This window comes from Pseudomonas fontis (assembly GCF_028656955.1).
Classification (GTDB): Bacteria; Pseudomonadota; Gammaproteobacteria; order Pseudomonadales; family Pseudomonadaceae; genus Aquipseudomonas; species Aquipseudomonas fontis.
The window spans coordinates 1-57,671 of sequence record NZ_JAMDGY010000030.1 but is presented as its reverse complement, the minus strand read 5'-3'; the positions used below and the strand labels follow the sequence as shown (position 1 = coordinate 57,671).

Genomic DNA, 57,671 nt, shown 5'->3' with positions numbered 1-57,671 from the left:
CCGGGGCGCCAATTGGGCGGCCTTGGGGGAAGTGGTCAGCTACATGCTTGGCGCGAGCATAGTCCACCAAGTCTTTTGGGTAGTAAGGGAGATCGCGATAAACAGTATCGTCAATGTTCCACAGGACGGTCACCATAGCCGCTTCAAATGCCCAGTAGCCGAAGAAGCCTGCGTCGGGTCGTTTATCACGTTCATGCCAATAGCAGCCTTTCATATTACGATACCAGTGCTTCAAATATCGGCCCATCAGTTGATGCTGTTCGTCTCCCGACGTAGCCAGCGCCGCCTGGAGTTCCGCATAGGGCTTCAAGTGAATAAGCTCTTCGCCTGGTAGGTTGACACCAACTCTAACGAATAACTGGCGAATCAATGAGTCCTGGCCATCGTCAGGATCGAGACTTATATAGTCGGCAATTTGCTCGACCCGTATGGGCATATCGAAAAGGACAGCAAGAGAAAGTAGCCACATTACGTACTGATATGCATCTGGCTCCCATAGCTTTAGAGAGAATTCAGGAAAATCGGTTTTGTGGCGGTGAAACTCATGGAATGCGGTTTCTGCGTATGCGCTCAACGACTCGAAGTCTTCACCTCCGGAGTACCTTTGAATTAAGTGCTCCAGAGACTTGTATGACCACGACCAGCTAATACTTTCTTCATGGGCGCGTGAGCGTGGTGTCTCTGCAAGAATATCGCTTAGACTTATATTTATATAGTTTTTTATCTTTGAGGCAAGGGAGCTATTGTAGTTTTCTTCCGACAGCAGAGGTTCTCTTTTTATAGTTTCAAACTTATTCACAGCGTGCTCCTGCAGGAAACTGTACTCGCGTGCTCATCAAGGGTACCAATACTTGCCATAGGCCAATTTTCATCCGCCACTAACAACCAATACTCGTGTCCGTCACGATATATGGTGGTGGCTTACTATTCTTGTACACCCCATCAACCCCTTGCCCTATTGGGATATTCTCCAGGCTATGTGGCGACCTTGAGTGGGAACCGGTTAAATTACCTTTGTCAGCCGCCATGTAACTTGGCGACCGCTGTCTGTGGGCAAGGTTATTCCCCGGCTAAAGGTTTGTGGCCCTACAGCCCAGTCGTCACACGTCCAAACACCTGTGCAGGGGCACTCTTCTCCCGACTTGGCGGTCATTCCCGGAGCGCCAATTAGGCGGCCTTGGGGGAAATGGTCAGCTACATGCTTGGCGCGGGCATAGTCCACCAAGTCTTTTGGGTAGTAAGGGAGATCGCGATAAACAGTATCGTCAATGTCCCATAGGATGGTCACCATAGCCGCTTCAAATGCCCAGTAGCCGAAGAAGCCTGAATCAAGGACCTTGTCCCGCCCATGCCAATAACAATTTTTCATATTGGGGTACCAATGCCTAAGGTAGCGAGACATAAGCTGTTGCTGCTCGTCTCCAGAACTATTCAGTGCAGCCTGAAGCTCATTGAATGGCTTTTTGATAGTGCGCTCACCTATAGGTAGTTCAACACCAACTCGAGAAAAAATAGCGCACAGCAGCGAATCCAAGCCATCACCTGGAGAAACATTAATAAAGTTGGCTATCTGAGGCGCACGCTCATTCATGTCAAGCAGAACAGCCAAGGAAATTAACCATAATATATATTGGTAGGCGTCTGGCTCCCAAGGTGACAAGGAGAATTCAGGGTGCTCTAGTTTGTGGCGCACAAATTGGTCAAATGCATGATTTGCGCAAGCCAATAAATCTGCAACAGGGTCGCCGCCAGAGTATCGAAGCATTAAAAGCTCAAAAGACTCAAACGCCCAATCCCAGCTAAGCCCTTTCTCGTGTGAGTAGGTACGCTCACGAGACGAGAGTATGTGCGCTAAGTCTTGATTTATATAGTGCTCCTGCTTGAACTGTAAAGAGTCCAGATAATCAGACTCCACTAAAAGTGGTTCCCGCTTTGTTTTGTCAAAATCAGTCATTGGAGTACCTGTTCATATAATTTCCTTTGCGCCTTCATCGGCCTTTATAACTTTAGTTACACTTCCACCCTCATCGATAGTTATCACCCAGCGCTCGTATCCCTCTATTCGAACCTTATAGGCTGTATTTTTATCGTGAATGCCTCGTAATCTAGGTCGGATCCACCCATCACTCATTTGCCTGGAAGCCGGGTACCCCGCACTCCCCTTCGTCGTCGGCAAACTCCCCGCCGAAACTACCCCCCGGTCCGGTACTTGGTCTCCGTCACGATATACGGCGGTGGCGGCTTGGCATTCTTTCCAGACTACGTGGCGGCTTCGAATGCGCGCCGGTTAAATTACCTTTGTCAGTCGCCATGTAACTTGGCGACCGCTGTCTGTAGGCAAGGTTATTCCCCGGCTAAAGGTTTGTGGGCCTACAGCCCAGTCGTCACATATCCAAACACCTGTGCAGGGGCACTCTTCTCCCGACTTGGCGGTCATTCCCGGGGTGCCAATTAGGCGGCCTCGGGGGAAATGGTCAGCAACATGCTTGGCGCGAGCATAGTCCACCAAGTCTTTTGGGTAGTAAGGGAGATCGCGATAAACAGTATCGTCAATGTCCCATAGGACGGTTACCATTCCTGCTTCAAATGCCCAGTAGCCGAAGAAGCCTGCGGCGGGTCGTTTATCACGCCCATACCAGTAGCACTTTTTCATGTTTTGGTACCAATGTTTAAGGTAGCGGGCCATCAACTGCTGCTGTTCATCTCCACAGGCATTGAGTGCCGATTGGAGCTCCGCGTAGGGTTTAACGTGGATGAGGTTATCTCCCGGAAAGGAGACACCAACCCGGGAATATAATTGTCGGAGCAAAGAATCCTGACCGTCCTCAAGGGTTGAGCCTACATAGGTTGCTATCATTTTTGCACGTTCGGGCAGGTCAAAAAGAACAGACAGGGAGAGCAACCAAAGTGTGTACTGGTAAGCGTCAGGCTCCCAAGGCAGAAGGTAAAAGTCTGGGAAGTTTTTTTTATGCCGTTCGAATTCATCAAAGGTGCGATTGGCCGCAGCTAGCAAGTTTTCTAGTGGTTCTCCGCCAGAATACAACTGAATCAACAGCTCAAGATTTCCAAATGCCCAGTCAAAGCTCAAGCCTCTTTCATGCTCAGCCGTGCGTTGCTGTTCTGCACGCACAGCATCAAATGTCACGTTTACATAGTTGTCTTGCTTTATTTTAACTGAACTATGGTAAGCAGCTTCTGCAAGCAAAGGTTCTCGCTTGGAACTGTTGAAGTCTCTCATTTTAGTGCTCTCGCTTCTTGAGGAATTACATTGGCATACCCATCAAGCTTTGTGGTGCTCGCGATGCTACCGCTTTCGTCTACCACAATTAACCAACGCTCATATCCGTCTTTACGAACTTTGATCGCCAATTCTTCATCTAAGACATCTGGCAACCTGGGCCGAATCCAGTCATCGCTCATCTGTTTCGCTGCAGAATAACCCGCACTCCCTTTCGTCGTCGGCAAACTCCCCGCCGAAAACTGCCCCCCGGTCCGGTACTTGGTCTCCGTCACGATATACGGCGGTGGCGGCTTGCCATTTTTGTACACCCCATCGATCCCCCGCCCTATCGGGATGTCCTCCAGGTTGCGTGGCGGCCTTGAGTGCGGCACCAGGTTCTCGTGCCCTTTGCTGCGCATGTAGTTGTCGCTGACGATTTCCCCGTAGATACCCTTCCCTTTGCTGCCCAGCGTCGTCGGGTTGATCGTATGGATGTTGGCCCCCGTAATCGGCTCCGCTCCCAGCCGTTGCGGTTGCGGCGGCCCATGTCCCCCAGCCGGGCGCTCGAGAAACAGCGGAGGCATACCGATGCCCGAGCTCACCTTCCCGCCCTCCATGCTCATGACCACCGGCTTCTCGGTCCGCACACCGGCCATGGCGTAGTGCGGCGGCATCTCCAGCACCTGCTCCAACGCCCGCGCCAAACGCCCATCAAGCTGCTGCAATGCGTGCGGGATCTGCGTAAACGCATGCCGCTGCACGGCGTAGAAGCGCTGCTCCATGACCCTCAGGCGGTTGAGCACTTCCTTCGAGCGCTCAAGCTGGCTGACCCACGGCGTGCCGCTGATCGAATGGCTCAGGCGCTGAATGGCCGCGATGGCATTGCCAAGAAAATCATCGAGCGTGCTGATCAGCTGCGGTGCGTACTCGCCAAACTTCACCTGCCGCAACAGGGCCAGAATGTCGGCACGGGTGAAGCGCCCCAGGAAGTTGATCAAGGTACTGAGCGCCACCGCGCTTTCACGCATCAGCAACAGCCCCAACGCCCGCAGAATTGCCGAAGCCTGCGTGCCCGCAAGCGCTCCCACGGCGGCCCCGGCTGCCAACCCCGCCGAGCCGATGGCGACGCCGATCACCGGGGCAATCAGGGTGAACAGGCAGACCGTGAGCAACGCCCATTCCTGCCACTCGGGATGCTGTTCACCCCTCCCGACGGAGGCATCCGTGTAGCGGCGCCCGAGGCGCAAACTTACCGCCGCCAGATCGCGTGCGCTGAGCAGGATCACCACCCCCGGCACGAACGCCACCAGCATGTCGGCGATGACCACGCTCAGCGGCCGCTCTTCAACGAACTCGCCATAGATCAGGTCGCGCAGCCAGCGCCCGCCGCCCTTCAACGTGTCGAGCATCTTGTCCAGCCAGGGCAGGCTCATGGGCGCCCACCACTGCACGGCAAATTTTGAATGTGCGATCTCATCAACTATCCCTGTCAGCAAGAGCACAGATAGTTAACGGATTGAACGCGGGAGCGATGTCAGACGAGTCCCTGCCTGGAGTAGGCAATTTCCCAACAAGAGGACGAGATAATTTCAACGCTGCCAGGAGGGCCAACGAATACCCGACACAGGGTAGTGGCACATTGCCTAGCCTGATCTATCGTGTATGGGCCAATCCGGCATGACCTCAGGGAAGGAGCGTTATCGTGACCTACATTCGCCGCGATCTATGGAAGCTGGCCGAAGAGAAAAAATGGCACCCCACCCTGCTGTGGTACGCCAAGGCTATCCAGGTGCTGCAACAACGCCCCATCACCGACTGCACCAGCTGGCGCTTCCTGGCCGGCATCCACGGTTTCAACAAGCTCAGCTGGGAAGTCGACGGCTACCTCAAGCCTGGTGAAACCCTGCCCTCTTCCGAAGAACGCGGCATTTACTGGGACCAGTGCCAGCACTCAACCTGGTTCTTCCTGCCCTGGCACCGGCCATACGCGCTGTCGTTCGAGGAGATTGTCCGGGCTGCCGTGGTCAAGCTCGGCGGCCCGTCCGACTGGGCCCTGCCGTACTGGGACTATTGCGACTTCAAGCAACGCCCCCAGGTGCTGACCCTGCCGCCAGAGTTCTACGACAAGACCCTGCCGGACGGCACGCCCAACCCCTTGGCCCTGCCGGTCCGGCTGCGCTATGGCGTCCAGCAGACGGGTGAAATCCACCTGCAAACCAACAAGATGGACCCCAGCAAAGCCCTTTCCGACCCTGAGTACACCGGCGAAGAATCAGCCATTCCAGGCTTTGGCGGCCTGACCACCGGTTTCAACCATGACGACGGCACCTTCGGCCAGTTGGAAAACCAGCCGCATAACCAGGTGCACCTGGAGGTGGGCGGCACCAACGGCAAGAACGGCGCACTGCAACACGTCGGCCTGATGTACGACCCGGACAAGGCGGCACTCGACCCGGTGTTCTGGCTGCACCATGCCAACATCGATCGCCTGTGGCAGGTCTGGCTGAACCGTGACCCGGCGCACCACAACCCCCGCGAAGAAGAGTTCATCGATGGCCCGCCCAGCGATGAGCGCGACTTCGTGCTGCCCCAGGTCGACGGCGAGCCAAAAATCTGGAAGGTCGGCGAAGTGCTCAGCCTTGAGAAGCTGGGCTATACCTACGAGAGCCTCACGGAGCCAGGGCTCAAACAGGCCGCTGCGGCAAAACCGGCCCTGGCTGCCGCGGCAAGGAGTTTCAGCGTGAAACCACCCGTGACCGAACTGCTGGGCGCCAACAATACCTCGCTCAAGGTGATCGGCGACCAAGTCGAAACCCCGGTGCGCCTCGACAAGGCCGGCACCGCCAAAGTGGCGGGCAACCTCAAATCGCGTCGCCTGCTGGCGGCTGCCCCAAGCACCTCGCCAGCCGCCCACGAGCGGGTCTTCGTCAAGCTTGAGAACGTACGCGGCGATGTGGCCGGGGCAACCCTGGACGTCTACATCAACCTGCCCGCCGGTGCCAAGGCTGACCAGCACCCGGAACTGCGTGCAGGCTCCGTGGCGCTGTTCGGACTCAAACAGGCCAGCCAGGTCGATTCGACCCACGGCGGCCGAGGCGTGGGCGCTGCGCTGGAAATCACCGACATCGTCGATCAGTTGCACCTGAACGATCCGCAGGACCTTGACCAGCTCAAGGTCAGCATCGTGCCGACGCAGCCGCTGACCGCCGAAGACGGGATTACCATCGGCCGCATCAGCCTGTACCGCAAAGGCGAGCGCTGATGTCCTCAGCGCTTTCGCCTCGGGCGCTGCGTCAGGGCCCCTGGCCCTGGCTCGCGCTCGCCAGCCTCACCGGCTGGGTGGCGTTGAGCGGTGCTTCGGCACAGATGGCGATCCCGGCGTTCTGCGGTTCGGTGGCCGGCATGCTCTCCGAAGGGGTCTGGTCGGGGGTCTCGCTGACCCTCGCGCTCGACCCTCTCGGGCCGCTGCTGGCCTGGTGGCTGATGCTGTTGGCGATGATGCCGCTACTGCTCGGCGCACCGCTATTGCTGCTGTGGCGGCGCAACCTGCCGCGTCATCGCAGTGTGGCCATTGCCTTGTTCGTGCTGGCCTATGTCGCCGTCTGGACCCTGGCCGGCGCCCTACTGACGCTGGCCTCCATCACCCTCAAGGTGCTGGCAGGCAATGGCGCAGTGCTCTGGGCGGTGCTGGCTGCCCTGCTCTGGCAAGCGTCACCGGCCAAGCAGAAAAGCCTCAACCGCTGCCATTACCCACCGAACCTCTCGGTGTTCGGCTGGCCGATGGCACGCGACAGCCTGCGCTACGGCTTGAGCAATGGCGCCTGGTGCATTGCGGCTTGCTGGCCGGCCATGTTGCTGCCCAGCCTGGTGGAACAGGGCCATGGCCTGGTGATGTTCGTGTGCATGCTCTGGCTGGTTCGCGAGCGCCTGCAACCGGCACGCCCGGCGCGCTGGCAGTGGCCCTTGCCAGGCTATCGGGCAGCGTTGCTGGCCAGGTCGCCACGGCTGACGAAGTAGTTGTTCAATTGCTGCAGGTCACTGGCCTCCAGCGTCCCCGCCAAATACCGCACCTGCAACCAGGCCCGCATGTAGTCATAGCGGGCCTGGGCCAGGTCGCGGCGCGCGCTGTACAGCTGCTGCTCGGCGTTGAGCACATCCAGGTTGACCCGCTCCCCGCCAGCCACGCTCTTGCGGGTGGCGGTGATCAGCTCGCTGGCCGAATCCACGGCCAGCTCATAGGCACGCACCTTCGCCGTGCTGCTGGTGCACAGGTTGAACTGCTTGCGCAGCTCATTGAGGGTCTCGGCGATCTGGCCGTCCAGTTGATAGCGCACGTTGTCACGCTGCGCCGTGGCCTGGCGGGTCGAAGCTGATACGCCCCCCCCGGCGAACAGCGGCATGCTCAGCTGGATGCCGATGGTGTCGGTGTCATAGCGCTGGTTGTAGCTGCTCTCGGAGCTGGAGCTGGAGCGCCCCTTGCTGGCATACGCGCTCAGGCTGGGCAGGTGCCCGGCGCGCTGGCGTTCAATGGCCTGATCGGCTGCGTCCAGGGCATGGCGCTGGCTGGCGAGTTCGGCGTTGTTGGCCACCGCCAGGTCGCGCCAGGCGTCGAAGCGCGCCGGCTGCAATGGCTGCACGCGGAAGTGCCCGGCCAGTGGTGCAAGATCGGCCACCTCCAGCGGCTCGCCGATGATCGACTGCAAACTGCGCAAGGCCGCATCGAGGTTGTCACTGGCCTCGATCTCCTGGGCCTGGGCCAACTCATAGCGGGCGCGGGTTTCCAGCACATCGGTGCGCGTGCCTTCGCCGCCCTTGATCAAGCGCTCATTGAGTTTCAGTTGCTCGGCGTAGGCTCGCCGCTGGGCCTGGGCCAAGGCGATCTGTTCATTGGCAAACAGCGCGTCGCTGTAGGCCCCGAACAAGCGCACGGCCAAGGCCTGGCTTTGCCCGCGAAAACGCTCGTCGGCCAACAGCGCCTTGGCCACACCCTGGCGGTAGTCGGCCCAGGCCGCCCAGTCGAACAGCGGCTGCTGCAAGGTCAACGTCGACGAATAACTGCGGTAGTCGCGCTGGCTGGTGTTGTCGCCGAACTGATTGGTCTGGGTCACCTCGGAATCATTGCGCGCGCTGTTGTAGCGGTACGACAGGTTCGGTAGCAGCCCCGCACGGCCAATGGCGCGGTTTTCGAGGCCCGCATCGCGCTCGGCGATGGCGGCATGGAAGGTCGGATCATTGCGCAAGGCCAGCGCATAGGCATCACCCAGGTCCAGGGCGCTGGCCGGCAGGCTCAGGCCCAACAACAGGGCACAGGACAACAGGCGCATCGGCATCATTCCTCGGACAGGGCAACGTGTACCCGGTCAGTCAGCGGCTTGAACAGGTAATTGAGCATCGAACGTTCCCCCGTGCGCACGAACGCCTGCACCGGCATGCCCGGGCGGATGTCATGGCCGGCCAGCTGGCGCAGGCCCTCATCACTGACCTTGGCGCGAATCTGGTAGTACGGCTGCTGGGTTTTCTCATCCACCAGGCGGTCGGCCGACACCAGGGTCACCTCGCCTTCTACCCGTGGCGTGCTGCTCTGGTTGAAGGCGACAAACATCAGCTCCACCGGCAAGCCCGGGTGCAGCTTGTCGATCAGTTCCACCGGCGCCCGTGCATCCACCAGCAGCGGCGCATCCTGCGGCACGATCTCCATCAATTGCTGACCACGGGCGACCACGCCGCCATTGGTGAACACGCTCAGGCCCACCACCGTGCCGGCCACCGGCGCGCGCAACTGGGCGTTGGCCAGTTCGTACTCGGCGCTGCGCAGGCGGTTGCCGAGGTCTTCGGCGCTGGACTGGATTTCGCTCAACTGCTGGCGCACCTCGCGCTGGAATTCCTGTTGGCGCTGGTTGATGCGCAACTTGAGTTCCTGGACCTGACGGCGGTTGCGGCCAATCGTACCGAGGTCTTCGGAAATGGCGCCGTTGATCTGCGCATACAGGCGCTCGGTGTCCAGCAGGCGGTTACGCGGGATATAGCCTTCGCGCGCCAGCTCGCGCAGGTCGCCCAGTTGCTCCTGAAGCGAGGCGCGCTGCTCCTGCTTGTGCGCCATCGAGCCCTGGACCCCTTCCAGCATCGACTGCGAACCGGCAATGCTCTCGCGCAGGCCCGCCAGTTCCATCGCCAATGCTTGCGCACGGCTGGTGCGCAATTGCCGTTGGGACTCCAGCGCCGTGGCAATCCACGGCGTAGCGGCATGCGCGGTCAACTCCGGGGCAAAGGCGATGCTCGCCTGGCCATCGCGCTCGGCAATCAACCGGGCTTCGCTGGCGCGGGCATTGAAGTACTGCACCTGCAACGAGTCATGCTGGGAGCGTGCCTGCGTCGCGTCCATCTGCACCAGGACCTGGCCGGCAGTGACTTTTTCACCGTCGCGTACGCGCAACTGTTCGATCACTCCGCCGGTGGGGTGCTGCACCGCCTGGCGGCTGCCGGCGACGACCACGTTGCCGGTGACCGGCACGCCTTTGTCCAGCGGCGCAAATGCCGCCCAGGCCATAAAACCGCCGAAACCGGCGATGACCAGCCAGCGCCCGAAACGCGCGTAGCGACGCTCGTCGAATTGCAGGACATTGTTCGGCGCCGTTGAGGGCTCGGCAGGTGCAGCAAGTGGGGTATGCGCGCTCATGCGATCAGGTTCTCGAAGTGCCGTAGCTGATACTTACAGTCGGGGTAGGGCGCGCTGCGGGCGCAGCGACCGGTGCCGGGCGGGCACTGCGCTGCAGGTCCTGGAGCACCCGCGCAGTCGGGCCGAAGGCCTGCATCTGGCCGCCCTGGAGCATCAGCAGTTTGTCCACACTGGCCAGCAGGCTGGACTTGTGGGTAATCAGGATCAGCGTGCGCTTGTGTTCGCGGACCTTGGCGATGGCGGCGAGCAAGGCCTGCTCACCGGCTTCGTCGAGGTTGGAGTTGGGCTCGTCGAGCACGATCAGCGCCGGCAGGCCGTACAGCGCACGGGCCAGGCCGATGCGCTGGCGCTGGCCGCCGGAAAGCCCGGCGCCACCCTCGCCCAGCACGGTGTCGTAACCGGCGGGGAATTTCAGGATCATCTCGTGCACGCCTGCCAGCTCTGCCGCCGCGATGACCAGTTGGGAGTCCACCGGGCCGAGCCGGGCGATGTTGTCCGCGATGCTGCCGGCGAACAACTGTACGTCCTGGGGCAGGTAGCCGACATGCAGGCCCAGCGCGGTCTTGTCCCAGAGCCTGAGCTCCGCGCCGTCGAGCCGCACCTTGCCGGCAGCGGGCAAGGCCGCGCCGACCAGCAGCCGCGCCAGGGTCGACTTGCCCGAGCCGGATGCACCGATGATGCCCAGCGAATCGCCAGGGTCCAGCTCGAAGCCGAGGTTGTTCAGGCACAGCTTGCGACTGCCCGGCTGCAACGCATTGAGCTGCTCGACTGCCAGTCGCCCTTTGGGCGCCGGCAACGGCATGCCGGCTTCGCGCGCGGGTTGCTCCTGCAACAGGACGCACAGCCGGTCATAGGCCTGGCGCGCCGAGGTCCATTGCCGCCACACGGCAATCAACTGGTCGATGGGCGCCAGCACGCGCCCCATGAGGATGGAACCGGCGATCATCATCCCAGGGGTGATCAACTGCTCGATGGCCAGCCAGGCGCCGAGCCCCAGCACCAAGGACTGCAATGTCAGGCGCACGGTTTTCGACACGGCGGTGACCGCAGCAGTGCGTTCACTGCCCAGGTTCTGCTGGGCGAGGAAACCATGGTGCAACGCCGCCCAGCGCTGGCGAATCGACCCCAGCATGCCCATGGCCTCGACCACTTCGGCATTGCGCAGGTTGGCGCCGGCTTGCTGATTGGCCTGTTGCGCCAGCAGCCCGGCTTCGGCGAAGGGCGCCTGGGTCATGCGCTCGTTGAGCCAGGCCAGGGCGATCAGCAGCACCGCGCCGACCAACGCCATCAGGCCCAGCCAGGGGCTGAACAGGAACATCACCAGCAGATACACCGGGAACCATGGCGCATCGAAAAAGGCAAAGAGTGCCTGGCCGGTGGCGAACTGGCGCAGGTTGGTGAGATCGGCCAGCACCTGCCCAGCCGCACCTTTGTTGCTGGCCAGGCTGGCTTCGAAGGCGGCGTCGAACACCCGTGGGTTCAAGCGCAGGTCCATCTGCGTGCCCAGGCGGATCACCACCAGGCTGCGCACCCATTCCAGCACGCCCATGAAGGCGAACATGCCGATGATCATCGCACTGAGCATCAGCAGGGTCATCTCGTTGCCCGAGGACAGTACCCGGTCGTAGACCTGCAGCATGTACAGGGCCGGCGCCAGCATCAGCAGGTTGATCACCGCCGTGAAGATGCCGATGTTGGCAAAGCCGGCACGGCAGGCGTTGAGCGCCTGGAGCACTTCGTTGGCGGCGGGACGGGTAGGCATCATCGAGGACCTCTGACGCAGCACTGGCAATGTGATTGACCTCACGTCGCCAGCACCACAGAATTCGAACCACCGCAGCCTGGGCCCGGCAAAGACACGGGCTGCGGGGTAACTTGCAACAACAGAGCGAATGGCAGGGCAACCTCCCATTCGCTTTTTTTCGCGCGTAATCAGGCAGCCAGGGCCAGATCCTCAGGCAGAGCCTGTACGCCAACAGCAGCGGCAACGCTGTGCGGGCCAGCGGCCAGGGCAGCGGAGACGGCGTCGAAGGTGCTGTCCGAAGACACGCCGTAGCTGGCCAGCAGGGTGTCCAGTACAGCTTCCAGTGGCTTGGTGTTGCCTTGCATCAGGCCGAAGATCACGTTGTGCACGTCGTTGCCAGTGCGACCAGCGCCCAGCACCGAATCCAGGTCCAGACCATTGAAGCTGACCACGTAGTTGGTCAGGCCGAAATCAGCACCGCTACCGCCGGTGAGGACTTCACCCAGGGAGACGTTGTCCAGTTGGCCGTACAGGTAGTGGTTCTGGTTGTTGCTCGCCGGCAGCGCCGGGTTGAAGACATAGTGCAGGCCATTGGCGGCGTTGCTGTCGGCGATGAAGGCGTAGTCGGAGTTGTTACGACCATGCGTGCCGTATTGGTCGCCATCGTAGGTGCCGTTGCTGAAGCCGCCAGTGTTGCTGTAGCCATGACCGGCGGTCACGAAGCCAGCTGTCCAGAACGCCAGGTAGTCATCGATGGTGGCGGAGGAGAAGGCTGCATCGTAAGTAACGGAAAGAGTCATAACGGTTCCTCGTTGCATTGCACTATTTATGCGAAGGCGTGTTCCTTGCCTTCGTGTCGCCCGACATGGGCAAACTCGGTGTGAATCAGAATTTGTATTCGAGCATTCCGCTCAAGGTTCGCCCGCGCGCCAGGGACAGGTTGTTGGAGTCGCCCATGGCCACGAAGTAGGCTTCGTCGGTGGCGTTTTCCAACGACAGCGCCAGGTTCAGTTGCGGCGTCATCCAGTAGCTGGCGTACAGGTCGTAGACGGTGTATTGCGGCCACAGCGCCTGATCCATGAAGTTGTAGCCGTGGCTGTTGAGGTTCTCGCCATTGCCTTCGCTGTAGCGCACACGGGCACCGACATCCAGGGTACGGTCGAAGAAGCGCATACCGACGGTCAGTGCGCCGCGGTCGGCCGGCATGTAGGTGGCATTGCCCATCACGTGGCCACAGGAAACCTTCTGGTCGAGGTCTGGGGCATCTTCGGCTCGCGAGACACGAACCGGCAGCATGATGACGCGGTTGCCTACCTTCACCGGGCGCAACTCGGTGCCGACGTTGACCAGGCGCTGGGCGCCGCCCATGTACACCTGGTTCGAACAGAAGTCGTTCTTGCCGATCATGTGGGTGTAGCTGGCCTGGGCGTAGTAGCCGCCAGCGTCGTAGTCGAGGCTGTATTCGAGGCCGCGAAAACGGGTCTGCTCCAGGTTGTTCTGGTACGCCGAACGCCCCATCGAGATGCCCAGGGCGCTGGCGCCCGGTAGGTCGGCGTTGGTGTCGAGGAACGAGAAGTTGTCGATACGGGTGTCGAAGTAGGCGATCTTCGCACCGAAGCGATCGCCTTCACGCAGCAGCGATTCCTTGAAGATGTTGAAGCCCAGTTCCCAGTTATGCGACTCCTCCGCCTTGAGGAACGGGTTGGGATAGACCATCTCCGCACCGCCACCATGCGGGCGGCCGCTCATGAATACTTCAGTGACTGACGGCGGACGCCAGCCACGGCCCCAGCGAGTGTAGAGCTGCAGCCAATCCACACCCGGCTTGACGGCGACGCCGAAGGTCGGCGAAAAACGCCCTTCCTCGCGCTCGTCGTCGAAGACCATGTGCGTCGCTACGCGGGTCAGGTTGGGCTCGGTGACGCCCTTGGGATACATCCAGGCGGTCACGCCGGTATCACCCGACAACCGATAGCGGTCGTAGCGCAGGCCAGCATCGAGTTCCAGCCAGTCGCCATGCTCGTACTTCAGGTCGCCGAACAGGCTGGCCATTGCCCGCTTGCCCTTGGGGGTCATGCCTTCCACATAGGGCAGTGCCGATTCGTTGCGTGCAGCCTGGCGTTCGGTGTCGGGCTTGAAGCTGTCCTGAAACAGCTCGGTGCCGTAGTTGAAGCTCAGCTTGTCGGCATCACTCAGGTAAAAGCGCGAGGTGTTCTGCAACTGCAGGCCCCAGGTGTCCGTGCGATAGCTGTCGTCGTAGCCTGGCACGAAGTTGCCACTGCTCAGGCTCGATTCGCTGGGTGCAGTCCAGCGATCTTCTCGGGTGCTGACGTAATACAGCTTGGCCTTGAGGTCGACCAGGTTGTTGTCGGGGCTGTAGCTGTAGTCCACCGAGGCGTTCTGCGCGGTGACGTCGCTTTTGCCTGTGCGTTTGTAATAGAAGGCGCTTTCCACCGGGTCCATGTAGGTCCAGGCTTCCTTGCTGTCAGTATCGGTCGCGATGTAGTTCAGTTGCACCCGCTGATCGTGCGGCAGGTTCACACCCAGCTTGACCAGGTTGGAGCGGGTGACGCTACCGGTGTCGCCGACTTCATCGTTGAGCCAGCCCTTCCAGGCGTCGCGGTGCGATGACTTGAGGCGGATCTCGGTGCCAAGGTTGTCAGCATTCTGGGTGCCGGCGCGATAGTCGCCGAAATGCCGTTCACTCATCCCCAGCAGCAGATCACCCTTCTCGTTGCCGAAGGCAAACAAGCCGCTGCCATTGAAGTTGGTGCCATTGCCCAGTTCACCAATACCGTGGCCAGCGCGCAGGCGGCCGCCAAACTCTTTGTCTGGGCCGAGGAACTCGTTGGCCTGCACGGTATTGAACGAGGCAATGCCGCCGAGCACACCGGCGCCGCCCATGCCGGCCTGGGTGCCTTTTTCGATCTCGATGCTGCTGATGAATTCCGGGTCGACGAACATCACGCCGTTGCGCTGCTGGTGGCCGTTGACGTTGAAGTTCTGGCGCATGCCGTCGATGTTCATGTTGACGCGACCGTAGTCCTGCACGCCACGAATGTTCACCGACAGGCCCTGGTCACGCTGGTTGACAGCGGTGTATACGCCAGCGGTCTGTTCAAGCATGTCTGCTGCGTGACGCGGCGGACGCTTGTCGATCTGCTCGCGGGTAATCACGCTGACCGAACGCGGGGCCTGGTAGACCCAGCCGGCGTCTTGATTGGATTCAATGTGCGTGTTGCTCAGCTCAAGCGCTTCGCCGCTGTCGCTCAAACGCTCCAGGCCAACCCGGTCATTGCCGGTGAACTGGTAGCGCACCGGGGTGCCACGCAGCAACTTGCCCAGGCCTTCCTCGGCAGAGAACTGCCCTTTCAGCCCTTCGCTGCGCAGGCCCGCCAGCTTGCGGCTGTCGAAGAACACCTGCACCCCGGCCTGTTCGGCATAGGCCAGCACGGCGCTGTCCAGGGACTGGGCAGGAATCTCGAAACGGATCAGCGCTGAACGCTGGGCGGTTTCGGCGGCTTGCACGCTGGCGATCCCCATCGTCAGTGCACAGGCGCCGAACATCAGGCTGCCAGTCAGGGCAACCTGGCGGATCGGGCGGTTACGGCGTTTTTGTTGTGGCTGAGTCACGTCCATCGCTCGCTGTGTTGGCATTTTCTAGTAATGAAAATCAATCTCAACAATGCAGACGAACGGGGCTGGAAAAGTCAGTAAATTTATTTTCAGAAAAGTTTCATCAAGCCCGAGGCAGACGCCTCAGGCTCAATAAATCAGGGTGATGCCGGCCATGTCCAGGCGGCTGACCTTGAGCTCGTCGGTGAGCATGCCGAGGGCCTGGTCGAGGTTGTCGAGGCGGAACATGCCGCTGACTTCACGGCGCGCCAACGCCGCATCGGTGATCATCACCCGGCCCGGGCGATAACGATTGAGCTGGGCGGCGACTGCGCCCAGGGGTTCACGCTCGAATACCAGCAACCCACGTTGCCAGGCGGTGGCGCGGCGCGGGTCCTGCTCCGGCCAGGGGCGCACGCCATGGGCCTGGTCGTAACGCAGGCTGTGGCCCTGCTCCACGACTTGCTGGCGTGGGCCTTCACGGGGTGGCGCCTGCAAACTGACCGCGACGCTGTGCTCCAGCATGCCGACCCAGCCACCCTCACCCGCTGCCCCCACCACAAACCGCGTGCCCAGGGCCTTGCTGCTGGCCCCGGCGTAGTCGACCACGAACGGTCGGCGCTCGTCATCGCTGGTGGGCGCCACATCGAACACCGCATCACCGGCCAGCAAACGCACGCGGCGCTCGCTGCTGGTGAACGCCACGGCAATGCCGCTCTGGCTGTCCAGATCGACCCGGCTGCCATCGGGCAAAGTCACCTGGCGGATCTCGCCCTTGCCAGTAGCGAAGTCGGCGCGCAGCGACAGCAGCACCTGCGGCGCCTGCTCCACCCCCAAAATTGCCACCAGCAGGGCTGCCGCCGTGCTCGCCGCCCAGCGCAAGCGCGACCGTCGGCGTCGCCCGCCTGCCGCTGGCGACGTAGCCGGGATTGCTGCCGCGCGCGGCAGCGCCTGAGGCATCTGGCCGATAAGCCCCAGCTCGGCCCAGGTCGCTTCCGCGAAGGCCAGCGCCTCGGCATGCCGGGGGTCACTGTCGCACCACAGCGCCAGCGCCTGTTCCTGCGCCGGGCTCAGACGCCCGGCGCTGCGCAGCACCGCCCACTCGGCGGCCTGCTCGCGAATTGCTTGCTCTGGCGGGATCTGGCTGGTCACACGGTTCTCTCGATTTCTGGTTATGTAAGTGCTGACGTCTGAAGGCGCATTTCCCAGTAAACCGTTCGTCATCTATTTTCCTGCAGGCACTGCATCACATACGCCAGGGCCTTGGCCAGATGCTTTTGCACGGAGCTGTCGGAGATGTTCAGTTCGCGCGCCACCTCGGCGTGGGTGAAACCCTCCAGGCGATTGAGCCGGAAGACTTCCTGGGTGCGTGGCGGCAGCTGTGCCAGTGCCTGGCGCAAGCGGCGCATGTGCTGCTCGGCGGCGGTGGTTTCTTCAAGGCCCGGGCTGTCTTCGACGATGCCTTCCAGGGCCTCATGGGGCACGGAGTCGGTCTTGCGGCGCTGTTGCTGGCGCACATGGTCGATCATCAGGTTGTGCGCAGTACGATAGAGATAGGCCGGGGTGTTGTCGATGTGCTCACGGCCTTGTTGCTCGGCTAGGCGCAGGAAACTTTCCTGCACCAGGTCGGCAGCCAACTGCGGGTCGCGCACCTTGCGCGTGAGCAGGCCCTGCAAGGTTTTCGCGTGCTTGAGGAACAAGCGCTTGAGGTCGGACTCCGCCACGCGAACTCCTGGGGTACGGTCGGATGAGAGGCCGTATGCTACTCGTTGTTGAGAATCAGTTGCAAGAAGTCTGATTACTCTTCAAACAATGCATCCAACGCCTGTTCCAGACGTGTTACCGCAATCACCTGCAAGCCTGGCGGGGACTCCTTCGGCGCATTGCCCTTGGGCACAATGGCGCGTTTGAAGCCGTGTTTGGCCGCCTCTTTGAGGCGTTCCTGGCCGCTTGGCACCGGGCGTACTTCACCGGACAGGCCGATCTCGCCGAACACCAGCAAGCCGTGTGACAAAGGCTTGTTGCGCAGGCTCGACATCACCGCCGCCATCAGCGCAAGGTCCGAGGCAGTCTCCAGTACCTTGACCCCGCCGACCACGTTGAGGAACACGTCCTGGTCATGGGTCGGAATGCCGCCATGGCGATGCAACACCGCCAGCAACATGGCCAGGCGGTTCTGGTCCAGGCCCAGGGTGACCCGGCGCGGGTTGGCCAGGTGGCTGTCATCGACCAGCGCCTGCACTTCCACCAGCATCGGTCGGGTGCCTTCCCACGTCGCCATCACCACGCTGCCCGGGACTTCTTCCTGGGCTCGCGTAAGGAAAATTGCCGAAGGGTTGGAAACCTCCTTCAGGCCCCGGTCGGTCATGCCGAATACACCCAGCTCGTTGACCGCGCCAAAACGGTTTTTCACCGCCCGCAGCAGGCGCAGGCGACCGTCCGACTCACCTTCGAAATACAGCACGGTATCCACCATGTGCTCCAGCACCCGCGGGCCAGCCAGCGCGCCTTCCTTGGTGACATGGCCCACCAGGAAGATCGCCGTGCCACTCTGCTTGGCGTAACGCACCAGCAAGGCGGCACTCTCGCGCACCTGGGAAACGCCACCGGGTGCCGATTGCAGCTGTTCGGTGAAGATGGTCTGGATCGAGTCGATGACCATGACCTTGGGCTTTTCGAGCCGTGCCGTGGCAATGATGGTTTCGATGCAGGTTTCAGTCATTACCCGCAGTTGGTCCTGCGGCAAGCCCAGGCGTCGAGCGCGCATGGCCACCTGCTGCTGCGACTCTTCGCCGGTGACATACAGCGCCGGCATGCGCGTGGCGATGTTGCACAGGGTTTGCAGGAGGATCGTCGACTTGCCGATCCCCGGGTCCCCCCCGATCAGCACCACGGAGCCATCGACCAGGCCACCACCGAGTACCCGATCCAGCTCGGCACTGGCCGTGCTGAAGCGTGGGATCTCCTCGATGCTGACTTCGGCCAGGGTCTTGATCTGCGCCTGCTGCCCGGCCCAGCCGGTGCGCCCGCTGGGGGCCGCCGCCGCGCCACTTTCCAGCACGGTTTCAACCAGGGTGTTCCAGGCGCCACATTCGCCACATTGGCCGGCCCACTTGGGGAAGGTCGCGCCGCACTCGGTGCAGCCGTACATGCGCTTGGCCTTGGCCATGGGGACAGTCTCCTGGAAAAAGTCGCCATGATAGCCGAGCGAGGCAGGCCCAGGGGCGCTGGCAACGCGACAAAACTATTCGGTCTAAGCGCGGTCTGTACCGGCAACGCGGAGCATGATGCGCATAGCTGATTTACACTGCGACTACCAACCTCATCTGTTACAAGGAATAAACCATGGGCGTGCTCAGTGAATTCAAGGCCTTCGCGGTCAAAGGCAACGTGGTCGATATGGCCGTCGGTATCATCATCGGCGCCGCCTTCGGCAAAATCGTTTCATCCTTTGTAGGCGATGTGGTGATGCCACCCATCGGTCTGCTGATCGGCGGTGTCGACTTCAGTGACCTGGCCATCACCCTCAAGGCAGCCCAGGGCGATGTACCCGCCGTGATGCTGGCCTACGGCAAATTCATCCAGAGCCTGATCGACTTCATCATCGTGGCCTTCGCCATCTTCATGGGCGTCAAAGCCATCAACCGCCTGAAGCGCGAAGAAGCCGTGGCCCCGACCGAGCCACCGGCGCCAACCAAAGAGGAAGTGCTGCTGGGCGAAATCCGCGACCTGCTCAAGGCGCAGAACAAGCCCTGATTCGGGCACAGGTAAAAACGGCGCCTTCGGGCGCCGTTTTTCTTACCAGTAGTTTTCGATCGCCACCTGGCCGGGCCGTCGGCTCAGGCTCAGTTGCAGGTCGCGCTGCTTGAGCACCTGGCGGGTGTCGTCGATCATCTGCGGGTTGCCGCACAACATCACCCGCGAATGCTCCGGCGTCAGCGCCAGGCCAGCGGCGCGTTCCAGCTCGCCGTTCTCGATCAGCGTGGTGATGCGCCCATTCAGCGCGCCCGGATGCTGTTCACGGGTGACCACCGGGATGAACTGCAACTTGCCGGCGTAGTCGGCCAGGTAGTCACGCAGCTCCAGGCCCGCGATCAGTTCCTGGTACGCCAGCTCTTTGGCTTCGCGTACCGAGTACACCAGCTTGATCGAGTCGAACCGCTCCCAGGCCTCGAAGTCCTGCAGGATCGAGAGGAACGGGGCAATCCCGGTGCCAGTGGCCAGCAGCCAGAGGTCACGGCCATCGACGAAGCGATCAAGGGTCAGGTAGCCGAACGCCTGGCGGTCGATCAGCAGGCTGTCGCCTTCGCGCAGGCGGCTCAGCTCGCTGGTGAACTCACCACCCGGGACCACGATGGAATAGAAGTCCAAGTGCTCATCAAACGGTGAGGACACCATCGAATAGGCACGCCACACCACACTGCCGTCGGCCTTGGTCACGCCCAGGCGGGCGAACTGCCCGGCACGAAAGCGAAAACCCGCATCACGCGTGGTGCGCAGGCTGAACAGGTTGGGCGTCAACGGCTGTACGTCGAGCAAGGTCTGGCGGGTGTACTTTTCCGCGCTGGCAGTCATCTTGTCCTCCCGGAAACTGATGGGCACTAGTGTCGCGCAAAGCCGCAGGAATAAAAACCGCGCGTTTGTAGTGACATACCCGTTCCGGCAATGTGTAAAAATTGTCAACTCTGCCAGGAATCAAACCTTTTCGTGTGAACCATTACAAATTAATAGCGAAATAGCCGAACAAATACGTCGGATATTTCCTACACTGCTCCCACGCCCAGGAACTTGGATCCATCCCCCGGAGCATCTTACAAATGCCTTACTGGAAGCAGGAGCAGCTCGCACAGTTACAGTGTGCGGACAGTCAGCAGCAGATGTTCGAATCGGCCTTGTCCCTGGCGGAACAGTTGGGCATGCACTACATGGGCTACAGCATCCGCAGCCGGCACGTCACGCTCAAGCCGCAGACCCTGTTGTTCAACAACTACCCGGATGCCTGGAACCAGGAGTATCAGGCTGAGGGCTACTTCGACATCGACCCCACCGTGGAGCACTGTCGAAACTCCTTGCTGCCAGTGCTCTGGAGCAACGACCTGTTCAGTGAAACGCCACAATTGCGCGAGGCGTCGATCCGTTTTGGCCTGCAGCATGGCTGGAGCCTGGCGGTGCACGACGCACGTGGCAATGAAAGCATGCTGAGTGTGGCGCGCAGCACAAAGCCGATAGAACAGGAGGAGTTCTATGACAAGGCCGGGCAGACGATGTGGCTGTGCAACCTACTGCACAATTTAATGGCAGATCAGTTGTTCCAGCAGCCAACCAACAAGTTTCACCTTACCGTTCGGGAAATCGAAGTGCTCAAATGGTCGGCCGAAGGCAAGACCGCCGACGATATCGCCTGCATCCTCAGCCTGTCGAAAAGCACGGTCAACTTTCATATCCGCAGCTTCATCACCAAACTCGACACCAACAACAAGACCAGCGCCGTCGCCATCGCCGCGCGACACGGTCTGCTCTGACGCCCTATCGTCCACTCCCCCCTTGAGCACAGAAGCACTGTAGAATCGGGCCTTTGCACGCCAAGCCCCAGAGCCCCGATACGCCATGCCCCTGCTGAACACCCCCTACGCCGAACTCGACCTGATTCGCCAGCCCGAACAGGCCAACGATCCCCTGCAAGCCTTCGATGCCGCCGACGAGTACCTGCTCGCCTACCTGGCCGAACAGCAATTGCCGGCCTCGGCACGGGTGCTGGTGCTCAATGACAGCTTCGGGGCCCTGGCCATCAGCCTTAGGGCCCACGTCCAGGTGCTCAGCAGTGGCGATTCGTACCTGGCCCGCCTGGGCCTGGAGAAGAACCTGGGGCGCAACGACCTGGCCTTCGATGCAGTGCCCTTCGTGCCGGCCAGCGAGGCATTCCAGGGCCCGTTCGACCGCGTCCTGGTGCGGGTACCCAAGACCCTGGCGCTGCTTGAAGAGCAGTTGATCCGCCTGCAAGGCCAGTTGGCCCCCGGCGCCCAGGTGATTGCCGGGGCGATGATCAAGCACTTGCCCCGCGCTGCCGGGGATTTGCTGGAGAAATACATCGGGCCGGTGCAGGCGTCCCTGGGGCAGAAGAAGGCGCGCCTGCTGATCGCCACCGCCGAGGACAAACCCAAGGCCGTGTCGCCCTACCCGACCCGCTACCTGCTCGATCAACCGCCGCTGGAGTTGCTCAACCACGCCAACGTGTTCTGCCGCGAAGGCCTGGATATCGGCACGCGGGCCTTCCTCCCGCACCTGCCGCGTGACCTGGGCAGTGCGCGGGTCGCCGACCTGGGCTGTGGCAACGGGGTGTTGGCGATTGCCAGCGCGTTGCAGAACCCGCAGGCGCAATACACCTTGGTGGATGAGTCGTACATGGCCGTGCAATCGGCTGCCGAGAACTGGCGGGCGGCGCTGGGTGAGCGGCCGGTGACGGTGCAGGCGGACGATGGCCTGGCCGGGCAGCCGGCGCAGTCGCTGGAGGTGGTGCTGTGCAACCCGCCGTTCCACCAGCAGCAGGTGGTGGGCGACTTCCTCGCCTGGCGGATGTTCCAGCAGGCGCGCGAAGCGCTGGTCGTGGGCGGTGCACTGTATATCGTCGGCAACCGCCACCTGGGCTATCACAGCAAGCTGGCCCGGTTGTTCCGGGGCGTCGAGCAAGTGGCGGCGACGCCAAAGTTCGTGGTGCTCAAGGCGCGCAAGTAAGCGCGATTTGTGGGGGATTCATCGCCGGCAAGGCCGGCTCCCACAGTGGGCAGGTGCAGAACCCATTTGTCCGGCCCCTGTGGGAGTCGGCCTTGCCGGCGATGAGGCCCGCAGGCAAAAAAAACCCTCCCCGGCTCGCACCGGGGAGGGCTATAAAATCCGCCGCAAGGCGGGATGGGAAGTCAGTTATCCAGGCGTACTCAAGCCCGCCGCACTCATGAACAGGCGCACCAGCCAGGCGAATACCGCCAGGGTGAGTACGCTGCCTGTCCAGATCACCGCCAGCCAGCCCAAACGCTGCAGCAGCGGCTTTTTCTCTTCCTCGAAGGTATCTTTGCCAGTCATTGCCAGGCCCTCCTAGTGGTAGCCGTCCTCGTGGGTCACCTTGCCGCGGAACACGTAGTAGCTCCAGAAGGTGTAGCCAAGGATGAACGGAATGATGAACAGCGTGCCCACCAGCATGAAGCCCTGGCTCTGCGGCGGCGCCGCGGCATCCCAGATCGAGATCGACGGCGGGATGATGTTCGGCCACAGGCTGATCCCCAGGCCGCTATAGCCCAGGAAGATCAACACCAGCGTCAGCAGGAACGGCGTGTAATGCGCATTGCGGGCCACCGCACGCAGCAGGTAATACAGCGTGACCAGCACCAGGACCGGCACCGGCAGGAACCAGAACAGGTTCGGCAGGCTGAACCAGCGCTCGGCGATGTCCGGGTGCGCCAGCGGCGTCCACAGGCTGACGATGCCGGTCACGGCCAGCAACGCATAGGCCAGCGGCCGCGCCAGGTCGTGCATCTGCAATTGCAGCTTGCCCTCGGTTTTCATGATCAGCCAGGTGCACCCCAGCAAGGCGTAGGCAACGATCAGGGCCAAGCCGCAGAACAGGCTGAACGGCGTCAACCAGTCCAGGCTACCGCCGACGAAGTTGCGGTCGACCACCTCGAAGCCTTCAATGAAGGCCCCCAGTGCCACCCCCTGGAAGAACGTCGCCGCCAGCGAACCGCCGATAAACGCCTTGTCCCACAGATGGCGCTTGGCAGCAGTGGCCTTGAAGCGGAACTCGAACGCCACGCCACGGAAGATCAGCCCCACCAGCATCAGCATCAGCGGCAGGTACAGCGCCGACAGCACCACGGCGTAGGCCAGCGGGAAGGCGCCGAACAACGCCGCGCCGCCCAATACCAGCCAGGTTTCGTTGCCGTCCCATACCGGGGCGACGGTGTTCATCATCACATCGCGGTCCTGCTCGCCCTTGACGAAAGGGAAGAGGATGCCGATGCCCAGGTCGAAGCCGTCCATCACCACGTACATCATGATGCCGAAGATGATGATCACGGCCCAGATCAGCGGAAGATCAATACCCATGACTCAGTTCCCCTTGCTCAGGCGTGTGCCTTCATCGTGATCGTCATCGGCAGCCGACAGCGGCCGCGCCGGGGTGCGGTGCTGGCCAGGGCCACCGGGGTTGGTTTCTTCGCCTTCGCCGGTTTTCGGGCCTTTGCGCACCAGGCGCATCATGTAGCCAAGGCCGGCGCCAAACAGGGCGAAATACACCACCACGAACATCACCAGGGTCAGGCCGAGCTGGGTGTAGCTGTGCGATGACACCCCATCGGCGGTACGCATCAGGCCATACACCACCCACGGCTGACGGCCGATCTCAGTGGTGAACCAGCCCGCTAGGATCGCGATCAGGCCCGATGGCCCCATCCACAGGGTCATGTACAGGAACGGACGCGAGCTATACAGCGTGCCGCGCTTGCGCAGCCAGACGCTCCACAGGCCAACGCCGATCATCAGCATGCCCAGGCCGACCATGATGCGGAACGACCAGAAGACGATGGTCGAGTTGGGCCGGTCTTCAGGCGGGAACTCCTTCAACGCCGGCACCTGCTTGTCCAGGCTGTGGGTCAGGATCAGGCTGCCGAGCGCCGGGATCTCCAACTTGAAGTGAGTCGTCTCGTTCTTCATGTCGGGGATGCCGAACAGGATCAGCGAGGTGGGCTCATTGCCGATGTTTTCCCAGTGTCCTTCGATAGCCGCGATCTTCGCCGGTTGGTGCTTGAGCGTGTTCAAACCGTGGAAGTCGCCGATCACCGCCTGCACCGGGGCGACGATCAAGGCCATCCACATGGCCATCGAGAGCATCTTGCGGATGGCCGGGTTATCGCGGCCACGCAACAGGTGCCAGGCCGCCGAGGCCCCGACGAAGAACGCCGTGGCCACGAAGGCAGCGGTCGCCATGTGCGCCAGGCGGTAGGGGAACGACGGGTTGAAGATGACCGCGAACCAGTCCACCGGAATGATCCGGCCATCGACGATTTCATAGCCTTGCGGGGTCTGCATCCAGCTGTTGGAGGCGAGAATCCAGAACGTGGAGACCAGCGTGCCGATCGCCACCATGACCGTGGCGAAGAAGTGCAGGCGGCGCCCGACACGGTTCCAGCCAAACAGCATGACGCCCAGGAAGCCGGCCTCGAGGAAGAACGCGGTCAGCACTTCATAGGTCAGCAAGGGGCCAGTGACAGACCCGGCGAAGTCGGAGAATTTGCTCCAGTTGGTACCGAATTGGTAAGCCATCACCAGGCCGGAGACCACGCCCATGCCGAAGTTGACGGCGAAGATCTTCGACCAGAAATGGTAGAGATCGCGGTACACGCTGTTGTTGGTTTTCAGCCACAAGCCTTCAAGCACAGCAAGGTAGCTCGCCAGGCCGATGGTGATGGCCGGGAACAGGATGTGAAAGGAGATGGTAAACGCGAACTGAATTCGGGCGAGATCTAGGGCCTCTAAGCCGAACATAGTGCTTCCTCTGTCAGGTAATCCAGCGTCAGGGCTCAGGCCTTGGCGCCAACTGCCCCCACGTTGATTGAGTGCGGCAAGTTGGAATTGTTCTGAAAACTTTCAAATCGCAGGGAATTCGGCCCTCCGGCCACATCGTTGCAAATGGAACTATTGATCCAGATCAACGATTGAAAGAAGGATAGTCCTGAAAGGCCGGACGGGTTGTGTGGTCGATTGCCGCGTGACCAGTTGCCTCACCCCCTTGTCGGTAAATGAAATCGGTGCGCTCAACGCACAGGGGCAGCGGTTTGTGCAACCTGTTGTTACAAACTGGTGATAATCTCGCCTCTCCCCCCCTGCCAAGGCTCTGTTTCGCCCATGTCAGCCAGTGCCCCGCTGTTGCTCCGTCATCACCGACCGTTCCTTTCGTTCTGGCTGGCCCGGGTGTTTACCGCCAGCGGTTTCCAGATGCTGACCGTGGCCATCGGCTGGCACCTCTACCAACTGACCGGCAATGTGCTGGACCTGGGGTTGGTGGGCCTGGTCGAGTTCGCCCCACGGGTGCTGTTCATGCTGCACACCGGGCACGTCGCCGACCGCTACGACCGGCGCCGCGTCGCCGCGTTGTGCCAGGCCTTGCAGGCATTGATTGCGCTGGCGCTGGTGATTGGCAGCAGCACCGACAACGTCAGCCGCGAGATGATCTTCGTGTTGGCCTTCCTGCTGGGCGCGGCGCGCTCGTTCGAGATGCCGGCCACTCAGGCGCTGTTGCCCAATGTGGTGCCGCCGGGGCTGTTCCCGCGCGCCGTGGCGGCTTCGGCTTCAGCCATGCAGTCGGCGACCATCGTGGCGCCGGCCGCTGGCGGCTTCCTGTATGCGTTCGGCAGTGTCTGGGTGTATGGCCCGACGGTGTGCCTGTATGTGATTGCCTGCGTGCTGACGCTGAACCTCACGGCGCGCCGCACGCCGCCCAACCAGGGCCGTGCCAGCCTGGAGTCGCTGCTGGCCGGGGTCCGCTTCATCCGCAGCCGGCCGGATGTGCTCGGCGCGATTTCGCTGGACCTGTTCGCCGTGCTGCTGGGCGGCGCCACCGCGTTGCTGCCGGTGTTCGCCAAGGACATCCTGTTGACCGGGCCGTGGGGCCTGGGCCTGCTGCGCTCGGCGCCAGCGGTGGGCGCGCTGCTGATGTCGGTGTGGCTGGCGCGCTTCCCGGTGGAGCGCAAGGTCGGGCGGGTGATGTTCACCGCAGTCGGGGTGTTTGGCGTGGCAACCATCGCCTTTGGCCTGTCCACCTCGTTCTGGTTCTCACTGGCGGTGCTGGCGGTACTGGGCGCGGCGGACATGATCAGCATGGTGATTCGCGGTGCGTTCGTGCAGTTGGAGACACCCGATGAGATGCGCGGGCGGGTGAGTGCGGTGAACGGGCTGTTCATCGGTGCCTCAAATCAGCTCGGGGAATTCGAGTCCGGGGTCACCGCGCACTGGTTTGGCACAGTGCCCGCCGTGGTCATGGGCGGGGTCGGCACGCTGCTGGTGACCGGCGTATGGATCAAGCTGTTCCCGACCCTGGCCAATCGAGATCACCTGCAGAGCAAAAACTCAGGCTGAGCGGATTGGCGCGCCAAGGATCAAAGCGCCAAGGTCAGTTGGCGCTCGAAGCCAATCGCGGCGCGGTAGCCGTTACCGGTCACTGTCCAGCCAAGTGCCCGATACAGTCCCAATGCGGCAGTGTTTTGCTCATCCACCGACAGTTGCAGGCAATGAACCTGCGGCCACAGCGCCCTGACTGTCGTCGGTAACTCAGTCAACAAAAGCCGACCCAAGCCACAGCGTTGCGCCCTGCGGTCTATCTGCAACGCATGCACGGTTGCAGCGTCGCGGCGGGCCCAGGGCGGTAGAAGTTCGCCGCGTTTAAGCAATAGAAATGCCTTGGGCACCTCCTCTACCAGCAGGGCCAGGCCACACACATCGGGGTGTGACCTGCCGCGCAGAATATGCAGTTCACTTTCGATATCGCCAGCGAACATCCGCTGTTCAGGCAACAGTTCGATATCGAGAAGTTGGGCATGTTGCAGAGGCGACAGGTCCCGGAGCGGGCTCAGGTGCGGGGGCATGGACATTTTGGCCAAAGTAAACCTAGAGTCTAATTCACCAAGGTAAAACGGCGAAATCGGTAGGGATCGGTGCCAATCACGCGCAATCATTCACCCTGCGTTGAGCATGCTGATATGATGCGCGGCTTTTTTCCGGCCCAAAATAAAATCCACAGCCACCCGGTATGGTCTGTGCTTTGCTAATTGGGTCGAATACAACAACGGCGCCACCGCGCGCCACGGGGAGCGGGCATGCTGGAAAGGCTGTTTCAACTAAAAGCACACGACACCAATGTGCGCACCGAGATTCTGGCGGGCGTCACTACCTTCCTGGCCATGGCCTACATCCTGTTCGTCAACCCGAGCATCCTCGGCGAGACCGGCATGGACAAGGGGGCGATCTTCGTCGCCACGTGCCTGGCAGCCGCCATCGGCTCGACCGTGATGGGCCTGATCGCCAACTACCCGATTGCCCTGGCACCGGGCATGGGCCTGAACGCCTTCTTCACCTACACCGTGGTCCTGCACATGGGCCACACCTGGCAGGTGGCCCTGGGCGCGGTGTTCATCTCCGCCGTACTGTTCTTCCTGCTGTCGATCTTCAAGATCCGCGAATGGATCGTGAACAGCATCCCGCTGCCGCTGCGCTCGGCGATTGCCGCCGGTATCGGCCTGTTCCTGGCGCTGATCGCCCTGCACAACGCCGGCATCGTCGTCGACAACAAAGCCACCCTGGTCGGCCTGGGTGATCTGAAACAACCCGCACCGATCCTTGCGACCCTGGGCTTCTTCCTGATCGTCGCACTGGAAGCACTGAAAATCCGTGGCGCCGTGCTGATCGGCATCCTGGCCGTCACCGTCACCTCCATCGGGCTGGGCTTCACCCCGTTTGGCGGGGTGATGTCGATGCCACCATCACTGGCCCCGACCTTCCTGCAGCTGGACATCATGGGCGCGCTGGACATCGGCCTGGTCAGCGTGATCTTCGCCTTCCTGTTCGTCGACCTGTTCGACAACTCCGGCACCCTGATCGGCGTCGCCAAGCGCGCCGGCCTGATGGGCAAGGACGGCCACATGCCGAAAATGGGCCGTGCGCTGATCGCCGACAGTACGGCAGCGATGGCCGGTTCCCTGCTGGGCACCTCGACCACCACCAGCTACATCGAGTCGGCTGCCGGCGTGAGCGCGGGCGGGCGTACCGGCCTGACCGCCATCGTGGTTGCCCTGCTGTTCCTCCTGGCGCTGTTCTTCGCGCCACTGGCCGGCAGTGTTCCAGCCTTCGCCACCGCGCCGGCGCTGCTGTTCGTCGCCGTGCTGATGGCCTCGGGCCTGGCGGAAATCAACTGGGATGACGTCACCGAAGCCGCACCGGTGGTGATCACCGCACTGGCCATGCCGCTGACCTACTCGATCGCCAACGGCATCGCCTTCGGCTTCATTTCCTGGACGGCGATCAAGCTGATTTCCGGTCGTCACCGCGACCTGAACCCGGCGCTGGTGATCCTGTCCATCCTGTTCGTCATCAAGTTGGGCTGGTTCAACGCATGAGTGCTGTCCTCGATCCATCGTCCTACACCGCGCAGCTGGATGCCAAGGTCCAGCGCCTGCGCGAGCTGCTGGCGCCGTTCGCGGCGCCGGAGCCGGCCGTGTTCGACTCGCCGCGCGAGCATTACCGCCTGCGCGCCGAGTTCCGCCTGTGGCGCGAGAACGAGCAGCGCTTCTACGCGATGTTCGCGCCGGGCGAGAAGCACACGCCGATCCTGATCGAAGACTTCCCGATTGCCAGCCAGCGCATCAACGAGTTGATGCCCAAGCTCAAGGCCGCCTGGACTGCCAGTTCGGCGCTGAGTTTCAAGCTGTTCCAGGTGGAGTTCCTCACCACCCTGGCCGGCGACGGCATGATCACCCTGTGCTATCACCGCCCACTGGACGAGCACTGGGAAGCGGCCGCCACCAAACTGGCCAGCGACCTGGGTGTGAGCATCATTGGCCGCTCCAAGGGCAAACGCCTGGTAATCGGCCGTGATTACGCGGTCGAGGAGTTGCAGGTGGCCGGGCGTTCGTTCCGCTATCGCCAGCCGGAAGGCGCGTTCACCCAGCCCAACGGCACGGTGAACCAGAAGATGCTCAACTGGGCCTACGAGGCGCTGGGCGAACGTCAGGACGACTTGCTGGAGCTGTATTGCGGCAATGGCAACTTCACCCTGCCGCTGGCCACCCGCGTGCGCAAGGTGCTGGCCACCGAGATCAGCAAGACCTCGGTCAACGCCGCGCTGCACAACCTCGATGACAACGGTGTGGACAACGTGCGCCTGGTGCGTCTGTCGGCGGAAGAGCTGACCGAGGCGCTGAACGAGGTTCGCCCGTTCCGTCGCCTGGAAGGCATCGACCTGAAGAGCTACGACTTCGGCAGCGTGTTCGTCGACCCGCCACGGGCCGGCATGGACCCGGACACCTGCGAGTTGACCCGGCGCTTCGACAATATCCTGTACATCTCCTGCAACCCGGAGACGCTGGCGGCGAACATCGCCCAGTTGCATGACACCCACCGTGTCGAGCGCTGCGCCCTGTTTGACCAGTTCCCCTATACGCATCACATGGAGAGTGGGGTGTTGTTGGTTCGACGCTAGATGGTTGGTGCTTTCATCGCCGCGGTCCGGCGTCCCGGCAAGGCCGGCGCCCACAGGAAATCAGGTGATTGGCTTTTCTGTGGGAGCCGGCCTTGCCGGCGATGAGGCCCTTCAATTCACCGCCTGGCCAAACCCGAACACATCAACAACGGCACCACCTGGTCATCATCGGTCAACGCCCCATGGTGCCCACGCCAGTGGCTGGCATGCTTCTCCCCTTCGCTGCGAATGATCCCCCCGCCGCCGGTGGGCATCACGATCAACTGGCCAATACGCGACTCGGCCTGGCTCAGGATCACATCACCAAACAGCCCGCCGGCAATCGCCTGGGTCTTGCTCAATACCCGGTAGTCGTCGCCAAGACGGTTCTGCCAACGCTCATGCACCCGGTCCTGCTGGCCGGCTTCGGTATACAGGTAGCGCGCGCGGATATCGCCCGCAATGGCCTGCACACCCTGCTGCAACGCCGGCTCGGTATCAAAGTCACGCACGGCGTCACGGTCCAGGTCGCGCATGCCGTGGTCGGCGATCACCATCAGCGTTGCCGACGCCGGGAGCTGCCCGGCAATCGAACGCGCTAGCTGATCGGCGATTTCCAGTTGCTTGACCCAGGCCGGCGAGCCGGCGCCGAACAGGTGCCCGGCAAAATCCAGGTCACCGAAATAGGCAAAACAGAACGCCGGCCCTTCAACGTTCAAGGCGTCGTTGACCAACGCCGGGTAGGCCTCATAGGCGGGCGCCGGAAGAATGCGCGAGGCGCGATAGATGGCCTTGGTGAAGTCCGAGGTGGCGTAGCGTGCGAGCATCACCGTGCTGATCGCGATGCCCTGCTCACGCGCCTGGGCCCAGGCGGTCTGCGGCACGATGAACGACTCCGGGTCCGGCACCGGGCCGGCCTCGCTCGCAGGTTGCAACGGCGCGCAGGTCCAGGTCAGGGGCGACAGCTCGGTGTGTTCGTCCAGGGCGAAGCTGCAGCCGACGATCCCGTGTGCACCACTGCCCATGCCGGAGCTGATGGTGGCCAGGCTCGATGCCGTGGTGGCCGGGAAGCCGACCTTGAAGTGCGCGTCGGGCTGCATCAGCGAGGCCAGAAACGGCGCATGCCGTGCATGCGCCTTGAGCAGGTTCCAGCCCAACCCGTCGAGCAGTAGCAGGCAGGTGGCGGGGGAGCGGTCGAGGTGGAAGGCATTCCTGAAGCCCTGCCCGCCCAACCCGGAAAAAATCGATTGGGTCAGGTTGGCCAACCCCGGCCAGGTTGCTTCCATCAACCGCAACTCATCGAACTGCGCTGCCATGTTGCCCTCCGTGGACCGGTGCAAAACAACAGGTTTAGCACAGGCAACTCGATAGGCGTACTTTCATTGCGCCATCGCGGGACCCGCCCGCTCCCGCAGGCCGGTATTGCACCTGTGGGAGCGGGCGGGTCCCGCGATGCGGCGCGCAAGCCAGGCTCAGAAGTCGAAGAACACCGTCTCCCCGTCCCCCTGGATGCGGATATCAAAGCGGTACGCCAGTTGGCCATTGACCTCGCAACGCGTCGCCACCAGGGTCTCGCGCCGTTGCGGCTGCTCGATCAGGTTGAGCACCGGGCAGGCCGCATTGGCCGCGCCTTCATCCGCAAAATACAAGCGCGTGTGCAGGTGGATATTGATCCCCCGCGCAAACAGGCTGATGTTGATATGCGGCGCCATGGCCACTCCGGCACTGTTCTTCACCACCCCTGGCTTGACCGTGTGCAACGTCCACTCGCCGGCATCGAAAGTCGTCGCCGTGCGCCCGAAGCTGTTGAACGGTTTTTCCAGGTTGTAGTCGTCGTGGTACTCGCCGGCGTGGTCCGCCTGCCAGAACTCCAGGAACGAGTCGCGCACCAGATGGCCATTGCCGTCATACACATTGCCGAACACCACGATGTGCTCACCCGGCGCATCGCTGCGGGCCATCTGGTTCCAGATTTCCTGGTCACGCACGGGGTTGCCGGCCGCTTCCAGCGCCAGGCCGATATGCACATACGGGCCGGCCGTCTGCGAAGGGGTTTCCGGCAGCAGTTCGATAGGCATCTGAAAGCTCCTCAGCAGTGTTCGAAGTGAGTCTTGCGCTGGCCGCGCAGCACGATGTCAAAGCGATAGGCCAAACTGTCCATCGGGTTGGCGTTGCTCATGTCGAGCCGCGCAATCAGGCTCTGCACCGCCTCGGGGTTGGCGATGGACTTGACGATCGGGCACATCGGGATCAGCGGGTCACCTTCGAAATACAGCTGGGTGATCAGCCGCGTGGCAATCGAGGGGCCGCTGACCGACACATGGATATGCGCCGGGCGCCAGTCATTCGGGCCGTTGCGCCATGGGTACGGGCCCGGCTTGATGGTGCGGAAGCTGTAGTAGCCCTCGCTGTCGGTCAGGGCCCGGCCGACGCCGCCGAAGTTGGGGTCCAGCGGTGCCAGGTAGCGGTCGTTCTTGTGGCGGTAGCGGCCACCGGCGTTGGCCTGCCAGATCTCCACCAGGGTGTGCGGGATCGGCTTGCCGTACTGGTCGCACACGCGCCCGGCGAGGATGATCCGCTCGCCGATCGGCAAGCCGCCCTGGTTGAAGTTCAACAGCAGGTCGTGGTCGTGCTGGCCGAATTTCAGGTGTGAAAAGTCCGGCCCGGTGCTTTCACTGATCGATTGCGGGATGCTCACCAGCGCCTGGCGCGGCGAGCGGGCGATGGAGGTCTTGTAGTCAGGCGTAAGGGCTTTCGGATGCCAGTTCCGATCACGGATAGCGAAGCGACTGTTGTCTGTAGCAGACATGCCGTTCTCCTTGTTATTGGATGTTTGCAGAACCCGGACACACCAGGCAGAAGGCCCAGTCTCCACGCCCCAGGCACCCGCGAACACTGAAAAGAACAACACTACGCATAACCATATGGTTATGGATAACGCACAAGCCGACACGGATAATCCCGGTGGGCTAACCTTAACCCTCACCCATAATGCCCAGGAGAACACCCATGCAATGGCGAAAAGGCAGGCGCAGCGACAACGTGGTCGATGCCCGTGGCGAAGGCGGCGGTGGCGGCATGCGCTTTGGCGGCGGCAAGGGCCTGACCCTGGGCGCCGTGGTGCTGATCGTCGGCATCGGCCTGCTCACCGGCCAGGACCCGATGCAGATCCTCGGCCAACTGGCCGGGCAGATGGGCCAGCAGGGCACCCAGGTCGGCAGCCAGCCACAAACGCAAACCCGCACGGCGCCGCCGGCCAACGACCAGCAGGCCGAGTTCGTGCGCAGCATCCTCGGCGACACCGAAGACACCTGGAAAGCCATCTTTGCCCAGGCCGGCAAAACCTACAAAGACCCGACCCTGATCCTCTTCAGCGGCCAGGTCAGCTCGGCCTGCGGTTACGCCACCTCGGCCACCGGGCCGTTCTACTGCCCGGCCGACCAGAAGGTGTACCTGGACATGAGCTTCTTCACCGAGATGGAAAAACGCTTCGCCGCTGCCGGTGATTTCGCCCAGGCCTACGTGATCGCCCACGAAATCGGCCACCACGTGCAGACCCTGCTGGGCGTCTCGGCCAAGGTTCAGGCCGCGCGTCAGGCCGGCCAGCGCATGGAAGGCGACAACGGTCTATTGGTGCGCCAGGAGCTGCAAGCCGACTGCCTGGCCGGCGTCTGGGCCTACCAGGCGCAACAACGCCACAACTGGCTGGAACCCGGTGACGTCGAGGAAGCCCTGAATGCCGCCAACGCCATCGGCGACGACCGCTTGCAGCAGCAAGGCCAGGGCCGCGTGGTGCCGGACTCCTTCACCCATGGCACCTCCGCGCAACGCGTGCGCTGGTTCAAGACCGGCTTCGCCAAGGGCCAGATCAACCAATGCGACACCTTTAGCGCCCGAGCCCTCTAGCCCGCCAGTTGCCGGCCCACAGTGCGCCCGCACTGCGGGCCGCTACACATTTTGTTGATCATTTCTGTCGGAAATACCGAAAAAGCGTTTCAGCTCTGCGCCAAGCCGCCGATAAAAGCTGCTGAAGTCGGCTGGCCTCCAAAAAAAAGAACCTTCCAGCGATAAATGATCAAGTGAGCACTTCTTCTCTGGAGGGATACATGAATAGCTGGTTCGCCAACCTCAGCGTCAACCTTAAACTCGGCCTGGGCTTTGGCCTGGTCCTGCTGCTGACCAGCCTGCTGGCCCTGACCGGCTGGAACAGCATGGGCAGCCTGATCAACCGCAGCAACTGGATGAGCGACATTACCCAGCTCAACAGTGACCTGACCAACCTGCGCATCACCCGCCTGCAATACATGCTGACCAATGGCGACGACGCTGCTGCCGGCAACGTCCAGGTCAAGCTCAACACCTTCAGCGAACAGCAGCAGAAGCTGGTCAAGTCCTTCAAGAGCCCGGAGAACGTCAAGTTGCTCCAGGAGCTGGGCCAGACCATCAGCGACTATCAAGTGTCGCTGAGCAAGATGCGCAACGGCTACCGCACCACCCTCGCCTCCCGCGATGCTATGAACGTCGCCGCCACCCGCGCCATCGAGCTGATCGAAGCGATCAACCGTGACGTGCTGGCCCTGCCGGAGGGCGACGCCAGCCGCCTGGAGCAGTTCAAGTACGCCACCAGCGCCAAGGAGCACCTGATGCAGGTGCGTCTTGAAGTGCGCAGCTACATCGCCGACCTGACTGCGCAAACCGAACAGAACGCGCTGCGCCAGCTCGACACCGCCCTGGCCGAGATCCGCACCCTGAACACCCGCCTGCCGGCTGAAGGCGCACGCATCAAGCAATTCGAAGACGCCGTGCTGGCCTACCGCGACGCCGTGCGTCAGTTCAAGGACGCTACTGCCGAGATCGGCGTGGCGCGTGCCGAAATGACCGTGCAGGGCGCCGACATCGTCAAGCGCAGCGACGCGCTGTACCAGATCCAGCTTGAGCGTCGCGACAGCGAAAGCGCCCAGGCCCGTACCCTGCAAATCTCCACCACGCTGCTGGCGTTGCTGTTCGGTGTGCTGGCTGCGGTGATCATCACCCGCCAGATCACCCGCCCACTGCGCGAAACCCTGGCTGTGGTCGAGAAGATCGCCGCAGGCGACCTGACCCACGAACTGCGCGTTACCCGTCGCGACGAAATGGGTGCCTTGCAGCAAGGTATCCAGCGCATGGGTGCGACCCTGCGCGAGCTGATCAGCGGCATTCGTGACGGCGTCACGCAGATCGCCAGCGCGGCGGAAGAGTTGTCGGCAGTGACCGAAGAAACCAGCGCCGGGGTCAACAGCCAGAAGGTCGAGACCGACCAGGTGGCGACCGCGATGCACGAGATGGCCGCGACTGTTCAGGAAGTAGCACGCAACGCCGAGCACGCCTCCGAAGCGGCTACCGATGCTGACGGCCAGGCCCGTGCCGGTGACCAGGTGGTGGCCCAGGCCATCGCGCAAATCGAGCGCCTGGCGGTTGAGGTGAAGCGTTCGACCGAAGCCATGGATCAGTTGCAGAAGGAAAGCCAGAAGATCGGCAGCGTGATGGACGTGATCAAGTCGGTGGCCGAACAGACCAACCTGCTGGCGCTCAACGCGGCCATCGAAGCGGCCCGTGCCGGTGAAGCCGGTCGTGGTTTTGCCGTGGTGGCGGACGAGGTGCGTGGCTTGGCGCAACGCACGCAGAAGTCCACCGAAGAGATCGAAGTGCTGGTAGCCGGTTTGCAGAGTGGCACCCAGCAGGTGGCCAACGTGATGCTCGGCAGCCGGGCGCTGACCGACAGCAGCGTCGAGCTGACGCGCAAGGCCGGTAGCTCGCTGGAGAACATCACCCGCGTGGTGTCGAACATCCAGTCGATGAACCAGCAGATTGCCGCGGCAGCCGAGCAGCAGAGCGCGGTGGCCGAGCAGATCAGCCGCAGCATCATCAATGTGCGCGATGTGTCGGAGCAGACGGCGGCAGCCAGTGACGAGACGGCCGCATCGAGTGTGGAACTGGCCCGCCTGGGCAATCAGTTGCAGATGATGGTCAGCCACTTCCGGGTCTAAGGGCCTTCAAAGCATCGCGGGACCCGCCCGCTCCCACAGGGGTACCTTCAAACCCTGTGGGAGCGGGCGGGTCCCGCGATGCATTCACCCCTTACTTGACGACGTGCCCTACCCCACGCCCACGTGGGTCGGACGCCGTTTCCAGCGCCGTGCCATTGACCCGGATCGCCTGGATATCACCCATCTCCCAACCCTGATCCTCCAGGGTGTAGCCCATCTTCTTCAGCTCTTGCGCCACCTCACCGGTCAACGGTGCAAACGCGTCGAAGTAGATGGTGTCCTTGGGCAGCAACTGGTGATGCACACGCTGCGCTGCCACCGCCTTCTCCAGCGGCAAACCATAGTCATACAAGTTGTTCAGCACCTGGAAGATCGAGGTAAAGATCCGCGAGCCCCCCGGCGTGCCCAGCACCAGCGTGACCTGGCCATCGCGGGTCACCAGGCTTGGGCTCATCGACGAGAGCATGCGCTTGCCCGGCTCGATGGCATTGGCATCACCACCCACCACGCCAAAGGCATTCGCCACCCCCGGCTTGGAGCTGAAATCGTCCATCTCGTCATTGAGCAGGAAGCCCGCGCCCTTCACCACCACACCGCTGCCATAGTCCCAGTTCAGGGTGTAGGTGTTGCTCACCGCGTTACCCTGCTTGTCGACAATCGAGAAGTGCGTGGTCTGGTGCGGCTCCAGCCCCGGGCGGACTTTCGCGGTTTCGGAAATCGCCGTCGGGTTGACCTCCAGCGCACGCTTGGCCAGGTAGTCCTTGGCGATCAGTTCCTTCACCGGCACCTTGGAAAACGCCGGGTCGCCCAGGTAATCGGCACGGTCGGCAAACACGCGCTTCTCGATCTCGGCGAGCAAGTGGATGTAGCGCGCCGAGTTCAACTCGACCCCCTTGAAGTCCGCCGCGCGGTCTTCCTTGATACCCAGCAGTTGCGCCAGGGCAATGCCACCCGAGCTTGGCAGCGGCGCGGTATAGACCACGTTGCCACGCCAGTCGATGGCCATCGGCTCACGCCAGACCGCCTTGTAATCCTTGAGGTCGTCCTTGCTGATCAGGCCCTTGTCGGCCTGCATCTGCGCCACCAGCAGGTCGGCGGTCTTGCCCTGGTAGAACTCGCTCACGCCCTTGTCGGCGATACGCTCCAGGGTCTGCGCCAGCTCTGGCTGCTTGAAGGTCTCGCCGACTTTCATGCTGCCAAAGTAGTCGTTGAAGTTGGTGCTGTCCTTGAACAGGCCGTTGGCATCTTCACGGTACTGGTACTGCTTGGCGGCGATCTTGAAACCGTTTTTCGCGTAGCCGACCGCCGGGGTCAGCAGCTCGGCCCAGGGCAGCTTGCCGAACTTCTGGTGGGCTTCCCACAAGCCCATCACCGTGCCCGGTACACCGGCTGCGCGTGAGCCCACCAGGCTCAGGTTCTCGATGATCTCGCCTTTTTCATCCAGGTACATGTTGCGGCTCGCAGCCTTGGGCGCGGTCTCGCGGTAGTCGAGGAAATAGGGTTTGCCATCCATGTACAAGGTCATGAACCCGCCGCCACCGATGTTGCCGGCTTCGGGGTAGGTCACGGCCAGGGTGAAGGCCGTGGCGACGGCGGCGTCTACCGCGTTGCCGCCTTTTTTCAGGATATCGGCGGCAACCTGTGCGCCATATTGATCAGGTGCGGCAACCGCGCCGCCTTCGAGGGTCACGGCAAATGCCGAGGAACTGGCGGCAATCGCCACACTCAGGGTCAGAGCCCGGACTATCACAACGCGCATGACTGCTTCCTTGGTGTTGTTTTCGTTGAACAGCCATTAAGGCTTATGTCCGACGACTTATCAAACACCAGGTTTCAGCAGGCGTAGACCGCCAGCTTTTGCTGGATGAAATCCAGGAAGCACTGAATACGCAGGGCGAGCTGCGAGTTGCGGTAGTACACCGCGTGGATCGGTTGCCGGTAGCCGCTGTTGGCCTCTACCAACAACGCCTGCAATCGACCTGTGCGCACATCGTCATGGGTCATGAAGTGCGACAGGCAGACAATCCCCTCGCCCGCCAGCGCCAGCTCGCGCAACGTCTCGCCGCTGGACGCGGTGAGGCTTGGGCGGATCAGCAGGCGATCACCCTCGGCATGGCGCAGTGGCCAGTAGTTGAGGGTTTCGGTCTGGGTGAAGCCGAGCACCTGATGCTCGGCCAGGTCTTCGACCCGCTGTGGCGTGCCGTGCTTCTCCAGGTACGCCGGGCTGGCCAGGATGCTCAGCGGGCTGCAGCCAAGCGAGCGCGCATGCAGGCTGGAATCGGCCAGCTCGCCGATGCGAATGGCGACATCGGTGCTCTGCTCAAGCAGGTCGATGATCAGGTCGTTGGTGTGCAGCTCCAGCTGGATCTGCGGGTACAACGCGCGGAACTCGCCGACCCAGGGCACGATGGCGTGCAGCATGAACGGCAGCGCGGCATTGATCCGCAAGCGTCCCGAAGGGGTCTGGTGATGCTGCAGGAGGTGCTCTTCCAGCTCATCCATCTGCGCCAGGATCGCCTTGGAGCGTTCGAAGAAAAACCGGCCTTCCTCGGTCAGGTCCATGCGCCGCGTGGTGCGGTTGATCAGCGTGGTGCCGAGCTTGCTCTCCAGCCGTGACAGGGTCCGGCTGATCGCCGAAGGCGTCTGCCCACCCTGCTCGGCCGCCGCGGAAATCGAGCCACACTCGATCACCGAGACAAACACCTGCAACTCATCAGACCTGGCTTTCACGGTTTTACCCTGGATTGGCGAACAGCCCTGATCAATAGCCGCTGGCGACGAACGACGCAAGCCTTGATCACGCCTGGGGCAGGAAAACCTGCGCCAGGTGCTGCTCGTACGCCGCCACGGCGGCCTCTACGTTCGGGCGCTTCATCACGTCCACTGCCAGGTAGGTGGGCAGGCCGCTCATGCCGAGGAACTGGTTGGCCTTGTGGAACGGGAAGTACACCGCGTCCACGCCCTTGCCTTCAAAGAAGTCGCTCGGGTCGTCGAAGGCTTGCTGCGGCGCGTTCCAGGTCAGCGACAGCATGTACTGCTTGCCCTGGATCAAACCACCGCTGCCGTATTTTTGCGAAGCATCGGAACGGGTGCGGCCGTCGCTGGCATAGAGGCTGCCGTGGCCGGCGGTGAACACTTCGTCCAGATACTGCTTGACGGTCCAGGGGGCCCCCATCCACCAGCCCGGCATCTGGTAGATGATCACGTCGGCCCAGAGGAATTTCTCGACCTCTTCGGCGTTGTCGTAGCCGCCATCGATGTAGGTGGTCTTGATGTCGAAACCGGCGCGGTCAAAAAACGCGGCGGCGGCATCGTGCAGGGTTTCGTTCAGGCGGCCGTCGGAGTGGGCGAACTTTTTACCGCCGTTGAGCAACAGGATCTTCTTCATCACTTGCCTCGTCATCTGGGGGTTCGCTGCAGGTCGATGGGTATACCGGAACCGGAGCGGATCAATTTGATGGCGGCAGAATAGAGCCTGCCGGGCGAGAGAAAAACCGTGCCCGGGGCAAAAGCCTTTTGACCAAAATGCACGAATCAAACACTTATTGTTGAAATAAAATCAGCACCTTCCTTACTTGAGGTGCCCCATGAGCGAACCCTACGGCTTCATTCTCAAAGCCAAGACCCGCCCGGACATGGCCGATGCGTTCGAAGCGTTGTTCCGTGCCTACGTTGAACCGAGCCGCGCCGAACCCGGCTGCATCGAGTACCACATGCTGCGCGACCTGGAAGACCCGAGCCTGTTCGTCTTCTATGAGATCTGGGCCAGCCAGGCCGCCCTGGATGTGCATTCGGCCTTGCCGCACATGCAGCAGTTCTTCGAGCAGCGCTTCGACTACCTGGAGCGCGACTTCGCTATCCAGCGGGTCGAGATGCTCAGCGCGTCCTCGGCTAGCCGTTGATCAGCAGGTGCGTGCCGAGCAGCGCCAGGCCGATGAAGAAGCAGCGCTTGAACAGCGCGGCACTGATGCGTTGACGCAACCATTGCCCCAGCAGCATGCCGAGCAATGCCGGCGCCAGCACCACCAGTGATGCCGCCAATGCCTGGCCGCCGAGCGCGCCCTGCCCGGCCAGCCCGAGCGCCAGGGCCAGCGTCGACACGGTGAACGACAGGCCCAGCGCCTGGATCATCTCGTCGCGGGTCAGGCCAAGGGTTTGCAGGTAGGGCACCGCCGGGATCACGAACACCCCGGTGGCGGCAGTGACCACCCCCGTGAGCAGGCCGCACAGCGGCCCGAGCCAGCGCTCGCGGGACGGCGCGACCTTGAAGCTCGGCAGGCACAAACCGTACAGCGCATACAGCACCAGTGCCCCACCCAAGGCGTGCGCCGCCCAGGCGCCACTGCTGATGCCAAGCCAGGCACTGCCGAGCAGGGTGCCCAGGAAAATCGTCGCAAGCATCGGCCACAGCCGGCGCAGCAGCGCCAGCAGGTGCCCACCGGCGGCCAGTTGCCAGAGGTTGGTCAGCGTTGACGGCACGATCAGCAGCGCCGCAGCCTGCGCGGGGGCCATAGCCAGGCCGAGCAGGCCCATGGCGATGGTCGGCAAGCCGAGGCCAATCACCCCCTTCACCGCCCCGGCCAGCAAAAACGTCAGCACCACCAGCAGCGACAGGGCTGGGCCAATATCCTGATAAAAACCGATCAATGTATTCATGGGCCGATTTTGCGCCAGCTGCGCGGGGCTGAAAATTCGCCATATACTCAGCCTGACTATTGCCCAGGCAGAGGCTGATGCATTTCGACCTGATTGACCTTCGACTGTTCCTGCACACCGTGGAGTGCGGCAACATCACGGCGGGCGCGCAGCGCAGCCACTTGTCGCTGCCGGCGGCCAGTGCGCGGATTCGCGCGATGGAAAGCTCGCTTGGCATCCCGTTGCTGGAGCGTAACCGGCGTGGCGTGCAGCCGACGGCGGCGGGCCAGGCGCTGGTCAACCATGCCCGGCAGATCGGCCAGCAGGTCGAACGCCTGCAGTTTGACCTGGCCCAGTACGCGCAAGGCTTGCAGGGGCAGGTACGGCTGCTGTGCAACACCTCGTCGCTGACCGAATACCTGCCGGAGCAAGTGGCCGATTTTCTCGCCAGCCACCCGGGCATCGACGTGGACATCCAGGAGCTGCCCAGCCTGCGCATCGTGCATGCGTTGAGCCAGGGGGTGGCGGACCTGGGCATCGTCTCCAATGCGGTGCCGACCGATCACTTGCAGACCCTGGCGTTTCGTGACGATCCGCTGATGCTGATCATGGCCCCGGAGCATCCGCTGGCGCGGGTCGAGCAGCCGGATTTCATCCAGACCTTGAGCCATGGTTATGTGGGCTTGGCGGCGAACAGCGCGCTGGCCTTGCATGTGGAGGAGCAGGCGCTGCATCAGGGCCGGCGGATGCTGGTGCGGGTCCGGGCGGAAGGGTTTGACGGGGTGATCCGCATGGTCGCCCGGGGCGCCGGGCTGGGGATTGTGCCGCTGGCGGCGGTGCGGCGCTGGCAAGGGGTGTTGCCACTGCGCAGTGTGGCGTTGCGCGAGCCGTGGGCGGATCGACGGCTGTTGCTGTGCTCTCGGGATTTCAGCGCGTTGCCGGGGCAGGCGCAGGCGTTGCTTGCGGCGTTGCGAGCGCCAGAATAGTGTGGGCCTCATCGCCGGCAAGGCCGGCTCCCACAGTGGTTTGGTGTGCACCAAATACTCTGTGGGAGCCGGCCTTGCCGGCGATAGGGCTCAAGCCTTACTCAGGCTTGCGATACCCCTCGACCACCGCCGAGAAGTCCTTGCCGCCATCGCCGCGCAAGCTCATTGCCTGATACAGCTGCTGCGCCACCGCCCCGAGAATCACCGGCTGATGCGCCTGCTTCGCCGCTTCAGTTGCCAGCCCCAGGTCCTTGAGCATCAGGTCTGCACCAAAGCCTCCGGTGTACCCGCGTGAAGCCGGTGCGGTCTCGATTATCCCCGGCCATGGGTTGTAGGTGTCCGAACTCCAGCAGCGCCCGGTCGAGCTGTTGATGATCCCGGCCAGCACCTTGGTGTCGATGCCCAGGGCATTGCCCAGCGCCATCGCCTCCGACACCCCGATCATCGAGATACCCAGCAGCAGGTTGTTGCAGATCTTGGCGATTTGCCCGGTGCCCACTTCACCGCAGTGCACGATATTGCGACCCATCTGCGCCAGCACCGGTTGCAAGCTGGCGAACAGTTTTTCACTGGCCCCGACCATGAACGTCAGCGTCCCCGCCGCCGCCCCGCCGGTGCCGCCCGACACCGGCGCATCGCCCATGTCCACGCCCTGCTTGGCGGCCGCGGCCGACACTTCGCGGGCCGTCTGTGGGTCGATGGTGCTGCAATCCACCACCGGCGTGCCGGCTTTCACCCCGGCCAACACACCGTCTTCGCCCAGGTACACACCGCGCACATGCGCCGCCGCCGGCAGCATGGTGATGACCAACTCGCTGGCCGCTGCGGCTTCCTTGGGCGAGGTGCTGATCTGCCCGCCCAATTCAGCGAGTTCAGCCAGCACGGCCTTGTTCAGGTCGAACAGGTTCAGTTGGTGCCCGGCCTTGATCAGGTTGCGCGCCATCGGCGCGCCCATGTTGCCCAGACCGATAAATGCGATACGCATGATGAACTCCTTAGCGCAGGCTGATGGTGGTGTTCACACCATCGTTGACGCTGTCGTCGTCGAACCAGCGGCTGGTGACCGTCTTGGTCTGGGTGTAGAACTGCACCACTTGCTTGCCGTACGGGCCGAGGTCACCGAGCTTGGAGCCACGCGAGCCGGTGAAGCTGAAGTACGGGACCGGCACCGGGATCGGGATGTTGATGCCAACCTGGCCGACGTCGATTTCGTTCTGGAACTTGCGCGCCGCCGCGCCGCTCTGGGTGAACAGGCCGGTGCCGTTGCCAAAGGGGTTGCGGTTGACCAGGGCGATGGCTTCGTCGAGGGTGTCGACTTCCAGCACTACCAGCACCGGGCCGAAGATTTCCTGGGTGTAGATCTGCATTTCGGTGGTCACCCCGGAGAACAGGGTCGGGCCGACGAAGTTGCCTTGCTCGTAGCCCGGCACGCTGACCTCACGGCCATCGAGTTCGAGCTTGGCACCTTCGCGAATGCCGCTCTCGATCAGGCCCAGTACACGCTCCTTGGCACGCTTGGAAATCAGCGGGCCGACATCGGTGCCTGGCTCGCTGCCGGCGTTGACCGTAAGCTTCGCCGCCAGTGCCTTGAGCTCCGGCAGCCACTCACGCGCCTTGCCGACCAGCACCGCCACGGAGGTGGCCATGCAGCGTTGACCGGCCGCGCCGAAACCGGCACCGACCAGGGCATTGAGGGTTTGTTCACGGTTGGCATCAGGCAGTACCACGGCGTGGTTCTTCGCGCCCATCATCGACTGCACGCGCTTGCCGTGTTGGCCGGCGAGGTTGTACACGTGGGTGCCGACCTCGGTAGAGCCGACGAACGAAATCGCCTTGATGTCGGTATGGGTGCACAGCGCATCCACCACCTGCTTGCCGCCGTGCACCACGTTCAGCACACCGGCCGGTACGCCGGCTTCAATCGCCAGTTCCACCAGCATCATGGTCGACAGCGGGTCCTGTTCGGACGGCTTGAGGACGAAGGTGTTGCCGCAGACGATGGCCATCGGGAACATCCACAGCGGGATCATCGCCGGGAAGTTGAACGGGGTGATACCGGCGCATACGCCGATGGGTTGGCGCAGGGTGTAGGTGTCGACGCCACCGGCGACGTTCTCGGCGAATTCGCCCATCTGCAGGCTGCCGATGGAGCAGGCGTGCTCGACCACTTCCAGGCCGCGGAAGATGTCGCCTTCGGCGTCGGCGATGGTCTTGCCCTGTTCGGCACTGAGGGTGATGGCGATGCGTTTGGAGTGCTCGCGGATCAGCGCTTGCAGCTTGAGCATGATGCGCATGCGTGCGCCGATCGGGGTGTCGCGCCAGGTTTTGAAGGCACGTTGGCCGGCGCTGATGGCGGCGTCGACTTCTTCGACCGTGGCGAACGGTACGCGCGCCAGCACCTCTTGGGTGGCCGGGTTGACCACGTCGCGCCATTCAGTGGTTTTTGACTCGACCCATTGGCCGTTGATCAGCAGCTTTACCGTGTCGACCTTGGTTTGGCCGGGCGTGAGGGATGCGTTCATGTAGGGTTCTCCTGAATTATTGTTAGGGAGAGAAACGCCGACGCGTCAGCCGCGACGGTGCTTGGGTCCTGGGCTGAATTGGAGTATAGATGTGCAAACTTCTAATAAGAACGCACATTAAAGCCGGTCCAACATGCAAAAAAACCTCACCTCATTGGGTGCCCTGAACTGGGACGACCTGAAGTTTTTTCTCGAAGTTGCGCGTACCCGCAAGGCCAGCAGCGCGGCCAAGCGCCTGGGTGTGGACTACACCACGGTGTCGCGGCGCATTGCCTCGCTGGAGTTGGCGTTGGGCACGCTGCTGTTCGAAAAGTCGCGAACCAGCGGCTTTGTGCTGACGGCCGAGGGGCAGCGTTTGCTCAGTTCCGCCGAGTCGATTGAAAGCACCTTGCACATGGCTTGCGAGCAGGTTTCCGGCTCGGGTGTGGCGTTGTCGGGGCATGTGCGCATGGGTTGCACCGAGGGCTTCGGCAGTTTCTTTGTCACTCCGCAGTTGAGCCGTTTTGTCGATGACTACCCGGCGATCAGTGTAGACATCCTGCCGTTGCCGCACTTCATCAGCCTGTCCAAGCGCGAGGCGGACATCGTCATTGCCCTGGAGCGCCCGGAGCATGGGCCGTATGTGTGCTGCAAGCTGTGCGACTACCGCCTGCGCCTGTACGCGACGCAGGACTACCTGGACAACCACCCGCCGATCCGCAGCACCAGCGACCTGGCTGAGCATCCGTTTATCAGTTATGTGGATGATTTGGCATTCAGTTCGGAGTTGCTGTACCTGGCGAACCTGTTGCCGACGGCCACGGCGCATTTGCGCAGTACCAGTGTGATAGCGCAGTTTGTCGCGGCCCAGCAGGGGCGTGGGTTGGCGATTTTGCCGTGCTTTTTGGCGGCGCAGGATCCACGGCTGGTGCCGGTGTTGCCTGAGGAAGTGGAGATTACTCGGCAGTTCTGGATGTATTGCCGGGAGGATCTGAGGAAGTTGAAGCGGATTACCTTGTTGTGGGATTACATCCGGCAGGTGACGGAGTTGAACCAGCCGTTGCTGTTGGGGGAGACGCGGGCGTTGCGGTTTTTGGAGTAACCTCCAGCAAAACCGTGTTGTGGCCGCTGCCGCCCTTGGGAGCCCTACGGACTCCAGCGCAGCCTTACGGCAGCGGCTACACCAGCTCTCGGCGCTAGCGGGAGGGGCCTTCTTTCGTCGAGAGGCCGAAGAACAGGTGGATCGGGGACGTGCCTTTTCATGACGAACTCCTAGTCGGTGGAGCTGCCACTTGCCGCTGCTAAACGAGTTGGGTGGCAGCTGTACGCGGGTTAGCAGACCGGAGACATAGGAACCCGGCGCACACGAGGTGCCCACACGTATAGCCGCCATACGAGACAGTATGCTTGGGCAATGAACTGCATGGCGTCAGGAAAGTGATACGCAATCTTTAGAAATTGGCTTGTAGCCGCTGCCGTCAGGCTGCGCTCGCCTGCACCGCAGGCGCCGCTCTTGGGAGCCCTACGGACTCCAGCGCAGCCTAACGGCAGCGGCTACACCAGCTCTCGGCGCTAGCGGGAGGGGCCTGGAAGCGTGGCCAACGACACTTCGACCAACGCACGGGCAACCTCAATCTGATGCACAGCAGAGCGCACCAGCGTCATGCCGTCAGGCTGGGCTTTCTCAATGGCTTGCTGGCTGATCGCCAAGGCGCAGAGCAGATGGTCAGAGGCATGAATCAAGGCTTCTTCCGTCGAGAGGCCGGGACGGACACGTAGAACGGGGGGATCGGGGACGCGCTTTTTCATGATGAGCTCCTAAGCCATAGGAGCTGCCACGAACCTGCTGTCAAACAAATGGGTGGCAGCTGTACGCGGGTTGACAGACCAGGGACTTAGGAGAAACCCGGCGCACACGAATGTGCCCCACGCACAGCCGCCATGACGACAGCTATTGCGCCTAAGTTAGATTCGGCCTGTCAAAACCGGTCGTTGAATTGGCAACGACCCGCGAAGACTAGAGGCGCATCACAGCAGGCGCAATGCGCGGCAGTATGCTTCGGAAATGAACTACATGGAATCAGGAAAGCACTGCAAATCCTGTGGGAGCCGGCCTTGCCGGCGAAGTAAGGCGCAGCCTTACCAAAGGGGCTGCACTGCAGCCCATCGCCGGCAAGGCCGGCTCCCACACGGTTCTTGACCGGGTGTGAATCGTCAGTCCGACGCCACCACAATCGACACCCGACGGTTCTCCGTACGCCCCGCCGGCGTATCGTTGCCAGCCACCGGCACAGTGCTGCCCAGCCCGCGCGCCTGGACGTTCTCCGGCTTCATGCCCACCGAAACCAACACCTTGGCCACGCTGTCGGCCCGGCGCACGGAAAGCTGCTGGTTGTACGCCGCCTTGCCCGATGCATCGGTGTGCCCATCCACCCGCACACGCTGGATATCCACCGACAGCAACGCCTTGCCGATCCGCTCGACGATGGCCTTGCTCGGCGCATTCAAGCCGTCCAGGTCACTGCCGAACAGCACCTTGCCCGACAGGCCAAACTCCCAGCCCTCATCGGTCGGGACAAAACCTTCATGCTTGAGCAAGGCAATCTGCTCCGGGGTCAAGCCCTTGGGTGGAACGCTCTGGCAGCCGCCCAGCGCAATCAGCGCCAAGGCCAGCACAACAAACGAAATTCGCAAACGCTGGATCAAGTGAATCACGGCTCAACTCCTGTTTTTTACACTGTTGGCAGTACGCTCCGCGCCTGCTGTGTTGTGCTCTTCGCGCGATAGGCGCTTGGCTTCATACATCGCGACGTCCGCTGCATTGAGCAGGTCCGCCGGGGTCTGGGCATCATCGGGGTACACCGCCAAGCCAACACTCAAGGAGGTCTTGAGCAACTGGCCATCCTGCAAGCGCACTGGCAGGCGCATGCTCGCGGCAATTTTCTCGGCGATCTTGCGGGCATCCTCAACCTTGTGCAGCGGCGACAACAGCACGGCAAACTCGTCGCCGCCCAGACGCGCCACCAGGTCGTTCTCACGCAACTGCGCACGCACCCGGTTGGCCACGCTGATCAACACTTCATCGCCCGCCGCATGCCCATACTCATCGTTGATGTCCTTGAAGCGATCGCTATCAAGGAACAACACCGCCATGCGCTCGTCATACTTGGCCGCGTTGCGCAGGGTGCGGCTGAGCCGGCCCTCGAAGAACGCCCGGTTCGGCAAGCCGGTCAGGCTGTCGTGGCTGGCTTGATGGGCAAGGCTCTCGTTCTCGCTCTGCAAGTGGCTCTGCCAGGCTTCCAGCTCATCAAGCAGGGCGTTGAAGTCATTGCCCAACTCGTTCAACTCGGCGATCTGGGTAGGCGGTACGCGCCGGTCAAAACTGCGCTCGCGCCGCGCCGCGTGGGCCACGTTGGCAAGGTTGCGCAACGGCCGGACGATATCGCCGAACAGCTGCCGCGACAGGTACAGCGCACTCACCGCGCTAAGCACCGTGCACAGCAAAATCCCCGCCAGCCCGCTGAGCAGGAAGCGCATCAGGCTACCGCCCTGCCCGACCACTTCGATACTGCCGACCAGTTGCCCCTGGTGCATCACCGGCATGCTGATCGGCTCTTCCAGCAAGCTGCGTGCAAGCTTCAACTCGATCTGGTCGAGCATGCCGTTCTCGCCACGCTGCCAGCGCGCCAGCAGGTTGCCGTCTTCATCGAAGACCTTGGCGTCGGCCACCTCCTCGGTGGAGGCGATCAAGCCCAGGGCCTCGTTGGCCGCGCTGCTGTCGTTGAACACCAGCGAAGCTTCGACGGTGTAGTTGATCGAGCGGGCGATCAGGTGCAGGTTGTGGTTGGCGTAGACCCGCAGCGCCAGCACCCCCAGCAGGGTCAGCGAGACACCGGCCAGGCCCACGGCCAGCAATGCCACGCTCAGGTGCCCACGCCCCAGCGCTGAACGCAGGGTCGGTCGTTCGCTGTTACTTCGAAGGAAGCGCATCATGGCTGAGCCGCCCGGCGCCGCGACAACTGCAGCACACTCGGGTGAATACGCACGCCGCTGCGCGCCACCGAATCCAGGTTGACCTCAAAAGCCACCTGTTGGTCGCTGACCCGCAGGCAGAACAGGCTACCGACCGTGCACGGGTCGTCCGCCTCGCTGATGCTCAGCAGCGGGTGCCCGTTGAGGGCGGTAAACAGCTGGCTGCGCTCGGTGGCGCTGAGCTTGCCGATATACACCGCGTCGCATTCGCCCACGATGCGCGCATCGCCTGCCAACAATCGGCGCACAAGCACCGGGCGACCTGTGGCCTGGGTCGTACCCTTGACCAGGTCATCGGCATATTCGGTAGGCCCGATCAGGCACAGGCGCAATTGGCTCGGCTCGACCGGCCAGCGGGCATAACTGAGGATGCCCAAGACAACCTGGGTGACCGCCTTGGCGCGCTGCTCGGCAAGGCTGGCGGCAGTGGCGGTTTCAGCGTGGCTCAGGTCGGCAAACAGAAACACCAGCGCGGCCAGCAGCATGGGCTTCCAGCGCATGACACGTCCCGTTGTAGGGGCGGCGACCTTCATATAGGAAATCTCTTAAGACCACGCCGTATAGTGGCGCACGATAGCATATCGCCTGCTTTCCCAGCGAGGGGCCCTACGCTATGTAGGGCCACGTCTGTCGGACGTTTCGTTGACGTCAGACTTGCTCCAGCATCAACCCGGACAGGCGTTTCACCTTGCGCCGCACGGCATCCTCGAACACCCCGCTACGCGGCTCGACCAGGCTGAAGCAATCCTTGGCCCGGGTGATACCGGTATAGATCAATTCCTTGGTCAGCACCGGGTTCAGCGCGTCAGGCAGTACCAGGGCAGTGTGGGAGAACTCCGAGCCCTGGGATTTGTGTACGGTCATGGCGTACACCGTCTCGACTTCGTTGAGCCGGCTAGGCAGGACAAAGCGTACGCCTCCGCGCCCATCGTTACGCGGGAACGCCACCCGCAGCACGCCGTCGTGGACCTGTTCGTCCGGCAGGCGCAAGGCGATGCCGATATCGCCGTTCATCAGGCCCAGGCCATAGTCGTTGCGGGTCATCAGCACCGGGCGGCCTTCATACCAGGGCTGCTCGCCATCAATCAACCTGGCCGCCGTCAGCACACGGCCGACCCGCTGGTTCAGACCCTCGACGCCCCAGGGCCCCTTGCGCACGGCGCACAGCAACTGGAAGCGCTCGAACGCCTGCAATACCTGCAATGCCCAGGCGTTCCACTGCGGGTCATCGACCGGCGTGAGCAGCGCCGGGCGTTGTCTGAGGATCACCTGAAGGTATTCGCGGTAACCTTGCGGGCCCTGTTCACCACGCCCCAGGCCATCGAGTACCAGGCGATCCAGCGCCTTATCCTGCTCACCGCGCAGGCTCAGGCTATAGACATCGGCATAGTCACCCTTTTGCAGCAGCGCACGGGCGTCAGGCGCCGCCTGACGGTTGACCAGGCGTGCCAGTTGGCCGATGCCGCTGCCTTCGCCAAAGCGCCGCGAGTGGCGCAGCATCACCACCTGCTGCGCCAGTGGATGGCGGCTGGCATCGCCGGCCTGCAAACCACTGTCCGCCAGTGATTCGCCGCTGACCTGCTCCAGCCAGGCCTGGGTGTCCGCCGAGTAGTAGCCGTCTTCAGCATCCCGGCACAAGTCACCGAGCACCGCGCCTGCTTCCACCGACGCCAGCTGGTCCTTGTCCCCCAGCAGGATCAGCCGCGCATGCTCCGGCATGGCGGCCAACAGGTTGGCCATCATTTCCAGGTCGATCATCGACGCTTCGTCGACCACCAGCACGTCCAGCGGCAAGGGGTTGCCCGCATGGTGACGGAAGTGCCGCGAGCCGGGCCGGCTGCCGAGCAGGCGGTGCACGGTGGAAACGTCGCTGGGAATGTTGTCACGCACCGCCGGCGCCACTGCCAGCCGCTCGACCTGCTGGCCGATGGACTCGGTCAACCGCGCAGCAGCCTTGCCGGTCGGTGCCGCAAGACGGATACGCAACGGGCGGCCCGCCTCGACAGCAGGCGCCTGCAACAACGCCAGCAAACGCACCACGGTGGTGGTCTTGCCGGTGCCGGGGCCGCCGGTGATGATGCTGAAGCCGCTGCGGGTGGCCAGGGCACAGGCCAGTTTCTGCCAATCGATCAGCCCCGCCTGGGCGCCCCCTTCGAACAGCTGGTCAAGGCGCGCACGCAGGTCATGCGGCGCAGCTTCGGTCTGTTGCAGGCGCTCGCGCAGCGCGCTGTCGATGCGTCGCTCGTAGGTCCAGTAGCGCCGCAGATACAAACGATCACCGCTTATCACCAACGGCCGTTCGGCCTGTTCAGGCTGGCTGCCCTCGGCGACCAGCACGCTGGCCAACAGGTGCTGGCGCCAGGTGGCCAGGTCCAGACGTTCAAGCAACTGCGAGGGCAGCAACAACGGCCCGGCCAGGGCATCACCTTCCGGGGGCAAGGACAAGGCAAAGTCCGGCTCGGCCAGGGTCGCCCCCAGGTCCAGGCACACATGCCCATGGCCCAATTGATGGCTGGCCAACGCGGCCGCCAGCAACACCAGCGGGTTGCCCTGCGGGTCGCGCTCTTCAAGGAACCCGACGAAGGCCCGGTCCAGCGCCCGCAGCCAGCCACGCTCGACCCAGCGGTCGAGCAAGGCCAGCAAATCGGCATTCAGGTCCAGTGGCGCCAGCGCGGCCAGGTGGCCGGCGTCCAGTGGCGTCGGCAGCAGGTCGTCGAAGGTGCGGCTCATTGCAAGGCTCCAAACAGGTCATGTTGCTGTGGCTCACCGAGGCCCTGGAACATCGCGTCGAGCCGCTCGATCAAGGCGCGCGGCGGCTTGATGAAAGTCACGCCACGGCTGGGCGCATGCACGCCACGCAGGAAGAAGAACACCGCGCCACCGACATGCCGGTCATAGTCGTAGTCCGGCAGGCGCGCACGCAATTGACGGTGCAGGGCCAGCAGGTAGAGCACGTATTGCAGGTCGTAGCGGTGCTCGAGAATCGCCGCTTCCATGGCCACCGCGCTGTAGGCCAGGTCGTCCGGGCCGAGCCAGTTGGATTTGTAGTCGGCCACGTAGTAGCGGCCATCGTGTTCGAACGCCAGGTCGATAAAGCCCTTGAACATGCCATTGAGCATCGCCGGCTGCGCGGCCGGGCGGGAGGTACCTTCATGGGTGTGCTGGCAGACCAGGCGGTCCAGGCGCAGTACATCGACATGATGGCTGGCGAACCAGAATTCCATCTCGATCTGGTAGCGCTCAAGTTGGCGCAGCGCCATCGGCGGGCTATCGACGGCCACGCTCAGCGGTACGTCGAGCAATTGCTGCAACCAGTCGCTCAGGGTAGTGATCCAGCCCTTCCAGTCACGCCGCGTACAGCGCTGGGCGACAGTCTTGGTCAACAGCTCGGGTTGCCCGGCGATCTGTTCGAAGCCTTCGCGCCCGGCCCATTCGAGCAGGCCATGAAGGAACGTCCCAGGGTTCGGGCCCCGCGGGAAGCGATGGATATCGCCAGCAATGGCCGCCACTTCGCGCAGGGTGTTCGGGTCGGCGGGCTCGTCGTCGAGCAGTTGCTGGGCCTGGGAGCTGTCGTCGCTCAGGTCGAGCAAATCCTCGCCAATGCGCAGCGCACTGTACGAGGCGATCCACCAGTTCTCCGCCGCCCGCCGCTTGGGTTGGCGCAGGGGCAACAGGGCGGCGGTATTGCGCGGCGCGCTGTAGCACTGGCTGTCGGCCACCGGGAGGATTTCGCTGTGGATCGCCGCACAGTCGACCTGCAATGCCAGCAACCACGCGGCCAGCCCGGTCGAGGCCTTCAGCGCTTCGCCGCCGCCCAGCAGGTAGCCCAGCGCTGAGCGGTGCAGCAGCGACTCCTTGCCAGTGCCGCGCTTGAGGTCGGCCACGCCCAGCCAGCAGGCATGCTGCGCGCGGGTCAGGGCCACATAAAGCAGGCGCAGGTCTTCAGCCAGACGTTCGTCATCCGCCAACGCAATCTGCGTGTCGGTCGGGGTCAGGCTGACATGGGCCTGCCCCTGCTCATCGTGCCAGCCCAGTGGCAGGCGCTTGCCATCGACCGGCTTGGCAGTGCAGATGAACGGCAGGAACACCAGTGGGTATTCCAGGCCCTTGGATTTGTGGATGGTCACCACCTTGACCAGTTGCTCGTCGCTTTCCAGGCGCAGGATCTGCTCTTCGCCGGTCTGCCCGGACAACGCCAGGTGCTCGGCCAGATGACGGATCAGCGCCTGCTCGCCGTCGAGTTCGGTGGCGGCCTGCTGCAGCAGTTCGGCCAGGTGCAGCAGGTTGGTCAGCACCCGCTCGCCATCGCTGCGCACCATCAGTACCTGGGGCAGCTTGAAGTCGTGGAGCAGGTGACGAAGCATCGGCAGCACGCCCTGGCGTTGCCAGATCTGCCGGTAGTCGCGGAACTTCATCACCCAGCCTTCCCAGGCCCGCTCATCTTCGTTGAGCGTCGCCAGTGCGGTCAGCGGCAGGTTGAAGGTCATGCTGGCGAGCGCCGCCTTGAGCAGGCGTTCGCTGTCGGGTTCGGCGCAGGCCTTGAGCCAGGCCAGCAGGTCGTGCGCCTCCTGGGCGGCGAACACCGAGTCCTTGTCGGAGAGGTACACGCTGCGCACATCGCGTGCCGCCAGCTCGGCGCGGATCAACTGCGCTTCGCGCCCGTCGCGCACCAGGATGGCAATGTCCGACGGCATGCAGCCACGCAACGTGCCGTCCGCCATGCGGAAGCCGCTTTGCCCCTGCTGCCCGCCATTGAGCAGGCCGACAATCTGGCTGGCACAGCTGGCGGCCAACTGCTGGCGATAGACCACAGCGGAGACCGGGTCTTCACTTTGCAGGTGCCAGAGGTTCAGCGCCGCCTGTGCCTGGCCGGCAAGCTCGAAGACTTCCTTGCGGCCCTGCGCGCGGACCTCGATGAATGGCACCGGATTGTCGCCATTCGGCTCACGGAAGAGGAACGCACCACGCCCCTGCTCACGTCGCTCGGCTTGCAGGAACACCTGGTTGACCGCCGTCACCATCGACTGGCTGGAGCGATAGTTGGTGTCCAGGTCGTGCAGGCGCCCGGTGGTCGCGCGCCGTGCACCAAGGTAGGTGAAGATGTCCGCGCCGCGGAAGGCGTAGATCGCCTGCTTCGGGTCGCCGATCATGAACAGGCCGGTTTCGCGCACGTTCTCTTCAATGCGGTAGATGCGCTGGAAGATCCGGTACTGCACCGGGTCGGTGTCCTGGAATTCGTCGATCAACGCGACCGGGAACTGCTCACGGATCAGTCCCGCCAGACGCTCGCCCGAAACGCCGCCCAAGGCATGGTCGAGACGCTGCAGCATGTCGTCGAAGCCCATTTCCGCGCGGCGACGTTTCTCCGCCTCGAAGCGTTTCGAGACCCAGCTGGCGGCATGCTCCAGCAAGCGCGCATCCGGAGTTGGCAACGCCTGCAACTGCTCGCGCAGGTCGCTCATGGCCTCCAGCGCCGGGTGGCTCGGTGGCTCGCCCTTCCACGCCTCGGCCATGCCGGCCGGGGTCAGGCGGGTAAAGCCGGTGCCGATATCCAGCTCCAGCGCCTGCGGGTCGAGTGCCCAGGCACTGAGCTTTTCGAACCAGGGTTCGAAGAAGCGCGCCTGCATCTTGCGCCCGTCGACCTGCTTGGCTGCCAGTGCATCGCGGCACAGTTGCAGCAGCTCTTGTGACCATTGCGCCCAGGGCGCCTTGAGGCTCGCCAACTGTTCGCTGCGCGCAGCCAGAACGGTCTCGATCAACTGCGTCGGGTCGGCGTTGTCATCGTCATCGCCTACCCGCCCGAACATCGCGCGCACGCGCGGCAACAGCGATTCGGGGCTGACCCAGTTGCTGCGTACCCAGGCCAGTGCGTCGCCGTGCATGCTGTAGCAGAAGCGGCGCCAGTAGTCGCGCATCACCTGGCCGAGCAGGTCGCTGTGGTCGGTCTCCAGGGTCTGGGTAAACAGGCTGCCACTGTCGAACGCGTGCTCGCGCAGCATGCGCTGACACCAACTGTGAATGGTCGAAACAGCCGCCTCGTCCATCCACTGTGCGGCCACATCCAGCCGGTTGGCGCAGGCCGCCCAGGTGCTCGGGTCGTACTGGTCGCGCAGTTGCTCAAGCAGCGGGTCGGCTTCGGCCAACTCTCCGCGCAGGAAGCGTGCGGCCTCGGCCAGACGCGTACGGATACGTTCGCGCAGCTCCTTGGTGGCGGCGTCGGTGAAGGTCACCACCAGAATCTGCGGTGGCAGCAGCTCGCGACCGAACCCCTGCTCGCCGCCGTGGCCAAGCACCAGGCGCAGGTACAGCGCGGAAATGGTGAACGTCTTGCCGGTGCCGGCGCTCGCCTCGATCAGCTGGCTGCCGTGCAGCGGGAAGGTCAGTGCCAAAGGCGCTTTGGATGCTTCGATACTCATGAGCGCGCCTCTTCACTGTCCAGGTTTTTCCAACCGGCTTCGTGCATGGGTTTGTACAACGCTTCACACCAGCCTTCAAATTCCTCGCTGGCAGTCAGCGCCGCAAAGTCGCTGAACTGGCGAGCCAGGGCGGTACTTTCGGCGCGTTCGCCAGCGCTGTTCTGGCCGTCACCGTCATACGCCTTGGCAGCTGCTGCCAGGGCCTTTTCCGGGTCGGGTTGAGCCAGCCAGGCGAACGCGGTTTTCACTGCGACCGGCAGCGGGGTATTCATCCCGGCCTGACGCGCCACCAACAGATCGCCCAGCAATTCGACCGCCTTGCCCTGCTCGATCGGGTCGAGCATCAGGGTGATGTCCGTGGCCACCACCGCGCTGCTCAGCCGATGACCAACCGCGCCGGCCGCCAGGTGCATGACCCAGGTGGCAACCAGGCGGTGCCACTTGAGCGTGCGGCCACTGCTGATGCTGTTGGGCAAGGTGGTGATGCTCAACAAGGCCTGATCATCACGCTGATAAACGCGGCCCAGCCACCCTTCGAGCTTCAACTGGCGATACTCGAAACGCACCGGCAAGGCACTGTCGACCAGGATTGGCCACTGGCGCAGCAACTGTGCGTGGCGTTGCAGCAGGTCCGGCAACGGCTCGATCAACTCGGCTTGCAGGCACTCGCCGAACCCGGCCAGTGGCAACAGCCCGGCGCCTTGCAGGCGACGTGCCTGGGCCTTCAATGCGCCTTCACTGTTCTGCGGGTCGGCCAGTGCGGCGCCGAGCAAACTGTCGCTCAGGCTGTAGCGCTGCAAGGCGTCCAGTACGAAAGGTTCTTCGTCAGCCAATGGGGCTTCCACGGCCTCGAAAAACACCTTCAGCCGTTGACTGAAGAAGTGCCGGACCGGATGGCGCAGGAAGTCCTGCAACTGGGTCAGGTTCAACGGCTCATCCGGCAGGAATGGCTCGAGTTCATCAGTGCCCTTGGCCGACTCTTCGCTCGCGACATAGAGGCCGCGCCACTCTTTCGCATAGCTGAACAGCGGGCTGCCTTCGTGGAAGTAGCGCGCACTGAACGGCTGCAAGGGGTGCTCAACGGTAAGGGCGTGCAACAGCTGCTCGCCGGCATCCTGCTTGCCATCGGTGAGCGCATCGTGCAATCGCCAGCCCGCCGCAAGGTGGTCGCGCAATTGACCGATCAATACCGAGGCCGGTCGCTCACTGTTATCACGAATGCTGCGCCCGACCCAACTGACATACAGTTGCTCACGTGCCGACAGCAGGGCTTCGAGCAGCAGATAACGGTCGTCTTCGCGGCGCGAACGGTCGCCTGGGCGGTAGTCGCTACCCATCAGGTCGAAGTCCAATGGCGGTTGTGCGCGCGGGTAGTCGCCATCGTTCATGCCCAGCAGGCAGACGATGCGGAACGGGATCGCGCGCATGGGCATCAGCGTGCAGAAGTTGACCGAGCCGGCGAGGAAACGCTGCGACAGCTTGCCCTGGTCGAGCCCGGCCAACCAAGCCTCACGCACGACAGTGAGCGGCAATAGATCATGCAGCCCGACCAATTCGCAGGTTTCCAGCCAGGTGTCGCAGAGGCTCTGCAACTGCACCAACAGATAGTCGTCGTGCTCGCTTTCCGCCAGGAAGAACACCTGCAACATCGCATTCAGGCGCGCACCCCAGACTGCCGCCGGGGCTGGTTGCGAGAGTTCGGCATGGGCGACATCCAGTGCGTCGATCAAGGCCACTAGCGGACCGATCAAGGCCGCGTCGAGGCCGCCGATTTCATCGTACGGCTCGATCCCGTCGCAGCTGTCGCCCATGCCCACGGCATAGCCCAACAGCATGCGCCGCAGGCCGAATCGCCAGCTGTTCTGCTCCAGATCGTCAGGCAGGCCAAGGCCCGCGCGTTGGGCGGCGTTCAGCCCCCAACGCACACCGGCGCCTTCGATCCAGCGGTGCAGGGTCGGCAAGTCGCTTTCCTTGATCGAGAAGCGTGCGCGCAGTGCCGGTACGTCCAGCAGATCAAGAATCTCGCTGACCGGGAAGCGGCTGTCAGGCAGCTTGAGCAGGTGCTCCAGGGCAATCAGCAGCGGGTCACGCCCGCGCTGGCCCTGGTCGGTCAGGGTGAAGGGGATGTAGCGCGGGTCGTCACGCTTGAGCTGGCCGAACACCGCGCGAATATGCGGCGCATAGGTGTTGATGTCCGGCAGCATGACGATTACGTCACGCGGGCGCAGGCTTGAGTCGGCACTGAAGCGGGCGAGCAATTGGTCGTGGAGGATCTCCACTTCACGCTGGGCACCATGGGCGACATGGAAGCGTACCGAGCGGTCCTTGAGCGGGTCGACATCCGGCCACTGCGTGCGCGTCTCAGCCAGGGGGCGAAGCTCGAAGATGTCGTCCTGCAACTGATTGAGCAGGTTCTGCGGGTTGCCATCGCTGAACAGGTCGATGCGCCCATCGCTGAAAGCGGTCTGGTAGCTGCTGGGGTCGTCATAGCTGTCGAGCAGGTTGATGTAGTCGCGACCCTGTTTGCCCCAGGCGGCGAGCAGGGGATGGGCATGCTGGTGCAGGGTTTCTGCATCGATCAGCGCCGGCATGCCTTGCTTGCGTTGCTGGCGCTTGTACTGGTGGCGCAGCAGGTCCTTGTCGGCAACGATATCGGCCCAGTGGTGGCGGCAAGGGTTGTGTACACACAGCAGCACCTGGCTGAACCGTGCAAGGCCGGCCAGTGCTTCCAGCGCTTGGGCCGGCAACGAAGAAATACCGAACACGATGACCCGTGGTGGCAAACCTGCAGGTGCCTGTTCCAGCGTGTTGATGCGCTCGATAAAGCGCTGGTGCACGCCGGCGCGGCTCTGGGCCATGCCCGCCTCGCCAACATCGAGCAACAACAGGCGCCATAGTTCGGCTTGCCAGCAGTTGGCCGGCGGCAGCGGTTTGACTTCGCCGCGTACGTTGGTCAGGACATGCCGCCCCACCGCCCACTCTTTCAGCCAGTCGGCGCGGAACACCTGATATTGGTCGAACAGGTCAGCCAGGCGCTCGGCAAGCTGGTAGCGCTTGCGCAGGTCGCCGTCATCGGTGAGGAAGCGCTGCAGCGGCTCGAAGTGCGGCTGCCCGATCACCTCCGGCAATAGGCGCATCAGGCGCCAGGTAAGCGGTGCCTTGTCGAGCAGCGAGGTCTCGGGGATTTCTTCCCGGCCCAGTACCTTGCGGTACAGCTGCCACATGAAGCTGCCGGGCAGTTGCACTTCGATGGCGGCGGCAATACCGCAGCCGCCACTGTCGTCATCTTGAGGGTCTTCGGCCAGGGCCAGCTTCAACCATTGGGCAATACCGTTGCTTTGTACCAGCACCACTTCGTTGTCCAGGGGGGCCAGCGGGTAACGCCGCATCCAGCTCACCACCAGGCTGCGCAGTTCATCCAGGCGGTTGCCGTGAACCACCATGAATCCAGGATGAAGCGAGCTGTCGTGCGGCATGGAGCGTCCCTTGAAGTGGTGCGGTTCGGGGAACCTTAGCATGGTGTTAGGGCTTTTCGCCGGCAACGCCGGCTCCCACAGGGGGATATGACGTGTGGATGTTTTTCGCGCACAAAGACAAAACCC

At 62.8% G+C, this 57,671-nt stretch carries 46 protein-coding genes and 1 pseudogene (1 of these 47 running past the window's edge); 14 read left to right on the top strand and 33 right to left on the bottom strand.

What is annotated here, in order from left to right; translation table 11 throughout:
• The 4 genes from M5G11_RS13455 to M5G11_RS13440 all read right to left on the bottom strand — a co-directional run.
• Positions 1-799, bottom strand: partial view of a PoNi-like cognate immunity protein gene (locus tag M5G11_RS13455; RefSeq protein ID WP_273912528.1) — the 5' portion only. 152 nt of this gene lie to the left of the window's left edge; only the first 799 of its 951 coding nucleotides appear in the window; it begins with the start codon at positions 797-799; its stop codon lies off the left edge, out of view.
• Between the two features lie 204 nt (positions 800-1,003).
• The gene (locus M5G11_RS13450; protein WP_273912527.1) at positions 1,004-1,954 is read right to left on the bottom strand and encodes a PoNe immunity protein domain-containing protein; all 951 of its coding nucleotides are present in this window, start codon (positions 1,952-1,954) and stop codon (positions 1,004-1,006) included.
• A 333-nt stretch (positions 1,955-2,287) separates the two neighbouring features.
• Complete coding sequence (locus M5G11_RS13445; protein WP_273912526.1) at positions 2,288-3,238, bottom strand: PoNi-like cognate immunity protein; 951 nt, start codon at positions 3,236-3,238, stop codon at positions 2,288-2,290.
• Complete coding sequence (locus M5G11_RS13440; protein WP_273912525.1) at positions 3,235-4,653, bottom strand: hypothetical protein; 1,419 nt, start codon at positions 4,651-4,653, stop codon at positions 3,235-3,237. The genes M5G11_RS13445 and M5G11_RS13440 overlap by 4 nt, the downstream gene beginning before the upstream one ends.
• 269 nt (positions 4,654-4,922) lie before the next feature.
• Here M5G11_RS13440 and M5G11_RS13435 point away from each other — a divergent pair, with 269 nt between their 5' ends.
• Positions 4,923-6,482: a DUF7868 domain-containing protein gene (locus M5G11_RS13435; RefSeq protein WP_273912524.1), complete on the top strand. Its 1,560-nt coding sequence runs from the start codon at positions 4,923-4,925 to the stop codon at positions 6,480-6,482.
• Positions 6,482-7,237, top strand: coding sequence for a copper chaperone (locus M5G11_RS13430; RefSeq protein ID WP_273912523.1), 756 nt, complete (start codon positions 6,482-6,484; stop codon positions 7,235-7,237). The genes M5G11_RS13435 and M5G11_RS13430 overlap by 1 nt, the downstream gene beginning before the upstream one ends.
• Here M5G11_RS13430 and M5G11_RS13425 read toward each other — a convergent pair.
• From M5G11_RS13425 to radA, 8 genes are all read right to left on the bottom strand, one after another.
• Positions 7,192-8,544, bottom strand: a complete 1,353-nt coding sequence (locus M5G11_RS13425) for a TolC family outer membrane protein (RefSeq protein WP_273912522.1) — start codon at positions 8,542-8,544, stop codon at positions 7,192-7,194. The two genes, M5G11_RS13430 and M5G11_RS13425, sit on opposite strands and share 46 nt — an antisense overlap.
• Positions 8,545-8,549: 5 nt before the next feature.
• Positions 8,550-9,896 (bottom strand): HlyD family type I secretion periplasmic adaptor subunit, encoded by a 1,347-nt coding sequence (locus tag M5G11_RS13420; protein WP_273912521.1) that lies wholly within the window; start codon positions 9,894-9,896, stop codon positions 8,550-8,552.
• A gap of 4 nt (positions 9,897-9,900) precedes the next feature.
• Positions 9,901-11,658, bottom strand: coding sequence for a type I secretion system permease/ATPase (locus M5G11_RS13415; RefSeq protein WP_273912520.1), 1,758 nt, complete (start codon positions 11,656-11,658; stop codon positions 9,901-9,903).
• Between the two features lie 170 nt (positions 11,659-11,828).
• Positions 11,829-12,440, bottom strand: coding sequence for a heme acquisition protein HasA (locus tag M5G11_RS13410; protein ID WP_273912519.1), 612 nt, complete (start codon positions 12,438-12,440; stop codon positions 11,829-11,831).
• Positions 12,441-12,525: 85 nt separating this feature from the next.
• Positions 12,526-15,207, bottom strand: a complete 2,682-nt coding sequence (locus M5G11_RS13405; RefSeq protein ID WP_420793849.1) for a TonB-dependent receptor — start codon at positions 15,205-15,207, stop codon at positions 12,526-12,528.
• 198 nt (positions 15,208-15,405) lie between these two features.
• Entirely contained in the window at positions 15,406-16,407 is a 1,002-nt protein-coding gene (locus M5G11_RS13400) for a FecR family protein (protein WP_273912517.1), read from the bottom strand.
• 68 nt (positions 16,408-16,475) lie between these two features.
• A complete protein-coding gene (locus tag M5G11_RS13395; RefSeq protein WP_273912516.1) occupies positions 16,476-16,979 on the bottom strand; it encodes an RNA polymerase sigma factor in 504 nt (167 codons plus the stop codon).
• A gap of 74 nt (positions 16,980-17,053) precedes the next feature.
• Positions 17,054-18,424: a DNA repair protein RadA gene (gene radA / locus M5G11_RS13390; protein WP_273912515.1), complete on the bottom strand. Its 1,371-nt coding sequence runs from the start codon at positions 18,422-18,424 to the stop codon at positions 17,054-17,056.
• Between the two features lie 176 nt (positions 18,425-18,600).
• On the opposite strand from radA, the gene mscL reads away from it, so the two are divergent.
• Positions 18,601-19,011, top strand: a complete 411-nt coding sequence (mscL, locus tag M5G11_RS13385; protein ID WP_273912514.1) for a large-conductance mechanosensitive channel protein MscL — start codon at positions 18,601-18,603, stop codon at positions 19,009-19,011.
• 42 nt (positions 19,012-19,053) lie between these two features.
• Here the strand turns inward: mscL and M5G11_RS13380 are convergent, their stop codons facing one another.
• Positions 19,054-19,830, bottom strand: a complete 777-nt coding sequence (locus M5G11_RS13380) for a ferredoxin--NADP reductase (protein WP_273912513.1) — start codon at positions 19,828-19,830, stop codon at positions 19,054-19,056.
• Positions 19,831-20,072: 242 nt separating this feature from the next.
• Between M5G11_RS13380 and M5G11_RS13375 the strand changes: the two genes are divergently transcribed.
• Positions 20,073-20,777, top strand: a complete 705-nt coding sequence (locus M5G11_RS13375) for a helix-turn-helix transcriptional regulator (protein WP_273912512.1) — start codon at positions 20,073-20,075, stop codon at positions 20,775-20,777.
• A gap of 85 nt (positions 20,778-20,862) precedes the next feature.
• Positions 20,863-21,987 carry a methyltransferase gene (locus tag M5G11_RS13370; protein WP_273912511.1) on the top strand — a complete coding sequence of 375 codons (1,125 nt, stop codon included), beginning with the start codon at positions 20,863-20,865 and terminating at the stop codon, positions 21,985-21,987.
• 186 nt (positions 21,988-22,173) lie between these two features.
• Here M5G11_RS13370 and M5G11_RS13365 read toward each other — a convergent pair whose 3' ends face one another.
• Genes M5G11_RS13365 through M5G11_RS13355 form a run of 3 tightly spaced genes read right to left on the bottom strand, consistent with a single transcriptional unit; the run spans position 22,174 to position 24,789 of the window.
• Positions 22,174-22,332 (bottom strand): DUF2474 domain-containing protein, encoded by a 159-nt coding sequence (locus M5G11_RS13365; RefSeq protein WP_273912510.1) that lies wholly within the window; start codon positions 22,330-22,332, stop codon positions 22,174-22,176.
• Between the two features lie 12 nt (positions 22,333-22,344).
• Positions 22,345-23,352 carry a cytochrome d ubiquinol oxidase subunit II gene (cydB, locus tag M5G11_RS13360; protein WP_273912509.1) on the bottom strand — a complete coding sequence of 336 codons (1,008 nt, stop codon included), beginning with the start codon at positions 23,350-23,352 and terminating at the stop codon, positions 22,345-22,347.
• A gap of 3 nt (positions 23,353-23,355) precedes the next feature.
• Positions 23,356-24,789, bottom strand: coding sequence for a cytochrome ubiquinol oxidase subunit I (locus tag M5G11_RS13355; protein ID WP_273912508.1), 1,434 nt, complete (start codon positions 24,787-24,789; stop codon positions 23,356-23,358).
• Between the two features lie 360 nt (positions 24,790-25,149).
• On the opposite strand from M5G11_RS13355, the gene M5G11_RS13350 reads away from it, so the two are divergent.
• On the top strand, positions 25,150-26,379 hold the full coding sequence (locus M5G11_RS13350) for an MFS transporter (protein WP_273912507.1): 1,230 nt from the start codon (positions 25,150-25,152) through the stop codon (positions 26,377-26,379).
• A gap of 20 nt (positions 26,380-26,399) precedes the next feature.
• Here M5G11_RS13350 and M5G11_RS13345 read toward each other — a convergent pair whose 3' ends face one another.
• Positions 26,400-26,885, bottom strand: coding sequence for a GNAT family N-acetyltransferase (locus M5G11_RS13345; protein WP_273912538.1), 486 nt, complete (start codon positions 26,883-26,885; stop codon positions 26,400-26,402).
• Positions 26,886-27,116: 231 nt separating this feature from the next.
• Here M5G11_RS13345 and M5G11_RS13340 point away from each other — a divergent pair, with 231 nt between their 5' ends.
• Positions 27,117-28,412, top strand: a complete 1,296-nt coding sequence (locus M5G11_RS13340) for an NCS2 family permease (RefSeq protein ID WP_273912506.1) — start codon at positions 27,117-27,119, stop codon at positions 28,410-28,412.
• Complete coding sequence (trmA, locus tag M5G11_RS13335; protein WP_273912505.1) at positions 28,409-29,494, top strand: tRNA (uridine(54)-C5)-methyltransferase TrmA; 1,086 nt, start codon at positions 28,409-28,411, stop codon at positions 29,492-29,494. Before M5G11_RS13340 ends, trmA begins: the two co-directional genes overlap by 4 nt.
• Positions 29,495-29,610: 116 nt before the next feature.
• Here the strand turns inward: trmA and M5G11_RS13330 are convergent, their stop codons facing one another.
• The 3 genes from M5G11_RS13330 to pcaH all read right to left on the bottom strand — a co-directional run bounded on the left by M5G11_RS13330 (position 29,611) and on the right by pcaH (position 32,282).
• Positions 29,611-30,789 carry an alkaline phosphatase family protein gene (locus M5G11_RS13330; protein WP_273912504.1) on the bottom strand — a complete coding sequence of 393 codons (1,179 nt, stop codon included), beginning with the start codon at positions 30,787-30,789 and terminating at the stop codon, positions 29,611-29,613.
• A 156-nt stretch (positions 30,790-30,945) separates the two neighbouring features.
• The gene (gene pcaG, locus M5G11_RS13325) at positions 30,946-31,551 is read right to left on the bottom strand and encodes a protocatechuate 3,4-dioxygenase subunit alpha (RefSeq protein WP_273912503.1); all 606 of its coding nucleotides are present in this window, start codon (positions 31,549-31,551) and stop codon (positions 30,946-30,948) included.
• 11 nt (positions 31,552-31,562) lie between these two features.
• Complete coding sequence (pcaH, locus tag M5G11_RS13320) at positions 31,563-32,282, bottom strand: protocatechuate 3,4-dioxygenase subunit beta (protein ID WP_273912502.1); 720 nt, start codon at positions 32,280-32,282, stop codon at positions 31,563-31,565.
• 200 nt (positions 32,283-32,482) lie between these two features.
• Between pcaH and ypfJ the strand changes: the two genes are divergently transcribed.
• The 3 genes and pseudogenes from ypfJ to M5G11_RS27610 all read left to right on the top strand — a co-directional run bounded on the left by ypfJ (position 32,483) and on the right by M5G11_RS27610 (position 35,499).
• Positions 32,483-33,379 carry a KPN_02809 family neutral zinc metallopeptidase gene (gene ypfJ, locus M5G11_RS13315; RefSeq protein ID WP_273912501.1) on the top strand — a complete coding sequence of 299 codons (897 nt, stop codon included), beginning with the start codon at positions 32,483-32,485 and terminating at the stop codon, positions 33,377-33,379.
• Between the two features lie 200 nt (positions 33,380-33,579).
• A pseudogene (locus M5G11_RS27615) lies at positions 33,580-34,644 on the top strand (methyl-accepting chemotaxis protein); the annotation flags it as partial.
• Positions 34,636-35,499, top strand: coding sequence for a methyl-accepting chemotaxis protein (locus M5G11_RS27610; protein WP_420793848.1), 864 nt, complete (start codon positions 34,636-34,638; stop codon positions 35,497-35,499). The pseudogene M5G11_RS27615 and the gene M5G11_RS27610, both read left to right, overlap by 9 nt.
• Before the next feature lie 91 nt (positions 35,500-35,590).
• On the opposite strand, the gene ggt is transcribed toward M5G11_RS27610, so the two are convergent.
• The 3 genes from ggt to mdaB all read right to left on the bottom strand — a co-directional run bounded on the left by ggt (position 35,591) and on the right by mdaB (position 38,887).
• Positions 35,591-37,258, bottom strand: a complete 1,668-nt coding sequence (ggt, locus tag M5G11_RS13305; protein ID WP_273912499.1) for a gamma-glutamyltransferase — start codon at positions 37,256-37,258, stop codon at positions 35,591-35,593.
• A gap of 74 nt (positions 37,259-37,332) precedes the next feature.
• Positions 37,333-38,229: a LysR family transcriptional regulator gene (locus M5G11_RS13300; RefSeq protein ID WP_273912498.1), complete on the bottom strand. Its 897-nt coding sequence runs from the start codon at positions 38,227-38,229 to the stop codon at positions 37,333-37,335.
• A gap of 67 nt (positions 38,230-38,296) precedes the next feature.
• Complete coding sequence (mdaB, locus tag M5G11_RS13295; RefSeq protein ID WP_273912497.1) at positions 38,297-38,887, bottom strand: NADPH:quinone oxidoreductase MdaB; 591 nt, start codon at positions 38,885-38,887, stop codon at positions 38,297-38,299.
• 199 nt (positions 38,888-39,086) lie between these two features.
• Here mdaB and M5G11_RS13290 point away from each other — a divergent pair, with 199 nt between their 5' ends.
• The gene (locus M5G11_RS13290; RefSeq protein WP_273912496.1) at positions 39,087-39,401 is read left to right on the top strand and encodes a putative quinol monooxygenase; all 315 of its coding nucleotides are present in this window, start codon (positions 39,087-39,089) and stop codon (positions 39,399-39,401) included.
• On the opposite strand, the gene M5G11_RS13285 is transcribed toward M5G11_RS13290, so the two are convergent.
• Positions 39,391-40,155, bottom strand: a complete 765-nt coding sequence (locus tag M5G11_RS13285; protein WP_273912495.1) for a sulfite exporter TauE/SafE family protein — start codon at positions 40,153-40,155, stop codon at positions 39,391-39,393. The genes M5G11_RS13290 and M5G11_RS13285 overlap by 11 nt on opposite strands.
• 77 nt (positions 40,156-40,232) lie before the next feature.
• Here M5G11_RS13285 and M5G11_RS13280 point away from each other — a divergent pair, with 77 nt between their 5' ends.
• Positions 40,233-41,120 carry a LysR substrate-binding domain-containing protein gene (locus M5G11_RS13280; protein ID WP_273912494.1) on the top strand — a complete coding sequence of 296 codons (888 nt, stop codon included), beginning with the start codon at positions 40,233-40,235 and terminating at the stop codon, positions 41,118-41,120.
• A 97-nt stretch (positions 41,121-41,217) separates the two neighbouring features.
• Here the strand turns inward: M5G11_RS13280 and mmsB are convergent, their stop codons facing one another.
• Together mmsB and M5G11_RS13270 are read right to left on the bottom strand one after the other, a co-directional pair.
• On the bottom strand, positions 41,218-42,105 hold the full coding sequence (mmsB, locus tag M5G11_RS13275) for a 3-hydroxyisobutyrate dehydrogenase (protein ID WP_273912493.1): 888 nt from the start codon (positions 42,103-42,105) through the stop codon (positions 41,218-41,220).
• Positions 42,106-42,115: 10 nt separating this feature from the next.
• The gene (locus tag M5G11_RS13270; RefSeq protein ID WP_273912492.1) at positions 42,116-43,642 is read right to left on the bottom strand and encodes a CoA-acylating methylmalonate-semialdehyde dehydrogenase; all 1,527 of its coding nucleotides are present in this window, start codon (positions 43,640-43,642) and stop codon (positions 42,116-42,118) included.
• A gap of 133 nt (positions 43,643-43,775) precedes the next feature.
• Between M5G11_RS13270 and M5G11_RS13265 the strand changes: the two genes are divergently transcribed.
• Positions 43,776-44,723, top strand: coding sequence for a LysR family transcriptional regulator (locus tag M5G11_RS13265; RefSeq protein ID WP_273912491.1), 948 nt, complete (start codon positions 43,776-43,778; stop codon positions 44,721-44,723).
• 470 nt (positions 44,724-45,193) lie between these two features.
• Here the strand turns inward: M5G11_RS13265 and M5G11_RS13260 are convergent, their stop codons facing one another.
• The 7 genes from M5G11_RS13260 to recC form a co-directional block, all read right to left on the bottom strand.
• Positions 45,194-45,430 carry a DUF3077 domain-containing protein gene (locus M5G11_RS13260; RefSeq protein ID WP_273912490.1) on the bottom strand — a complete coding sequence of 79 codons (237 nt, stop codon included), beginning with the start codon at positions 45,428-45,430 and terminating at the stop codon, positions 45,194-45,196.
• A gap of 405 nt (positions 45,431-45,835) precedes the next feature.
• Entirely contained in the window at positions 45,836-46,327 is a 492-nt protein-coding gene (gene yfiB / locus M5G11_RS13255) for an outer membrane lipoprotein YfiB (protein ID WP_273912537.1), read from the bottom strand.
• A 12-nt stretch (positions 46,328-46,339) separates the two neighbouring features.
• Positions 46,340-47,611, bottom strand: a complete 1,272-nt coding sequence (gene dgcN / locus M5G11_RS13250) for a diguanylate cyclase DgcN/YfiN (RefSeq protein WP_273912536.1) — start codon at positions 47,609-47,611, stop codon at positions 46,340-46,342.
• Positions 47,611-48,186, bottom strand: coding sequence for a regulatory sequestration protein YfiR (yfiR, locus tag M5G11_RS13245; RefSeq protein WP_273912489.1), 576 nt, complete (start codon positions 48,184-48,186; stop codon positions 47,611-47,613). The genes dgcN and yfiR overlap by 1 nt, the downstream gene beginning before the upstream one ends.
• A gap of 115 nt (positions 48,187-48,301) precedes the next feature.
• Positions 48,302-50,383 carry an exodeoxyribonuclease V subunit alpha gene (recD, locus tag M5G11_RS13240; RefSeq protein WP_273912488.1) on the bottom strand — a complete coding sequence of 694 codons (2,082 nt, stop codon included), beginning with the start codon at positions 50,381-50,383 and terminating at the stop codon, positions 48,302-48,304.
• The gene (recB, locus tag M5G11_RS13235; RefSeq protein ID WP_273912487.1) at positions 50,380-54,069 is read right to left on the bottom strand and encodes an exodeoxyribonuclease V subunit beta; all 3,690 of its coding nucleotides are present in this window, start codon (positions 54,067-54,069) and stop codon (positions 50,380-50,382) included. The genes recD and recB overlap by 4 nt, the downstream gene beginning before the upstream one ends.
• Complete coding sequence (gene recC, locus M5G11_RS13230; RefSeq protein ID WP_273912486.1) at positions 54,066-57,545, bottom strand: exodeoxyribonuclease V subunit gamma; 3,480 nt, start codon at positions 57,543-57,545, stop codon at positions 54,066-54,068. Before recC ends, recB begins: the two co-directional genes overlap by 4 nt.
• Positions 57,546-57,671: the final 126 nt, after the last annotated feature.

Bases quoted from the DNA above. Each gene is read 5' to 3' on its own strand.
- recB (WP_273912487.1), bottom strand. From the start codon at position 54,069: ATGAGTATCGAAGCATCCAAAGCGCCTTTGGCACTGACCTTCCCGCTG.
- M5G11_RS13355 (WP_273912508.1), bottom strand. From the start codon at position 24,789: ATGTTCGGCTTAGAGGCCCTAGATCTCGCCCGAATTCAGTTCGCGTTT.
- M5G11_RS13375 (WP_273912512.1), top strand. From the start codon at position 20,073: ATGCCTTACTGGAAGCAGGAGCAGCTCGCACAGTTACAGTGTGCGGAC.
- M5G11_RS13405 (WP_420793849.1), bottom strand. From the start codon at position 15,207: ATGTTCGGCGCCTGTGCACTGACGATGGGGATCGCCAGCGTGCAAGCC.
- M5G11_RS13345 (WP_273912538.1), bottom strand. From the start codon at position 26,885: ATGCCCCCGCACCTGAGCCCGCTCCGGGACCTGTCGCCTCTGCAACAT.
- mscL (WP_273912514.1), top strand. From the start codon at position 18,601: ATGGGCGTGCTCAGTGAATTCAAGGCCTTCGCGGTCAAAGGCAACGTG.
- M5G11_RS13440 (WP_273912525.1), bottom strand. From the start codon at position 4,653: ATGAGCCTGCCCTGGCTGGACAAGATGCTCGACACGTTGAAGGGCGGC.
- M5G11_RS13415 (WP_273912520.1), bottom strand. From the start codon at position 11,658: ATGCCTACCCGTCCCGCCGCCAACGAAGTGCTCCAGGCGCTCAACGCC.
- M5G11_RS13425 (WP_273912522.1), bottom strand. From the start codon at position 8,544: ATGCGCCTGTTGTCCTGTGCCCTGTTGTTGGGCCTGAGCCTGCCGGCC.
- radA (WP_273912515.1), bottom strand. From the start codon at position 18,424: ATGGCCAAGGCCAAGCGCATGTACGGCTGCACCGAGTGCGGCGCGACC.
- M5G11_RS13445 (WP_273912526.1), bottom strand. From the start codon at position 3,238: ATGAGAGACTTCAACAGTTCCAAGCGAGAACCTTTGCTTGCAGAAGCT.
- ggt (WP_273912499.1), bottom strand. From the start codon at position 37,258: ATGCGCGTTGTGATAGTCCGGGCTCTGACCCTGAGTGTGGCGATTGCC.
- cydB (WP_273912509.1), bottom strand. From the start codon at position 23,352: ATGGGTATTGATCTTCCGCTGATCTGGGCCGTGATCATCATCTTCGGC.
- M5G11_RS13260 (WP_273912490.1), bottom strand. From the start codon at position 45,430: ATGAAAAAGCGCGTCCCCGATCCCCCCGTTCTACGTGTCCGTCCCGGC.
- M5G11_RS13420 (WP_273912521.1), bottom strand. From the start codon at position 9,896: ATGAGCGCGCATACCCCACTTGCTGCACCTGCCGAGCCCTCAACGGCG.
- recC (WP_273912486.1), bottom strand. From the start codon at position 57,545: ATGCCGCACGACAGCTCGCTTCATCCTGGATTCATGGTGGTTCACGGC.
- M5G11_RS27610 (WP_420793848.1), top strand. From the start codon at position 34,636: ATGGGTGCGACCCTGCGCGAGCTGATCAGCGGCATTCGTGACGGCGTC.
- recD (WP_273912488.1), bottom strand. From the start codon at position 50,383: ATGAGCCGCACCTTCGACGACCTGCTGCCGACGCCACTGGACGCCGGC.
- M5G11_RS13265 (WP_273912491.1), top strand. From the start codon at position 43,776: ATGCAAAAAAACCTCACCTCATTGGGTGCCCTGAACTGGGACGACCTG.
- pcaH (WP_273912502.1), bottom strand. From the start codon at position 32,282: ATGTCTGCTACAGACAACAGTCGCTTCGCTATCCGTGATCGGAACTGG.
- M5G11_RS13380 (WP_273912513.1), bottom strand. From the start codon at position 19,830: ATGACTGCCAGCGCGGAAAAGTACACCCGCCAGACCTTGCTCGACGTA.
- dgcN (WP_273912536.1), bottom strand. From the start codon at position 47,611: ATGCGCTTCCTTCGAAGTAACAGCGAACGACCGACCCTGCGTTCAGCG.
- M5G11_RS13430 (WP_273912523.1), top strand. From the start codon at position 6,482: ATGTCCTCAGCGCTTTCGCCTCGGGCGCTGCGTCAGGGCCCCTGGCCC.
- M5G11_RS13280 (WP_273912494.1), top strand. From the start codon at position 40,233: ATGCATTTCGACCTGATTGACCTTCGACTGTTCCTGCACACCGTGGAG.
- M5G11_RS13365 (WP_273912510.1), bottom strand. From the start codon at position 22,332: ATGACTGGCAAAGATACCTTCGAGGAAGAGAAAAAGCCGCTGCTGCAG.
- M5G11_RS13330 (WP_273912504.1), bottom strand. From the start codon at position 30,789: ATGGCAGCGCAGTTCGATGAGTTGCGGTTGATGGAAGCAACCTGGCCG.
- M5G11_RS13370 (WP_273912511.1), top strand. From the start codon at position 20,863: ATGCCCCTGCTGAACACCCCCTACGCCGAACTCGACCTGATTCGCCAG.
- M5G11_RS13410 (WP_273912519.1), bottom strand. From the start codon at position 12,440: ATGACTCTTTCCGTTACTTACGATGCAGCCTTCTCCTCCGCCACCATC.
- mdaB (WP_273912497.1), bottom strand. From the start codon at position 38,887: ATGAAGAAGATCCTGTTGCTCAACGGCGGTAAAAAGTTCGCCCACTCC.
- ypfJ (WP_273912501.1), top strand. From the start codon at position 32,483: ATGCAATGGCGAAAAGGCAGGCGCAGCGACAACGTGGTCGATGCCCGT.
- M5G11_RS13450 (WP_273912527.1), bottom strand. From the start codon at position 1,954: ATGACTGATTTTGACAAAACAAAGCGGGAACCACTTTTAGTGGAGTCT.
- mmsB (WP_273912493.1), bottom strand. From the start codon at position 42,105: ATGCGTATCGCATTTATCGGTCTGGGCAACATGGGCGCGCCGATGGCG.
- pcaG (WP_273912503.1), bottom strand. From the start codon at position 31,551: ATGCCTATCGAACTGCTGCCGGAAACCCCTTCGCAGACGGCCGGCCCG.
- M5G11_RS13285 (WP_273912495.1), bottom strand. From the start codon at position 40,155: ATGAATACATTGATCGGTTTTTATCAGGATATTGGCCCAGCCCTGTCG.
- M5G11_RS13290 (WP_273912496.1), top strand. From the start codon at position 39,087: ATGAGCGAACCCTACGGCTTCATTCTCAAAGCCAAGACCCGCCCGGAC.
- M5G11_RS13270 (WP_273912492.1), bottom strand. From the start codon at position 43,642: ATGAACGCATCCCTCACGCCCGGCCAAACCAAGGTCGACACGGTAAAG.
- M5G11_RS13350 (WP_273912507.1), top strand. From the start codon at position 25,150: ATGTCAGCCAGTGCCCCGCTGTTGCTCCGTCATCACCGACCGTTCCTT.
- yfiR (WP_273912489.1), bottom strand. From the start codon at position 48,186: ATGAAGGTCGCCGCCCCTACAACGGGACGTGTCATGCGCTGGAAGCCC.
- M5G11_RS13340 (WP_273912506.1), top strand. From the start codon at position 27,117: ATGCTGGAAAGGCTGTTTCAACTAAAAGCACACGACACCAATGTGCGC.
- trmA (WP_273912505.1), top strand. From the start codon at position 28,409: ATGAGTGCTGTCCTCGATCCATCGTCCTACACCGCGCAGCTGGATGCC.